Annotated in this window: 46 protein-coding genes and 3 tRNA genes; 12 read left to right on the top strand and 37 right to left on the bottom strand. The window is 68.6% G+C overall.

What is annotated here, in order from left to right:
- Nucleotides 1-134 precede the first annotated feature (134 nt).
- The 9 genes from astA to E5198_RS10085 all read right to left on the bottom strand — a co-directional run bounded on the left by astA (nt 135) and on the right by E5198_RS10085 (nt 10154).
- A complete protein-coding gene (gene astA / locus E5198_RS10125; RefSeq protein WP_136489875.1) occupies nt 135-1163 on the bottom strand; it encodes an arginine N-succinyltransferase in 1029 nt (342 codons plus the stop codon).
- 97 nt (nt 1164-1260) lie between these two features.
- Nucleotides 1261-2277 carry an arginine/ornithine succinyltransferase subunit alpha gene (gene aruF, locus E5198_RS10120; protein ID WP_136489874.1) on the bottom strand — a complete coding sequence of 339 codons (1017 nt, stop codon included), beginning with the start codon at nt 2275-2277 and terminating at the stop codon, nt 1261-1263.
- A 31-nt stretch (nt 2278-2308) separates the two neighbouring features.
- Nucleotides 2309-3529 (bottom strand): aspartate aminotransferase family protein, encoded by a 1221-nt coding sequence (locus E5198_RS10115; protein WP_136489873.1) that lies wholly within the window; start codon nt 3527-3529, stop codon nt 2309-2311.
- Nucleotides 3530-3735: 206 nt separating this feature from the next.
- Nucleotides 3736-4710: a GlxA family transcriptional regulator gene (locus tag E5198_RS10110; protein WP_136489872.1), complete on the bottom strand. Its 975-nt coding sequence runs from the start codon at nt 4708-4710 to the stop codon at nt 3736-3738.
- 323 nt (nt 4711-5033) lie between these two features.
- Nucleotides 5034-6536, bottom strand: coding sequence for a malate dehydrogenase (quinone) (mqo, locus tag E5198_RS10105; RefSeq protein WP_136489871.1), 1503 nt, complete (start codon nt 6534-6536; stop codon nt 5034-5036).
- A 350-nt stretch (nt 6537-6886) separates the two neighbouring features.
- Nucleotides 6887-7192 carry an antibiotic biosynthesis monooxygenase gene (locus tag E5198_RS10100; protein WP_136489870.1) on the bottom strand — a complete coding sequence of 102 codons (306 nt, stop codon included), beginning with the start codon at nt 7190-7192 and terminating at the stop codon, nt 6887-6889.
- Nucleotides 7193-7233: 41 nt separating this feature from the next.
- Entirely contained in the window at nt 7234-9027 is a 1794-nt protein-coding gene (locus E5198_RS10095; RefSeq protein WP_136489869.1) for an ABC transporter ATP-binding protein, read from the bottom strand.
- Complete coding sequence (locus E5198_RS10090; RefSeq protein WP_136489868.1) at nt 9020-9655, bottom strand: DsbA family protein; 636 nt, start codon at nt 9653-9655, stop codon at nt 9020-9022. Before E5198_RS10090 ends, E5198_RS10095 begins: the two co-directional genes overlap by 8 nt.
- Before the next feature lie 187 nt (nt 9656-9842).
- Nucleotides 9843-10154: a BolA family transcriptional regulator gene (locus E5198_RS10085; protein ID WP_136489867.1), complete on the bottom strand. Its 312-nt coding sequence runs from the start codon at nt 10152-10154 to the stop codon at nt 9843-9845.
- A 167-nt stretch (nt 10155-10321) separates the two neighbouring features.
- Between E5198_RS10085 and E5198_RS10080 the strand changes: the two genes are divergently transcribed.
- Nucleotides 10322-11716 carry a class II fumarate hydratase gene (locus E5198_RS10080; RefSeq protein WP_136489866.1) on the top strand — a complete coding sequence of 465 codons (1395 nt, stop codon included), beginning with the start codon at nt 10322-10324 and terminating at the stop codon, nt 11714-11716.
- A 3-nt stretch (nt 11717-11719) separates the two neighbouring features.
- On the opposite strand, the gene E5198_RS10075 is transcribed toward E5198_RS10080, so the two are convergent.
- Nucleotides 11720-12658 (bottom strand): DMT family transporter, encoded by a 939-nt coding sequence (locus tag E5198_RS10075; RefSeq protein WP_136489865.1) that lies wholly within the window; start codon nt 12656-12658, stop codon nt 11720-11722.
- Between the two features lie 153 nt (nt 12659-12811).
- Here E5198_RS10075 and E5198_RS10070 point away from each other — a divergent pair, with 153 nt between their 5' ends.
- Nucleotides 12812-13006 (top strand): DUF6316 family protein, encoded by a 195-nt coding sequence (locus E5198_RS10070; RefSeq protein ID WP_136489864.1) that lies wholly within the window; start codon nt 12812-12814, stop codon nt 13004-13006.
- A gap of 10 nt (nt 13007-13016) precedes the next feature.
- Here E5198_RS10070 and pap read toward each other — a convergent pair whose 3' ends face one another.
- Nucleotides 13017-14507: a polyphosphate:AMP phosphotransferase gene (pap, locus tag E5198_RS10065; protein WP_136489863.1), complete on the bottom strand. Its 1491-nt coding sequence runs from the start codon at nt 14505-14507 to the stop codon at nt 13017-13019.
- Nucleotides 14508-14630: 123 nt separating this feature from the next.
- Between pap and mnmC the strand changes: the two genes are divergently transcribed.
- The 4 genes from mnmC (at nt 14631) to E5198_RS10045 (ending at nt 17804) form a co-directional block, all read left to right on the top strand.
- Nucleotides 14631-16592, top strand: coding sequence for a bifunctional tRNA (5-methylaminomethyl-2-thiouridine)(34)-methyltransferase MnmD/FAD-dependent 5-carboxymethylaminomethyl-2-thiouridine(34) oxidoreductase MnmC (gene mnmC, locus E5198_RS10060; protein ID WP_136489862.1), 1962 nt, complete (start codon nt 14631-14633; stop codon nt 16590-16592).
- A 112-nt stretch (nt 16593-16704) separates the two neighbouring features.
- Nucleotides 16705-17262, top strand: coding sequence for a DUF3365 domain-containing protein (locus tag E5198_RS10055; RefSeq protein ID WP_136489861.1), 558 nt, complete (start codon nt 16705-16707; stop codon nt 17260-17262).
- Nucleotides 17255-17521, top strand: a complete 267-nt coding sequence (locus E5198_RS10050; RefSeq protein ID WP_136489860.1) for a metal-sensing transcriptional repressor — start codon at nt 17255-17257, stop codon at nt 17519-17521. The genes E5198_RS10055 and E5198_RS10050 overlap by 8 nt, the downstream gene beginning before the upstream one ends.
- A 55-nt stretch (nt 17522-17576) precedes the next feature.
- Entirely contained in the window at nt 17577-17804 is a 228-nt protein-coding gene (locus E5198_RS10045; RefSeq protein WP_136489859.1) for a YheU family protein, read from the top strand.
- 26 nt (nt 17805-17830) lie between these two features.
- Here E5198_RS10045 and E5198_RS10040 read toward each other — a convergent pair whose 3' ends face one another.
- The 3 genes from E5198_RS10040 to E5198_RS10030 all read right to left on the bottom strand — a co-directional run bounded on the left by E5198_RS10040 (nt 17831) and on the right by E5198_RS10030 (nt 20385).
- Entirely contained in the window at nt 17831-18259 is a 429-nt protein-coding gene (locus E5198_RS10040) for a hypothetical protein (RefSeq protein WP_136489858.1), read from the bottom strand.
- A 153-nt stretch (nt 18260-18412) separates the two neighbouring features.
- Nucleotides 18413-20071: a cation acetate symporter gene (locus tag E5198_RS10035; protein WP_136489857.1), complete on the bottom strand. Its 1659-nt coding sequence runs from the start codon at nt 20069-20071 to the stop codon at nt 18413-18415.
- Nucleotides 20071-20385: a DUF485 domain-containing protein gene (locus E5198_RS10030; protein ID WP_168772511.1), complete on the bottom strand. Its 315-nt coding sequence runs from the start codon at nt 20383-20385 to the stop codon at nt 20071-20073. Before E5198_RS10030 ends, E5198_RS10035 begins: the two co-directional genes overlap by 1 nt.
- A 272-nt stretch (nt 20386-20657) precedes the next feature.
- Between E5198_RS10030 and E5198_RS10025 the strand changes: the two genes are divergently transcribed.
- On the top strand, nt 20658-20882 hold the full coding sequence (locus E5198_RS10025; protein ID WP_136489856.1) for a DUF2061 domain-containing protein: 225 nt from the start codon (nt 20658-20660) through the stop codon (nt 20880-20882).
- A gap of 106 nt (nt 20883-20988) precedes the next feature.
- A complete protein-coding gene (locus E5198_RS10020; protein ID WP_136489855.1) occupies nt 20989-22572 on the top strand; it encodes a beta (1-6) glucans synthase in 1584 nt (527 codons plus the stop codon).
- A 94-nt stretch (nt 22573-22666) separates the two neighbouring features.
- Here the strand turns inward: E5198_RS10020 and E5198_RS10015 are convergent, their stop codons facing one another.
- The 5 genes from E5198_RS10015 to dapA all read right to left on the bottom strand — a co-directional run bounded on the left by E5198_RS10015 (nt 22667) and on the right by dapA (nt 26738).
- Nucleotides 22667-23722, bottom strand: coding sequence for an extracellular solute-binding protein (locus tag E5198_RS10015; protein WP_168772510.1), 1056 nt, complete (start codon nt 23720-23722; stop codon nt 22667-22669).
- A 252-nt stretch (nt 23723-23974) separates the two neighbouring features.
- A tRNA-Ser gene (locus E5198_RS10010) sits at nt 23975-24064 on the bottom strand.
- A 98-nt stretch (nt 24065-24162) separates the two neighbouring features.
- Nucleotides 24163-25032 (bottom strand): phosphoribosylaminoimidazolesuccinocarboxamide synthase, encoded by an 870-nt coding sequence (locus E5198_RS10005; protein WP_136489853.1) that lies wholly within the window; start codon nt 25030-25032, stop codon nt 24163-24165.
- An 89-nt stretch (nt 25033-25121) separates the two neighbouring features.
- A complete protein-coding gene (bamC, locus tag E5198_RS10000; RefSeq protein WP_136489852.1) occupies nt 25122-25838 on the bottom strand; it encodes an outer membrane protein assembly factor BamC in 717 nt (238 codons plus the stop codon).
- 21 nt (nt 25839-25859) lie between these two features.
- Nucleotides 25860-26738, bottom strand: coding sequence for a 4-hydroxy-tetrahydrodipicolinate synthase (gene dapA, locus E5198_RS09995; protein ID WP_136489851.1), 879 nt, complete (start codon nt 26736-26738; stop codon nt 25860-25862).
- A gap of 170 nt (nt 26739-26908) precedes the next feature.
- On the opposite strand from dapA, the gene E5198_RS09990 reads away from it, so the two are divergent.
- The gene (locus E5198_RS09990; RefSeq protein WP_136489850.1) at nt 26909-27466 is read left to right on the top strand and encodes a glycine cleavage system protein R; all 558 of its coding nucleotides are present in this window, start codon (nt 26909-26911) and stop codon (nt 27464-27466) included.
- A gap of 24 nt (nt 27467-27490) precedes the next feature.
- The gene (locus E5198_RS09985) at nt 27491-27964 is read left to right on the top strand and encodes a peroxiredoxin (RefSeq protein WP_136489849.1); all 474 of its coding nucleotides are present in this window, start codon (nt 27491-27493) and stop codon (nt 27962-27964) included.
- Between the two features lie 12 nt (nt 27965-27976).
- On the opposite strand, the gene E5198_RS09980 is transcribed toward E5198_RS09985, so the two are convergent.
- Nucleotides 27977-28228 (bottom strand): sulfurtransferase TusA family protein, encoded by a 252-nt coding sequence (locus E5198_RS09980; RefSeq protein ID WP_136489848.1) that lies wholly within the window; start codon nt 28226-28228, stop codon nt 27977-27979.
- Between the two features lie 105 nt (nt 28229-28333).
- Between E5198_RS09980 and E5198_RS09975 the strand changes: the two genes are divergently transcribed.
- On the top strand, nt 28334-29767 hold the full coding sequence (locus tag E5198_RS09975; RefSeq protein ID WP_136489847.1) for a M48 family metalloprotease: 1434 nt from the start codon (nt 28334-28336) through the stop codon (nt 29765-29767).
- 62 nt (nt 29768-29829) lie between these two features.
- On the opposite strand, the gene nadA is transcribed toward E5198_RS09975, so the two are convergent.
- The 17 genes from nadA to aspS form a co-directional block, all read right to left on the bottom strand.
- A complete protein-coding gene (nadA, locus tag E5198_RS09970) occupies nt 29830-30888 on the bottom strand; it encodes a quinolinate synthase NadA (RefSeq protein WP_136489846.1) in 1059 nt (352 codons plus the stop codon).
- Between the two features lie 106 nt (nt 30889-30994).
- Nucleotides 30995-31069, bottom strand: a tRNA-Lys gene (locus tag E5198_RS09965).
- Between the two features lie 73 nt (nt 31070-31142).
- Nucleotides 31143-31217: transfer RNA gene (locus tag E5198_RS09960), tRNA-Lys, on the bottom strand.
- 57 nt (nt 31218-31274) lie between these two features.
- On the bottom strand, nt 31275-31949 hold the full coding sequence (queC, locus tag E5198_RS09955) for a 7-cyano-7-deazaguanine synthase QueC (protein WP_136489845.1): 675 nt from the start codon (nt 31947-31949) through the stop codon (nt 31275-31277).
- Nucleotides 31950-31951: 2 nt separating this feature from the next.
- Nucleotides 31952-32599: a 7-carboxy-7-deazaguanine synthase QueE gene (gene queE, locus E5198_RS09950; RefSeq protein WP_136489844.1), complete on the bottom strand. Its 648-nt coding sequence runs from the start codon at nt 32597-32599 to the stop codon at nt 31952-31954.
- 118 nt (nt 32600-32717) lie between these two features.
- Nucleotides 32718-33512: a tol-pal system protein YbgF gene (ybgF, locus tag E5198_RS09945; RefSeq protein ID WP_136489843.1), complete on the bottom strand. Its 795-nt coding sequence runs from the start codon at nt 33510-33512 to the stop codon at nt 32718-32720.
- Nucleotides 33513-33518: 6 nt separating this feature from the next.
- Entirely contained in the window at nt 33519-34019 is a 501-nt protein-coding gene (pal, locus tag E5198_RS09940; protein WP_136489842.1) for a peptidoglycan-associated lipoprotein Pal, read from the bottom strand.
- A gap of 74 nt (nt 34020-34093) precedes the next feature.
- A complete protein-coding gene (gene tolB / locus E5198_RS09935; RefSeq protein WP_136489841.1) occupies nt 34094-35395 on the bottom strand; it encodes a Tol-Pal system beta propeller repeat protein TolB in 1302 nt (433 codons plus the stop codon).
- The gene (tolA, locus tag E5198_RS09930; RefSeq protein WP_168772513.1) at nt 35392-36471 is read right to left on the bottom strand and encodes a cell envelope integrity protein TolA; all 1080 of its coding nucleotides are present in this window, start codon (nt 36469-36471) and stop codon (nt 35392-35394) included. The genes tolB and tolA overlap by 4 nt, the downstream gene beginning before the upstream one ends.
- Nucleotides 36468-36920, bottom strand: a complete 453-nt coding sequence (gene tolR, locus E5198_RS09925) for a protein TolR (protein ID WP_136489839.1) — start codon at nt 36918-36920, stop codon at nt 36468-36470. Before tolR ends, tolA begins: the two co-directional genes overlap by 4 nt.
- A gap of 67 nt (nt 36921-36987) precedes the next feature.
- On the bottom strand, nt 36988-37683 hold the full coding sequence (gene tolQ / locus E5198_RS09920) for a protein TolQ (protein WP_136489838.1): 696 nt from the start codon (nt 37681-37683) through the stop codon (nt 36988-36990).
- A gap of 2 nt (nt 37684-37685) precedes the next feature.
- Entirely contained in the window at nt 37686-38129 is a 444-nt protein-coding gene (gene ybgC / locus E5198_RS09915) for a tol-pal system-associated acyl-CoA thioesterase (RefSeq protein ID WP_136489837.1), read from the bottom strand.
- A 53-nt stretch (nt 38130-38182) separates the two neighbouring features.
- The gene (gene ruvB, locus E5198_RS09910; protein WP_136489836.1) at nt 38183-39232 is read right to left on the bottom strand and encodes a Holliday junction branch migration DNA helicase RuvB; all 1050 of its coding nucleotides are present in this window, start codon (nt 39230-39232) and stop codon (nt 38183-38185) included.
- 18 nt (nt 39233-39250) lie between these two features.
- A complete protein-coding gene (gene ruvA / locus E5198_RS09905) occupies nt 39251-39856 on the bottom strand; it encodes a Holliday junction branch migration protein RuvA (RefSeq protein ID WP_136489835.1) in 606 nt (201 codons plus the stop codon).
- Nucleotides 39857-39871: 15 nt separating this feature from the next.
- Complete coding sequence (ruvC, locus tag E5198_RS09900; RefSeq protein WP_136489834.1) at nt 39872-40396, bottom strand: crossover junction endodeoxyribonuclease RuvC; 525 nt, start codon at nt 40394-40396, stop codon at nt 39872-39874.
- A gap of 176 nt (nt 40397-40572) precedes the next feature.
- Nucleotides 40573-41322, bottom strand: coding sequence for a YebC/PmpR family DNA-binding transcriptional regulator (locus E5198_RS09895; RefSeq protein ID WP_136489833.1), 750 nt, complete (start codon nt 41320-41322; stop codon nt 40573-40575).
- An 88-nt stretch (nt 41323-41410) separates the two neighbouring features.
- A complete protein-coding gene (gene aspS / locus E5198_RS09890) occupies nt 41411-43186 on the bottom strand; it encodes an aspartate--tRNA ligase (RefSeq protein ID WP_136489832.1) in 1776 nt (591 codons plus the stop codon).
- Between the two features lie 557 nt (nt 43187-43743).
- On the opposite strand from aspS, the gene E5198_RS09885 reads away from it, so the two are divergent.
- A partial coding sequence (locus E5198_RS09885; RefSeq protein WP_305956052.1) for a cold shock domain-containing protein membrane protein occupies nt 43744-44128 on the top strand: 385 nt, incomplete at its 3' end.

Raw genomic sequence — 44128 nt, 5'->3', positions numbered from 1 at the left:
CGCGGCGCGGGCGGCGGCGGCGACCTGCGCGGCGCTGGCCGCGCGGCCCTGCCAGAGCAGCTGGCGGTCGCAGGGATCAAGCGAGACCAGTGCCTCGCCCTCCCCGGCCAGCCACTGGCCGCCGAGGTACAAGCTCATCGCCAGCCGACCTGCGCCGACAACGGCACCGCGCGCACCTGGGCGCCGGCGGAAAGGCGCAGGCGCTTGGCGGTGACGGCATCCACCACCAGGGTGCCGGAGGCCGGGCGCGCCTGGCCGACGGTGATCCGGCAGTCCTCGCGCTTGCGGTTGTGGATGAGGAACTGCGGCGCCTCCTCGCCCGGGGTGCCGATGGCCAGCACCAGGGTCTGGCTGTCGCGTACCGCGCGGATGTTGCCGGTCTCGCACTCCAGCGCCGGGCCGCCATCGAAGATGTCGATGTAGCCCTGGTAGCTGAAGCCCTCGGCGCGCAGCATGGTCAGCGCCGGCTCGGTGTCGCGGTGCACGCGGCCGATCACCGCGCGCGCCTCCTCGCTGAGGAAGCAGGTGTACAGCGGAAACTTGGGCATCAGCTTGGCGATGAAGGCCTTGTTGCCGACCCCGGTCAGGTAGTCGGCCTGGGAGAACTCCATCTTGAAGAAGTGCCGGCCGAGGCTTTCCCAGAACGGCGCGCGGGCGTTGTCGTCGGAGATGCCGCGCATCTCGGCGATCACCTTGTCGGCGAACAGCTCGCGGAACTCGGCGATGAACAGGAAGCGCGCCTTGGACAGCAGGCGCCCGCTGAGCCCGCTGTGGCGGTAGCGGGCGTCGAGGAACAGCGAACAGACCTCGGTGTTGCCGGTCAGGTCGTTGGCCAGGAACAGGGTCGGGTTCTCGCGGTGGATGCCCAGCTCGCGCGAGGCGCTGACGGTCAGGCCGACCCGGTAGTTGTACCAGGGCTCGCGCAGGCCGACTGCGCCGTTGATGGCGCTGATGCCGACCACCTGGCCGTCGTCGGTCTCCAGCACGAACTGGTAGTCGGCGTCGGCGCGTTCGGCCTCGCCGTGGAAGGACTTCTCCGCCCAGGCCACGCGCTGGGCCAGGCGTTCCTCGTTAGCCGGCAGCGAGGTGAGGCCGGCACCGGTGCTGCGCGCCATGGCGATCAGCGCGGGCATGTCGGTGCTGCGAACGGGACGAACGATCATGGTGCCTCCTGTTGACGGCCGCGAGGGCCGGAGCGCCGGCTGGCGCGGCATCGCGCCGCCGCAGGCCGGCGGCTTGCTCCAATCGGGTCGGACGGGATCAGACCGCCACCACCCGCACGCTGCCGCCCTCGCCGACGCCGAGCGCCTCGGCCACCGCCGGGGTGAGGGTCAGCGGCTGGCCGGGTTCCCAGTCCAGCTCGGCGATCAGCGCGCGGAAGTCCAGAGTCTGGTTGTTGGCCACCAGGTAGGGCCGGCCGACCTGCGCCGGCGCGCCGAGGCGCACCGGCACCAGACGGCTCTGGGCGATCGAGCGGATCCCCGAGGTGCGCGCGTGCACGGTGGGCCCGCCGTCGAAGATGTCGACGTAGTGCTCGGTCTCGAAGCCCTCGCGCATCAGGATGGCGAAGGACACCTGCGAGCGCGGGTGCACCTGGCCCATGGCCTCCTGGGCGCTGTCGGGCAGCAGCGGCACGTAGATCGGGTAGCTGGGCATCAGCTCGGCGAGCATGGTGCGGCTCTTCAGCCCGCACAGGCGCTCGGCCTCGGCGTAATTGATGGCGAGGAAGTTGCGGCCGATGGCGTCCCAGAACGGCGCGTCGCCCTGCTCGTCGCTGTAGCCGACCACCTCGACCACCATGGCCTCGGCGAAGCGCTCGGGATGGCTGGCGACGAACAGCAGGCGGCCGCGCGAGTTGAGTTCGGCCCACTGGGAGTTCTCCAGCTCGGGCTGCATGTAGAAGCTGGTCAGCAGGCTGTTGCCGGTCAGGTCGTGGCACAGCGACAGCACGTGGATACGGTTGAGGATGTTCAGCTCGCGCGAGGCGTGCACGAAGGTCTCGTTGCGGAAGCTGTAGAACGGCTCGGAGAAGCCGGCGGTGGCGACGATGCCCGAACAGCCGACCAGGCGGCCGCTGCCAGTATCCTCGAGGACGAAGAAGTAGCTCTCCTCGCCGTTGAAGCTCACCTCGGCGGCGAACGAGGCCTCCGAGGCGCGGATCTTCTCGGCCAGCCGCTCGCGGTCGTCCGGCAGGGAGGTGACACCGATGGGACTGTCCTTGGCCAGGCGCTGGACCTCCGGCAGGTCGCCCATCCGGGCGGGGCGCATGATCAGCATCGGTGTCTCTCCTTGGTTGTCGCGGTTGTCGTCAGGCGGCGGTCAGGCTGGCCAGCGCGCGCTCGAGGCGGGCCAGGCCCTCGTCGATGTCGGCATCACTGATCACCAGGCTGGGCGCGAAGCGCACCACGTCCGGGCCGGCCTGCAGGATCATCAGGTCCTGCTGCTGGGCGGCGGCCATCACCTCGCCGGCGCGACCCTTCCAGGCGTCGGTGAGCACCGCGCCGAGCAGCAGGCCCATGCCGCGCACGTGGCTGAACACGCCGTACTGCTCGCCCATGCGGGTCAGCTCGCGGGTGAAGCGCGCGCTGCGCACGGCGACGCCTTCGAGCACCTCGGGGGTGTTGACGATGCTGATCACCGCCTCGCCCACCGCGCAGGCCAGCGGGTTGCCGCCGTAGGTGGTGCCGTGCACGCCGACGCCGAAGTGCCTGGCCACCGCGTCGGTGGTCAGCATGGCGCCGATCGGGAAGCCGCCGCCCAGGCTCTTGGCGCTGGTGAGGATGTCCGGGGTCACGCCGTAGTGCATGTAGGCGTACAGCGCCCCGGTACGGCCGACGCCGGTCTGCACCTCGTCGAAGATCAGCAGCGCGTTGTGCTCGTCGCACAGCTGGCGCACGCCTTCCAGGTAGGCGCGGTCGGCCGGCAGGATGCCGCTCTCGCCCTGGATCGGCTCCAGCACCACCGCGCAGGTGTTGCCGGAGATCTGCGCCTTGAGCGCCTCCAGATCGTTGTACGGCACATGGCTGATGCCCTCGATCTGCGGGCCGAAGCCTGCGGAATACTTGGGCTGGCCGGCGACGCTGACGGTGAACAGGGTGCGGCCGTGGAAGCTATTGACCGCGGAGATGATCTCGCACTTCTGCGCGCCGCCGGTGTCATGGCCGTAGCGACGCGCCAGCTTGAACGCGGCCTCGTTGGCCTCGGCGCCGGAGTTGGCGAAGAACACGCGGTCGGCGAAGGTGGCGTCGGTGAGCAGCTTGGCCAGGCGCAGGGCCGGCTCGTTGGTGAACACGTTGGACACGTGCCAGAGCTTGCCCGCCTGCTCGCTCAGCGCCTCGACCAGCGCCGGGTGGGCATGGCCGAGCACGTTGACGGCGATGCCGCCGGTGAAGTCGACCAGCTCGCGACCGCTCTGGTCCCAGACGCGGCTGCCCTCGCCTCGCACCGGGATGAAGGCGGCGGGGGCGAAAACGGGGACCATCAGCTGGTCAAAATCGGCGCGTTGCACCGGCGCGTGCGGAACGGACATCGAACTCTCCTGCCTGGGCGGCTGATCGGATGGAACTGAACGGGATTGTAGAGACAAACTCCGCGCCGGGATTGCAGCCATGCGACATCTTCGTACAGCCGAGGCCCCGGGAAGCGGATCTGCGCCAACCGGATGGCGGCGCGGCGAAGCGCGCAGTGTAAAGGCTCGGCGCGGCTACGCCAAAGCCCCCTTGCCGGGCGACCCGGTCACTCGCGCTCGCCGGCGCCCGCGGGCATCTCGGCGGCGGCGCTGCGGCGCAGGTTGCGATCCTCGCGCGGGGTGACGCCGAAGAAGTTGCGGTAGGCGCTGGAGAAGTGCGGACCGGAGGAAAAGCCGCAGGACAGGCCGATCTGGATGATCGAGGTGCTGGTCTGCTGCAGCAGCTGGCGCGCACGGTTCAGGCGCAGTTCCAGGTAGTACTGGCTGGGCACCCGGTTGAGGAACTGCTTGAAGATGCGCTCCAGCTGGCGACGCGACACGCAGACCTGCTGGGCGATCTCGTCGGTGGTCAGCGGCTCCTCGATGTTGGCCTCCATCAGCAGCACCGCCTGGGTCAGCTTGGGGTGGGTGGCGCCCAGGCGGTTGCGCAGCGGCACGCGCTGGCGCTCGCTGCCGTCGCGGATGCGCTCGAGCACCAGCTCCTCGGCGATCGCCCCGGCCAGCTCGGCGCCGTGATCGCGCGCCAGCATCGCCAGCAGCATGTCCAGCACGGCCAGGCCGCCGCAGGCGGTCAGCCGCTCGCCGTCCCACTCGAACAGGTGGTTGCTGGCCGCCACCTGGGGGAAGCGTTCGGCGAAGTCGTCCTGCCAGCGCCAGTGCAGCGCCGCGCGATGGCCGTCGAGCAGGCCGAGCCGGGCCAGCGGATACAGGCCGGCGCCCACCGCGCCGAGCAGACTGGCGTTGCGTCCGGCCTGGCGCAGGGCGGCGTCCAGCTCGTCATCCGGAGCGGGAACCTCTTCGGCGAGCAGGAACAGGCGCTGTCCGGCCTGCAGCTGGCCGCGCCAGGGCTGGCCGGGCAGCGGCCAGGCGCCGGCCACCGGCGGCGCGGCCTGCAGGTAGCTGACCTGGTAGCCCGCCTCGGGATGCAGGCGGGCGGCCAGCTGCAGGACCTCGTCGACCAGGGTCAGGGTGAGCGGACGGACGTCCGGCCAGTAGAGAAAGGCGAGCTGTATGGGAGTCATGGACGGCAGTCTGGCCGGATTGCAGGCGCAAGGCTAGGCGGACGTTGTGGGCGGGCCGGCAATTTAACTGGTATCGCCGAAAAATGCACCAAAAAGGGGCAAAAAAACCCGTCCGGACGGAGCCGCCCGCCTCCCCCCCCCTCCCACCCCGCCAGCCCCGGACCGGCTCCGCCGCCGGCCACGGGGCGCCCCTGCGGCGGTCGTCGTCCTGTGCCCGTGACAGGCCACCCGCAAACGCAAACGCCGCGGCAGAACGCCCCTTGCGGGGCCTCTGACGCGGCGTTGTCGCCCGCCGCAGCGCGTGCGGCGGGACCGGGCGCGGATCAGCTCGGCTGCTGCAGCTCGAGGACGTCGCTGGTGCGCGCGCGCACGCGGCGCAGCAGCTCGCCATCGGTCTCCAGGGCCTTCTCGCTGGCCTCGAAGATCTTGCCCAGGCGCTCCTGCCAGGCGGCGCTCTTGTACTGCTCGGGGAAGCAGCGCTCGATCACTTCCAGCATGACCGACACCGACACCGAGGCGCCCGGCGAGGCGCCCAGCAGCGCGGCGATGGAGCCGTCGGCAGCGGCGACGATCTCGGTGCCGAACTGCAGGATGCCGCCCTTCTTGGCGTCCTTCTTGATGATCTGCACGCGCTGGCCGGCGATCTCCAGGCGCCAGTCTTCCTTCTTGGCGTCCGGGAAGAACTTGCGCAGGGCGTCGAGGCGCTGGTCCTCGGACTGCAGCACTTCCTTGATCAGGTACTTGGTCAGGTCCATGTTGTCGCGCGCCACGGCCAGCATCGGACCGATGTTGTTCGGGCGGATCGACAGCGGCAGGTCGAGGAACGAGCCGGTCTTGAGGAACTTGGTGGAGAAGCCGGCGAACGGTCCGAACAGCAGCGACTTGCCGCCGTCGACCACGCGGGTGTCCAGGTGCGGCACGGACATGGGCGGCGCGCCGATGTCGGCCTGGCTGTAGACCTTGGCCTGGTGCTGCCTGACGATTTCCGGATTGTCGCAGCGCAGCCACTGACCGCTGACCGGGAAGCCGCCGAAGCCCTTGCCTTCCTCGATGCCGGACTTCTGCAGCAGGGTCAGCGCGGCGCCGCCGGCGCCGAGGAACACGAAGCGCGCGGTCACCTCGCGGCTGCCGCCACGGGCCAGGTCGTCGACCGACAGGCGCCAGCGGCCGTCGGCGTCGCGACGCACGTCGCTGACCTTCTGGTTGTAGAGGACCTTGCAGCCCTGGCTCTGCTCGAGGTGCTGGAGGAGCTTGCGGGTCAGCGCACCGAAGTTGACGTCGGTGCCGCCCATGGCGCGAGTGGCCGCCAGCGGCTCGTCACTGGTGCGGCCCTGCATCAGCAGCGGCGCCCACTCGCCGATGACCTTGCGGTCCTCGGTGTACTCGAGGTCGTCACGGAAGCAGTGATGGGCCTTCATCGCCTCGAAGCGCTTGCGCAGGAAGGCGACGCCCTTCTCGCCGCGCACGAAGCTCATGTGCGGAACCGGGTTGATGAAGTCCTTCGGCGACTTGAAGTAACCCTGCTCGACCAGGTAGGCCCACAGCTGGCGGGACACCTCGAACATCGCGTTGATGTTCACGGCCTTGGCGATGCCGACCGAGCCGTCCGGACCTTCGGGGGTATAGTTCAGTTCGCAGAGTGCGGCATGGCCGGTTCCCGCGTTGTTCCACGGGAAGGAACTCTCGGCGGCCCCGGATTCGAGTTGCTCCAGGACTTCGATCTTGAGGCTCGGGTCGAGCTCTTTCAGCAGTACCGCGAGGGTCGCGCTCATGACGCCTGCCCCGACGAATACCAGATCCGGCTGATCACCACCAGTTTGCATCATTCATGCTCCTGAGACACAGGTTCCGCATTTTACCGCGGATCGTCTACAGAACGTACTGTAGCCCGTCCGACAAAAGTACTACACGCTCCCCGGAAGACCCCGGGCAAGGGGGCAGGCGAAGGCGGCGCAATGCTAACGATGTGCGTCGCGCAGCGCCAGTGGCAGCTTTGGTTTACGCCAAAAATCCGTCTGAGGCAGGGATTTGCGTCAACGCGGCACCAACCGGCGCCGCCCCGGCGCTGGCGGTAGGACACGCCGCCCGGGCACTACAGCAGGCGGACGGACGGCAGGCCGGGCAGGCGGCGCCGAGGCGGATTGTCGACACCCTGCCCCGCCGCGCCCGCCGGCGGTTACAGCACCGACTCGAACAGTTCCAGCTGCGGCGGGCCGAGGTAGATCTCGCGCGGGCTCTTGCCGGCGTTGGCGTGGGCCTTGCGGAACGACTCGGAGTGGGTCCAGGCCTCGAAGGCCGCGGCCGACTCCCACTCGGAATAGGAGGAGAACAGGGTGTACTCCTCGGTCTGCGCCCCCTTGAGCAGGTGGAAGCGCAGGAAGCCGGGCACCTCGTCGAGGTAGCTCTCGCGCTGGCGCCAGTGCTCGACGAAGGTCTCCTCGTGGCCGCGGGCGATCTTGAAGCGGTTCATGGCAAGGAACATGGGTGGCACTCCGGTGGTCGGGAAGCGGCCATTCTAGCCGGCTAGTGCTGCAGATGGCCGTACAGGCGCGCATACAGGCCGCCCTCGGCGATCAGTTGCTGGTGCTCGCCCTGCTCGGCGATGCGCCCGCCGTCGAACACCAGCACGCGGTCGGCCTGCTTCACCGCCGACAGGCGGTGGGCGATGATCAGCGTGGTGCGCCCCTTGAGGAAGGCGCCCAGCGCCTGGTGCAGGGCGTACTCGGTGGCGGCGTCCAGCGCCGAGGTGGCCTCGTCGAGGATCACCACCTTGGGCTCGGCGAGGATCATCCGCGCGATGGCCAGGCGCTGGCGCTGGCCGCCGGAGAGGCGCACGCCGGAGCGGCCGACCACGCTGTCCAGGCCCTGCGGCAGGGCGCGCACGGTGTCGGCCAGCTGGGCGATCTCCAGGGCGCGCCAGCACTCGGCGTCGCTGCAGTCGCGGCCCATGCTCAGGTTGGCGCGCACCGTGTCGTTGAACAGCGCCGGATGCTGCAGCACCACCGCCACCTGCTCGCGCACCCGCTCCAGGCCGATCTCCTCGAGGGTCGCGCCGCCGAAGCGGATGGTCCCGGCCTGCGGCGTGTAGAGGCCGAGCAGCAGCTGCACCAGGGTGCTCTTGCCGCCGCCCGAGGCGCCGACGATAGCCACCTTCTCGCCCGCCGCGATGGAGAGGTCGAGGCCGTCGAGCACCGGCTCATCGCGGTAGGCGAAGCGCAGGCCGCGCACCTCGATGCCCAGCGTGGTCTGCCCCGCGAAGGGATCGACGCCGCCGGCATGCTGCGGCTCGTCGGCGCGGGCGAGCAGCTCGTTGATCCGGCTCAGCGCGCCGCCGGCGGCGTAGTAGGCGTACTGCAGGCCGAGCAGCTGCTCGACCGGGCCGATCATGAACCACAGGTAGCTGAACACCGCGAGCATCTGGCCGATCGACAGGTCGGAGAACAGCACGGTGAGCATGGCGGCGGCGCGGAACACGTCGATGCCGAACTGGAACAGCAGGCCGCTGGCGCGGCTGGCGGCGTCGCTCTTCCACAGCGAGGCCACCGCGTAGTCGCGCACCTCACGAGCGCGGCCGCCGAGGCGGCCGAGGAAGAAGCCCTGGCGGTTGCCGGCGCGGATCTCCTGGATCGCCTCGAGGGTCTCGCCGAGCGCCTGGGTGAAGCGCGCGGTGCTGTCGTTCTCCAGCTTCTTCAGGTGCTTGACCTTCTTGCCGAGCAGCACGGTGGCGTAGATCACCAGCGGGTTGAACAGCAGGATCAGCAGTGCCAGCTGCCAGTGCATCCAGATCAGGATCGCCGAGGTGCCGGCCAGGCTCAGCAGCGCCACCAGGAAACGGCTCAGGGTGTCGCCGACGAACTTGTCGAGGGTGTCCAGATCGGTGACCAGGTGCGCGGTCACCGTGCCGCTGCCGAGGCTCTCGTACTCGCCGAGGGAGATGCGCTTGAGGCGCTCGATCAGGCGCAGGCGCAGGCGATACACCACGTCCTTGGACAGCCCGGCGAACAGCCGCGCCTGCAGCACGTTGAGCGCCAGCGCGGCGCCGCGCAGCAGCAGGGTCACCAGCAGCATCAGGCCGATGTAGCCGGCCGCCTGCTGCCAGGCCGCCGGCAGGAAACGGTCCATCACCCGCAGCGCGGCATCGCCCTGGCCGAGCAGTACCTCGTCGACCAGCAGCGGCAGCAGCAGCGGGATGGGCACGCTGCACAGGGTGGCCAGCACCGCCAGCAGGTTGGCGAGCAGCAGGGGACGGCGATGGCGCAGGGCCAGGCGGCGGATCTCCGCCCAGCCCAGCCGGTCGCCGCCGGTCGGCTCAGCCACGGGCGCGACGCTCCAGCCAGCGGTCGAGCAGCGGCGCCAGGGCGTCCAGCGGCTGGTAGCCGTTGGTCAGCAGCGCCAGCTGGCCGTTGCGCTCGGCCAGCAGGGTGGGAAAGCCGGCGATGCCGAGGTTCTGCACCCGTTCGAAATCGGCCTGGGTCGCCGCGCGCTGGACCGGGCTGTCGAAGGCCGCAGCGAAGGCTGGCCGCGGCACGCCGACCGCCTCGGCCAGCTCGACCAGCAGCGCCGGCCGAGTGACGTCGCGCCCCTCGACGTAGAACGCCTGCTGGATCGCCCGCACCAGCGGCCAGACCTTCTCCGGCGCCAGGCTGCGCACCGCCACCAGGGCGCGGCTGGCCGGCTCGGTGTCGTAGATGAAGCCATCCGGCAGGGCATCCTCGAAGCGGAACGCCTGGCCGGTACGCTCGGCCACTGCGCGCCAGTGGCGGAGGATGTAGTCGCGGGTGCCGCCGTCCAGCGCCTGCGCGCTGCCCGGGCGCAGGCCGCCGGCGACCAGATGCAGGGCCATGCCGGCTTTCTGGGCCTGGGCGGCCAGGGCGTCGAACACCGGGGCGAAGCCCCAGCACCAGGAACACATGGGGTCCATCACATAGAGCAGGCGGGCGTTCATCCGGGCTCCTGTTGGCCGGGCAGGCGCCGGCCGGTGGGGGTGCGCCCTGCGCACCGGGGTCAAGGACGGGCCCTGCGGCCCGGGGGATTCGACGGGCACGGCCCGGCCCCCGGCAGACTCCCTTGCTCAGAGGTTGGCGCAGTCCGCCGGGCTTGTCGAACAGCCGGCGGCGCGGCGGGCCGGCGACTCAGTGGCGGTCGTGCTTGCTGCCGCCCAGGCAGGCCGGCGAGTCCGGCGCCACGCCCAGCGCGGCCCACTCCTCGGGGGTGTAGGTATGCTGGGCCAGCGCGTGGAACTGCGGCATCAGCTCGGCGAGCGCGGCATACACCTTCTGGTGGCGCTGCACCGGGCGCAGGCCGGTGAAGGCGTCGCTGACCACTACCGCCTTGAAGTGGCTCTCCTGGCCGCGGCTGTGCATGTGGCTCTCGTTGACCACCTCCAGGTGCTGCGGTGCGAAGGCGGCGGCGAGCGCCTGGCTGATCTGTTCCTGCATCGACATGGGAATGCTCCGCAATGGTTTCGGGCGACGCCCGGGAATGCCGCCATTTTCCGCGCATCGCCCGGCCCGCTCAAGCGCAGGACTGTCGCAGCGGCTGGACGGACGGAGCGCCCCGCGGACAGTGGCCGCCTAGACTGAGGGAGCCGAGCCACCGCGGAGACCAGCCGATGAGCCGCACCGAAACCGACAGCCTGGGCCCGATCGAGGTCCCGGACGACGCCTACTGGGGCGCGCAGACCCAGCGCTCGCTGATCAACTTCGCCATCGGCAGCGAACGCATGCCGCTGGCGGTGATCCACGCCCTGGCGCTGATCAAGAAGGCCGCCGCGCGGGTCAACGCGCGCAGCGGCGCCCTGCCGGCGGACATCGCCGCGCTGATCGAGCAGGCCGCCGACGAGGTGCTGGCCGGCCAGCACGACGGCCAGTTCCCGCTGGTGGTGTGGCAGACCGGCAGCGGCACGCAGAGCAACATGAACGTCAACGAGGTGATCGCCGGGCGCGCCAACGAGCTGGCCGGCCAGGGCCGCGGCGGCAAGCAGCCGGTGCACCCCAACGACCACGTCAACCGCGCGCAGAGCTCCAACGACTGCTTCCCCACCGCCATGCACATCGCCGTGCTGCTGGCGGTGCACGCGCAGCTGCTGCCGGCGCTGCACGAGCTGCGCGACGGCCTCGCCGAGCAGGCGCAGCGCCACCGCGAGCTGGTCAAGACCGGCCGCACGCACCTGATGGACGCCACGCCGATCACCTTCGGCCAGGAACTGTCGGCCTTCGTCGCCCAGCTCGAGCACGCCGACCGCGCCATCCACGCGGCACTGCCGGCGGTCGGCGAGCTGGCCCAGGGCGGCACCGCGGTGGGCACCGGGCTGAACGCGCCGCAGGGCTTCGCCGAGGCCATCGCCCGCGAGATCAGCGAGCTGTCCGAGCAGCTGTTCGTCAGCGCACCCAACAAGTTCGCCGCCCTCGCCGGCCACGAACCGCTGGTCAGCCTCTCCGGCGCGCTGAAGACCCTGGCGGTGACCCTGATGAAGCTGGCCAACGACCTGCGCCTGCTCGGCTCCGGCCCGCGCGCGGGCCTGGCCGAGGTGCGCCTGCCGGCCAACGAGCCGGGCAGCTCGATCATGCCCGGCAAGGTCAACCCGACCCAGTGCGAGGCGCTGTCGATGCTCGCCTGCCAGGTGCTCGGCAACGACGCCACCGTGTGCTTCGCCGCCAGCCAGGGCCACCTGCAGCTCAACGTGTTCAAGCCGGTGATCGTGCACAACCTGCTGCAGTCGATTCGCCTGCTCGGCGACGGCTGCCGCAACTTCAACGAGCACTGCATCCGGGGCCTGGAGCCGGATGCCGCGCGCATGGCCGAGCAGCTCGAGCGCGGGCTGATGCTGGTCACCGCGCTCAACCCGCACATCGGCTACGACAAGGCCGCGCAGATCGCCAAGAAGGCCTACGCGGAGAACACCAGCCTGCGCGAGGCGGCGCTGGCGCTGGGCTACCTCAGCAACGCCGAGTTCGACGCCTGGGTGCGCCCCGAGCGCATGCTGCAGGCCGGCGAGGAAGGCTGAGGCTCAGCCCCGGCGGCGCCCGGCGAGCAGCGAGGGCGCCAGCGCCACCAGCGCCGAGCCGCCGGCGACCAGCAGCGCGCCGCCGTAGGCCAGCAGGTTGAGCTCCTCGGCCGGCACCAGCGCCGGCCACAGGCTGGCGGCCGCGGCCACCGCGCCGAGGGTGACCAGCGGGGTCAGCGCCAGGGTGGCGCTGACCCGCGACGCCTCCCAGTGGGCCAGCGCCTCGGCGAAGGCGCCGTAGGCCACCAGAGTGTTCAGGCAGCAGGCCAGCAGCAGCCAGGCCTGCAGCGGGCTCAGCGCCAGCAGCTGGGCCGGCTGGGCCCAGGGCGTCAGCAGCGCCGCACAGGCCAGGTAGATGACCATCATGATCTGCGCCGAACTCCACTGGGTCAGCAGCTGCTTCTGCGCCAGACCGTAGAACACCCAGACCAGCGCCGCGGCCAGCACGGTGAGCACGCCGAGGGTGTAGTCGCCGAGGGAGCCGAACAGCTCGCCCAGGCGCTGGTTGAAGAACAGCCCGAAGCCCAGCAGCAGCACGGCCAGCCCCACGCCCTGAACGCGGCCGAAGGACTCGCGGAACACCAGCAGGCTGGCCAGCAGCAGCATGATCGGCGCGGTCTGGATCAGCAGCTGGGTGGTGCCGGCGCTGAGGCGCTCGAGGCCCAGCAGGTAGAGCACGTAGTTGGCGGTCAGCCCGCCGATGGCCAGCGCCAGCAGGGCGCCGCCACGCCGCCCCAGCGGGCGCAGCGACGGCAGCCGACGCGTGGCGCCGAGCCAGGCCAGCAGGATCAGCCCCGAGCTGGCCAGCCGGTACCAGGTGACGGTGACCGGGTCCATCGCCTGCAGCACCTGCTTGAGCTGGATCGGCAGGATGCCCCAGAGCACCACGGTGATCAGGGACAGGAACAGGCCGTACAGCCAGCGGCCACTGGAAACATGCATGGGAGAGTCACGCCGGGCAGGATGGGGAAGCGCCGCATTCTAGACCTGGCGCGCTCCGGGCGACAGCCGGCGGCGCCACCGGTCGCCTGCGGGCGCCGCGCCGCCTGCAGCGACTAGACTTAACGAGTCCACACCCCTGCGGGAGAGTTCGTGATGATCGGCAAGCGACAGCAGGATATGGCCCCCGGCAGCTACTACCGCACGGATCGCATCAGCGCTGTCAACGGCCAGTATTTCTTCGCCACCCGCGAAGGCACGCTGGAAGGCCCCTTCTACACCCGCGTCGACGCTCAGCAGGCAGCCAACCGCTACGTAGTCCACATGAGCAACCTGCAGCGCAGGCACTGAGGCCGGCGGCTCAGCGCTTGCGCGCGAAGGCCGCCTCCAGCGCCTCGTTGAGGGTGCGCAGCACCTTGACCCGGGCGAAGCGCTTGTCGTTGGCCTCGACCAGGGTCCAGGGCGCGATCTCGGTACTGGTGCGGTCGACCATGTCGTTCACCGCATCGATGTAGTGCGCCCACTTGTCGCGGTTGCGCCAGTCGTCCTCGGTGATCTTGAAACGCTTGAACGCGGTCTGCTCGCGCTCCTTGAAGCGCTCGAGCTGGGTCTGCTGATCGATCACCATCCAGAACTTCACCAGCACCACGCCGGCGTCGGTGAGCTGCTCCTCGAAGTCGTTGATCTCGTTGTAGGCGCGCAGCCAGTCGGCCGACGAGCAGTAGCCTTCGACCCGCTCGACCAGCACGCGGCCGTACCAGGAGCGGTCGAACATGGTGAAGCGGCCGCGCGCCGGGATGTGCCGCCAGAAGCGCCACAGGTAGGGCTGCGCCCGCTCCTCCTCCGTCGGCGCCGCCACCGGCACTATGTGATACTGGCGCGGGTCCAGCGCGCCGGTCACCCGGCGGATCGCCCCGCCCTTGCCCGCCGCATCGTTGCCCTCGAACACCGCCACCAGTGCATGGCGGCGCATGCGCTTGTCGCGCAGCAGCCGCGCCAGGCGCGCCTGTTCGGCCTCCAGCTGCTGCTGGTAGCTGTCCTTGTCCAGGCTCTGGGTCATGTCCAGGCTGTCGACCAGCCCGCGATTGTCGATGCTGGCGGCGACCGGGGCGGCATGCGGCTGGCGCTTGGGGCGCTCCTGCAGTTGCAGCGCCGCCTGCAGCCCTTCGAGCAGGATGCGGCCGATGGTCAGGCTGCGGTAGCGTTCGTCGCTGCCCTCGACCACATACCAGGGCGCGTAGTCGCGGCTGGTGCGGCGCAGCATCCGCTCGCCGTAGCGCACGAAGTCGTCGTAGGTCTTCGACTGCTGCCAGTCCAGCGGGCTGATCCGCCAGCTGTGCAGCGGGTCGTCCTGCAGGGTCTTCAGGCGCGCCCTCATCTGCTTCTTCGACAGGTGCAGCCAGAACTTGAAGATCAGCGCGCCCTCGTCGCAGAGCATGCGCTCGAAGCGCACCGCCGTGCCGATGGCCTGGTCGAGCCGGGCATCGTCGATGCGCCCGTGCACCCGCCCCTGCAGCATCTGGCTGTACCAGTTGCCGAAGAACACGCCGGTGCGCCCCTTGGGCGGCAGGCGCCGCCAGTAGCGCCAGAACGGCGGACGCGCCAGCTCCTCGTCGGTCTGCTGGTCGAAGGTCTCGACCTGGATCAGCCGCGGGTCCATCCACTCGTTGAGCAGCTTGACCGTCTCGCCCTTGCCGGCGCCCTCGATGCCATTGAGCAGGATGATCACCGGAAAGCGCGCCTGCTGGCGCAGCTCGAGCTGCGCCTCGAGCAGCGCCTCGCGCAGCTCGGGCACGGCGGCGTCGTAGGTTTCCTTGTCGATCTGGTGGCCGATTTCGGCGGATTCGAACATGCAAGCTCTCCCTGGCGATGCGCGCAGACTAGCCGATGGGCGGGGGAGTCGCGCAAGGGGTTTGTCGGCCGCTTCCCGCCGATCGGCTAGAATACGCGCCCCACTTTTCCGCGCACCACACCGATGACCGACCAACCGCATGCCCAGCTCGACTGGGACGAACAGGGCCAGCCGCACTCGCGCACCTTCGGCGACGTCTACTTCTCCCGCGCCTCGGGGCTGGAGGAGACCCGCCACGTGTTCCTCGCCCACAACCGGCTGGCCGAGCGCTTCGCCGCCCTGCCGGCCGGCGGGCGCCTGGTGATCGGCGAGACCGGCTTCGGCACCGGCCTCAACTTCCTCTGCGCCTGGCAGCTGTTCGAGCAGACGGCGCCGGCCGATGCCCGCCTGCACTTCGTCAGCGTCGAGAAGTATCCGCTGACCCGCAGCGACCTCGAGCGCGCCCTGGCCCTGTGGCCGGAGCTGGCGCCCTGGAGCAGCCAGCTGCAGGCGCAGTACCTCGCGCTGCACCCGGGCTTCCAGCGTCTGGCCTTCGCCGGCGGTCGGGTGATCCTGACCCTGCTGGTGGGCGATGTGCTCGACTGCCTGCCGCAGCTGGATGCGCGGGTCGACGCCTGGTTCCTCGACGGCTTCTCGCCGGCCAGGAATCCCGAGATGTGGACGCCGGCGCTGTTCGCCCAGCTCGCCCGGCTGTCCGCCCCCGGCGCCAGCCTGGCCACCTTCACCTGCGCCGGTTTCGTGCGCCGCGGCCTCGGCGAGGCCGGTTTCGCCATGCGCAAGGTCCAGGGCTTCGGCCACAAGCGCGAGATGCTCGCCGGCGACTTCCGGGGTTCCCCCGCCGCAGCCGGCAAGCCCTGGTACGCCCGCCCGCCGCAGCCGCCGGGCAGCCGTCAGGTGCTGGTGGTCGGCGGCGGCCTGGCCGGCTGCGCCACCGCGGCCAGCCTGGCCATGCGCGGCTGGCAGGTCACCCTGCTGGAGCGCCACGGCGCACTGGCCGAGGAGGCCTCGGGCAACCCCCAGGGCGTGCTCTACCTCAAGCTTTCCGCCCACGGCACCGCCCTGTCGCAGCTGGTGGTCGGCGGCTTCGGCCATACCCGCCGCCTGCTCGAGCGCCTGCAGGCAGGCGACGACTGGAGCGCCTGCGGCGTGCTGCAGCTGGCCTTCGACGGCAAGGAAGCCGAGCGCCAGCAGCGCCTGGCCGCCGCCTTCCCGCCGGACCTGCTGCGCGCGGTGGATGCCGCCGAGGCCAGCCAACTTGCCGGCCTGCCGCTGGCGCAGGGCGGCCTGTGGTTCGCCGAGGCCGGCTGGGTGCATCCGCCCGCACTGTGCCGCCGGCTCGCCGACCATCCCGCGATCCGCGTGCTGCCCCACCTCGAAGCCCTCGAACTGCGCCGGATCGACGACCGCTGGCAGGCCTGGCAGGGCGAGTGCCTGCTGGCCGAGGCGCCGGTCGCGGTGCTGTGCACCGCCAGCGAGATCGGCCGCTTCGCCGCCGCCGCCCACCTCAGGCTCAAGCGCATCCGCGGGCAGATCAGCCGCCTGCCGGCCACCGCAGCCAGCCGCGCGCTGAAGACCGTGCTGTGCGCCGAGGGCTACGTCGCACCGGTACGCGGCGGCGAGCATACCCTGGGCGCCAGCTTCAACTTCCAGCGCGACGACCTGGCGTTGTCGACCGAGGAGCACCTCGACAACCTCGGCATGCTCAGGCAGATCTCCCCCGTCCTGAGCGAGGCCCTGCACTGCGACCGGCTCGACCCGGCGGCCCTGGGCGGGCGCGCGGCCTTCCGCAGCACCAGCGCCGACTACCTGCCGCTGATCGGCCCGCTGGTCGACGCCGGCGCGTTCCGCGCCGCCTACGCAGCCCTGGGCAAGGACGCCAGCCGCCCCATCGATACGCCGGCGCCCTGGCTGGAAGGCCTGTACGTCAATTGCGGCCACGGCTCACGCGGCCTGATCAGTGCGCCGCTGTCCGGCGAGCTGATCGCCGCCTGGCTGGACGACGAACCGCTGCCGCTGCCGCGCCCGGTCGCCGAAGCCTGCCACCCCAGCCGCTTCCTGCTGCGCGAACTGATCCGCGGTCGCTGACGGCCGCGCCAGCGCCATACATCGCCGGAGCGACTCCCGGCGATTGCTTTTGGCCGGCCGCCCCAAGATACTCCCCACAGTACCTTGAAAGCGCCACCTACAGGAGTTCTCCATGCGCATTGCCAGTCTCGCCCTGCTCGCCACCCTCGCCGCTCCGGCCATGGCCGCCGACACCCAGCAGCTCGCCGCCGAGGGCGCCGCACTGATTCCGCCGTTCCAGCAGCAGCTGCTGGACACCGTGAAGGCAGCCATGCAGGATGGTGGCCCGGTCAAGGCCGTGGAAGCCTGCCAGCTGCTCGCACCGCAGATCGCCGCCCAGCACAGCCAGGCGCCATGGCGGGTCGGCCGTACCGCGCTGAAGGTGCGCAACCCGAACAACGCGCCGGACGCCTGGGAGCGCCAGGTGCTGGAGCAGTTCGCCGCGCGTGCCGCCGCCGGCGAGCCGGTGGCCGAACTCAGGCATGCCGAGGTGGTCGATGGCGAATTCCGCCTGATGAAGGCCATCCCCACCGGCGAGCCCTGCCTGGCCTGCCACGGCAGCAAGCTCAAGCCGGAACTGGCCGCAGTGATCGATCAACGCTATCCGCAGGACCAGGCCCGCGGCTTCGCCCTCGGCGAGCTGCGCGGCGCCTTCACCCTGCGTCGAACCCTGGATACCCCGAATGAGTGACACGCCCCCCCACCAGCAGGACGCCATGCTCAAGCGCCTGGCCCGTATCGAGGGTCAGGTCCGCGGCCTGCAGGCGATGATCCGCCGCGGCGAGGACTGCGAGGCGATCGCCCAGCAATTCGCCGCGGCGCGCAAGGCACTGGACCGCGCCTACCAGGAAATGCTCGCGTGCCTGCTGGAGGAGGCGGTGCTCGATCCCGAACAGGACAGCCGCGCGACCCTCAGCCGGGTGCGCGCGATCTTCACCAAATACACCTGAACGCCCGCCAGGATCGCCCGTGAGCAGCAGGGACGCTGCGTCGCCGAGATGCCCCATGCTGATTCCCCACGACCTGCTCGAGCCCGCCACCCTGACCCGCCTGATCGAGGACTTCGTCACCCGCGAGGGCACCGACAACGGCGACGACACGCCGCTGGACACCCGCGTCGCGCGGGTGCGCCAGGCCCTGCAGCGCGGCGAGGCGATCATCGCCTTCGACCCGGACAGCCAGCAGTGCCAGCTGATGCTGCGCCGCGACGCCCCGGCCGAATGGCTGGACTGAGCGCCGCGCCCAGCCCCCTCCCCGCCTCAGCCGCGCACGCCACCCTCGTGCTCCCAGGCGCAGCGCATGCGCAGCACGCCCTCGCCCGGATGATGGCAGCCCTGTTCGCTTTCCCAGCGGAAGGTGTGGAAACCGCGCAGCTCGGTATCCAGGTGCACCACCGCACTGGACCAGTACAGTCGCCCGAGCAGGGCCTCGAACTGCTTCAGCCAGGCCACCCACTCGTATTCCACGGCACGGTAACTGGCGCCGAAATGGATCACCTGGGTCTGGTACAGGCCATCGCCCTCGAAGCGACAGAAGGAGAACATCGGCCGGCTGAGCAGCGCCAGCGCGCCGATATCCGGCAGCTCGTCGAGCATGCGCCGGTTGTGCAGCCGGCGAACGCGCCGCTCCTGCGGATCGCCGTCCGGACAGTCGCGGATGCAACCGTAAACGATGGATTCCGGATCCACACGGACACTCCTGAAATGACAGGCCCGCCTTCTATCACAGCGACCGGCGGCAGGAAAGGAACTGCGCCATGGCGGCGGAGAAAAGCCGCCAACAAACAAAAAGGGGCAGCCCGCAGGCTGCCCCTTCTTGCTTGGCTCGGTTGAGCGTGCCGCTTAGTGCGCTACCGCACCAGTGGCACCCAGGCCGGTCTGCGAACGCACGAACTGCGGGAAGAAACGCTCGCGCTCGTCGCTGGCCATCTTGGACTTGTCGGTGATCGAGAAGAACCAGATGCCGATGAAGGCAACAGCCACCGAGAACAGCGCCGGGTAGGAGTACGGGAAGATCGCCTCGGCGTTGCCCAGCACCTGCACCCAGACGGTCGGGCTGAGGATGGTCAGGACCAGCGCGGTGAACAGCCCCAGTGCACCACCGATCAGCGCGCCGCGGGTGGTCAGGTTCTTCCAGTACATGGAGAGGAACAGGACCGGGAAGTTGCAGCTGGCGGCGATGGAGAAGGCCAGACCCACCATGAAGGCGATATTCTGCTTCTCGAAGGCGATACCCAGCAGGATCGCGACCACACCCAGAGCCAGGGTGGTGCGCTTGGTCACCTTCATCTCGTCCTCTTCCTTGGCCTTGCCCTTCTTGATCACGCAGGCGTACAGGTCGTGGGACACGGCCGAGGCGCCAGCCAGGGTCAGACCGGCAACCACCGCCAGGATGGTGGCGAAGGCCACGGCGGAGATGAAGCCGAGGAACAGGTTGCCGCCGACGGCGTTGGCCAGGTGGATGGCCACCATGTTGGTGCCGCCGATGATGGCGCCAGTGGCGTCCTTGTACTCGGGGTTGGTGCTGACCAGCAGGATCGCGCCGAAGCCGATGATGAAGGTCAGGATGTAGAAGTAGCCGATGAAGCCGGTAGCGTAGAACACGCTCTTGCGGGCTTCCTTGGCGTCAGACACGGTGAAGAAGCGCATCAGGATGTGCGGCAGACCGGCGGTACCGAACATCAGGGCCAGACCCAGGGAGATCGCGGAAACCGGATCGGTCACCAGGCCGCCGGGGCTCATGATGGCCTCGCCCTTGGTGTGGATCTTCACGGCTTCGGAGAACAGGGAGCCGAAGTCGAAGCCCACGTGCTTCATCACCATCAGCGCCATGAAGCTGGCACCGGACAGCAGCAGGACCGCCTTGATGATCTGCACCCAGGTGGTGGCCAGCATGCCGCCGAACAGCACGTAGCAGACCATCAGCACGCCGACCAGGATCACCGCGACGTAGTAGTCGAGACCGAACAGCAGCTGGATCAGCTTGCCGGCACCGACCATCTGGGCGATCAGGTAGAAGGCGACCACGGTCAGCGAGCCCAGGGCCGACAGGACGCGGATCTGGGTCTGGCCGAGACGGTAGGACGCCACGTCGGAGAAGGTGAACTTGCCCAGGTTGCGCAGGCGTTCGGCCATCAGGAACAGGATCAGCGGCCAGCCGACCAGGAAGCCGATGGAGTAGATCAGGCCGTCGAAGCCGCTGGTGAACACCAGGGCGGAAATACCCAGGAAGGACGCCGCGGACATGTAGTCACCGGCGATCGCCAGGCCGTTCTGGAAGCCGGTGATGCTGCCGCCGGCGGTGTAGTAGTCGGCGGTGGAGGTGTTGCGCTTGGCCGCCCACTTGGTGATGCCCATCGTCAGGACGATGAAGATCACGAACATGGAAATGGCGGTCCAGTTGGTCGCCTGCTTCTGGACTTCGCCGGTCAGGGCTTCGCCCGCCAGCAGCATCGGGGAGGCTGCCAGCAGGGCTGCAGCGCTCAGGAAACGAGCAATCATTATTTTTGGGCCTCGTTGAGGATTTCCTGGTTGATGCGATCGAACTCGCCGTTGGCACGCTGCACGTAGACACCGGTCAGGGCGATGGCCAGGAAGATCAGGCCCAGGCCAGCCGGGATGCCCCAGGTCGTGACGGTATCCGGGCCGAGCGGAATGCCGAACACCTTCGGATCGAAGGCGATCACGAGGATGAAGGCGAAGTAGGCCACCAGCATGATCGTCGAAAGGATCCACGCGAAACGACCGCGCTTGGCGACCAGTTCCTGGAAGCGTGGGTTGGCATAGATCTGCCGGTACACGTTTTCATTGTTCATTATTAGTCTCCAACGTCTGTCGAGCCTCCCACTGGGTGGCATGTACGCTACTTTATGACCCCCACCGACGAACACCAGACGACTTTAGTCGTGCCCCAAACCCTTGATCTTGAGCGCCTGCGGCCTTGACGGAAAAAACTGGTGACAATTCGACTTTTGATTGAGATCACCTATTTGATCCATCGACGACAGCCATTTCCCAGACCTCCCGCCGCGAGCCATGCTTGCTACCAGGCGACAACCGATCTCGTTCAACCACGCGGAGGTGCACCATGCTCAAGACCATGACCTTCACCCTGATGCACTTCTGCATCGCCTTCGGCGTGGCCTATGCCCTGACCGGCAGCCTGGCCGTCGGCAGCCTGCTGGCCATCGTCGAACCGCTGTGCAACTCGGTCGGCTTCTTCCTGCACGAGAAGATCTGGCAGCGCGTGGAGCATCGGCAGACCGACAGGCAGCAATCCTCCGCAGCGCGCTGGCAGCACCGGCACGCCTGAGCACCGCTGCATGTTCCGCGCAGCCTGTTACAGAACGTGCACGCCTCTGGCGCACGGGCGGGGCGATCTTTAATATCCGCGGCTTCGCCTATCGCCCCGTGCCACCATGACCGCCCGATCGCGCTGCCTCCCGCTGTACTGCCTGTCCCTGCTGTTCACCCTGATCGCCCTCGCCGGCCTGTGGTACGGCCTTGGCCGCGAGCAGCCGCTGCCCGACCCGCAACTGGCCAGCGACAAGCTGCAATGCGCGTCCTACAGCCCGTTCGACCACGACCAGTCGCCGTTCAACAAGCCGCTGAACATCCGCCGCGAGCGCGTCGAGGCCGACGTCGCCCTGCTCGCCGAGCGCTTCGACTGCCTGCGCACCTACTCGGTGACCGGCCTCGACTACCTGCCCGACCTGGCCCGCCAGCATGGCCTCAAGCTGATGATCGGCGCCTGGGTGAGCCGCGAACCCAAGGCGACCCGCCGCGAGATCGAGCGGGTGATCCGCATGGCCAACGCCCACCCGGACGTGGTGAGCGCGGTGATCGTCGGCAACGAGGCGCTGCTGCGCCGCGAGATCAGCGCCAGCCACCTGACCGCGCTGATCGAGGAGGTGAAGTCGCGCGTCGAGCAGCCGGTGACCTACGCCGACGTCTGGGAGTTCTGGGAGCGCCACCCGGAGATCGCCCCGGCGGTGGATTTCATCACCATCCACCTGCTGCCCTACTGGGAGGACGACCCTACCGGCATCGACGGCGCACTGGCGCAGGTCAGGCGCGTGCACGACGAGTTCGAGGAAAGATATGCGCCCAAGCCGATCTTCATCGGCGAGACCGGCTGGCCGAGCGAAGGCCGCCAGCGCGAGGATGCACGCCCCAGCCGGGTCAACGAGGCGCGATTCATGCGCGGCGTGATCGACATGGCCGAGCAGAACGGCTGGCAGTACAACCTGATCGAGGCCTTCGACCAGCCCTGGAAGCGCATCAGCGAAGGGACCGTCGGCGGCTACTGGGGACTGCTCGACGCCCACCGCAACGACAAGGGCGTGCTGGCCGGACCGGTATCCAACCTGCCGGACTGGCAGCACTGGCTGGGCCTGAGCATCCTGCTGCTGGGCGGCGGCCTGCTGCTGGGCGGCGCTCCGCTCGCCCGGCCATCCGCCTGGCAACTGCCGCTGGCCACCGGCATCGCCGCCGCCGTCATCACCCTGTGGGCCGAGCAGATGCGCCTGGACAGCCGCCATCCGGGCGAGTGGCTGTGGCACGGCGCCCTGCTCCTGCTGAGCCTGCTGAGCGCCGCGCGCGGGCTGCTGCACCTCAACCCGCCGGCGGCAGGCTGGCGCGCCCGATTGGCCACCTGGCTGGCGAGCCGCTCCAGCACGCTGCTGCTGGCCATTGCGCTGGCCGGCGCCTGGCTGATGATGGCCCAGGTGTTCGACCCCCGCTATCGCAGCTTCCCCACCTTCGCCATGCTGCTGCCGGCATTGAGCTTCTTCCTCTGGCCGTCGCGCGGACCGCGCGACGAACTCGGCCTGCTCGCCGTGCTGATCGGCATCGGCCTGCCGATCATGCTCTGGCAGGAAACCCTACTCAACATCCAGGCCGCGGGCTGGGGACTGGTCGGCCTGCTGCTGGTCGCCGTGCTGTGGCGCAGCCGCCAGCCGTCGGGCATGCCCAGCCTGCCGGAACTGCCGGCGCGCGCCTGAGTCGCCCGCCCGCGCCGCGGAAAGCCCGGCCGCTCGGTCCGGCAGGACATGCCCAGCCCGGACTGTGCCGGGCTGGGCTGGGGCGGCGAAGGCGTCAGCGGCCGCCTACCCGATTCTCCAGCAGGCGCGGCCAGAAGTCGTCGATCAGCTTGCCGACCTCCTCGCGCGGCGCCTGGTAGCCGAACATGTCGGCACTCAGTCGCGCCGCCTGCACGCTGCCGCCCTCCGCCTCCAGCGCCTGACGCGCCCTGGCGTTCGGCGTCTGGTAGTAGGTGGCCCGGGCAATGCGCGCGGAAACCTCGGGGCGCAGCATGTAGCGGATGAAGGCCTGCGCCTCCTCGGGGTTCTTTGCGGCGGCAGGAATCGCCAGGATGTCGACGAACACCAGGCTGCCCTCCTCCGGCACCATGAACTTCACCGGCAGCCCCTTGGCCGCAGCGGCCAGGGCATCGCCGGTCCAGGCCATGCTCACACAAAGCTTGCCGCTGCCCAGATCGTCGACGTAGCGGCTGCTGTCGATGTAGCGGTAATGCGGGCGCAACCGCCCGAGCTGCTCCAGCACCCGCGAGACATAGGCCTCGCCGGCCGTTCCGAGGCTACGCCCCTGGTAGTTGGCCAGCAGGCTGGTCACGTCGTTGGCCGAATCGAGCAGGGTCACCCCGCAGGCGGACAACCTGGCCAGCAGGGCCTTGTCGAAGACCAGCCCCCAGGTATTGGGCACCGGGCCGCCCAGCGCGGCTTCAGCCTGCGGCACGTTCACCGCCAGGCCGATGCTGCCCCACAGGTAGGGCACGCCGTACTCGTGGGTCGGATCATGGCCGGCCACGCGCGCCATGATCAGCGGCTCGAGCGCCTCGAACCCCGGCAGACTGGCCGCCGCGTAGGGCCGCAGCAATCCCTCCCTGATCAGCTTGCCGAAGTTGTCCGTGGAGGGCACCACGACATCCAGGGCCTCGCCCTGCTTCAGCAGCGCGTAGACTTCCTGATCGCTGTCGTAGGTCCGGTAATTGACTTCGATCCCCGTTTCCCGGGTGAAATCCGCCAGCACCGCAGGATCGATGTAGTCGTTCCAGTTGGCGACATTCAGGGGCTGGGCGTGGACGGGGGACAGCGCGAACGCCAGCAGCGGCGCCATGATCCATTTCTTCACGGTGCGAGATCCATTCGATGGGTAGATAGCGTTGTGGTCGCCCGCCGCGGTTTCCCCTGGCGCAGCGACAGCCATGGACAGCCTTCAGAAGAGCGCGCGAATCACAGGGCCTTTTCTCGCGAAAGCCAGCGTGCACGCGCTCCCGCCGACGGACGAAAAGCACGGAAAGGACAGGCCGGCCACGACCGGGGAGGAAAGCTTTCCCCGCAAAATGAAAAAGCCCCGGAAGCCGAAGCTTCCGGGGCCTGAATATGGCGGGGAGATAGGGATTTGAACCCTAGGTACCCTCGCGGATACAACGGATTTCGAATCCGTCCCGTTCGACCACTCCGGCATCTCCCCCAAGTCGGCGCACATGATACCAGCTAGAATCCGTTTGGCGAAGCCCCCTCGAGAGTTTTTTTCGCGCCGGATCAGCAACTTGCGCGCCGCGGCGATGCTCAGCGGGTCAGCCGGGTCAGCGCCTCGCGGTACTTGTCGGCGGTCTTCTGCGCCACCTCGACGGGCACCGCCGGGGCCGGCGGCTGCTTGTTCCAGCCGGTGGACTCCAGCCAGTCGCGCACGAACTGCTTGTCGAAGCTCGGCGGATTGCTGCCTTCGGCGTAGCTGTCGGCCGGCCAGAAGCGGCTGGAGTCGGGGGTCAGCGCCTCGTCCATCAGGGTCAGGGTGCCGTCCTCGTCGAGGCCGAACTCGAACTTGGTGTCGGCGATGATGATGCCGCGGGTCGCGGCGTACTCGACCGCCGCGCTGTACAGGGCGATGGCGGTGTCGCGCACCTTGGCGGCCAGCTCGGCGCCGATGATCGCCTCGCACTGGGCGAAGGAGATGTTCTCGTCGTGATCGCCGACGGCGGCCTTGGTCGAGGGGGTGAAGATCGGCTGCGGCAGCTTGGCCGCCTCCTTGAGGCCGGCCGGCAGGGCGATGCCGCAGACGGTGCCGCTCTTCTGGTACTCCTTCCAGCCGGAGCCGACCAGGTAGCCGCGCACGATGGCCTCCACCGGCACCGGCTTGAGGCGCTTGGCGACCACCGCGCGGCCCTCCACCAGCGGCAGCTCGGCCGCCGGCACCACGTCCTCGACCCGGTCGCCGGTGAAGTGGTTGGGCACCAGGCCCTTGAGCTTGTCGAACCAGAAGTTGGAGATGGCGGTGAGGATCTTGCCCTTCTCCGGGATCGGCTGCTCGAGGATGACGTCGAAGGCCGAGAGACGATCGGTGGCCACCATCAGCATGCGCTTGTCGTCGATTTCGTAGAGGTCGCGGACCTTGCCCGAGTAGATCTTCTTCAGGCTCAGAGTGGTGGGTGTGCTCATAGCGGCATTTCCGTTTCTGGTAAGCAAGACAGGCGAAACCCGAGGGGTTTCGCCTGTCGCGGTGGATGGCTGGAGCCCGAAGGCCCTGCTCAGCCGAGTTTATCCTGGATCAGCTCCAGCACGCGGCGCGCCACGTCGGCCGGTGCCACGGCGTCGATGCCCTTGTCTACCGACACCTGCACGCTGCCGCCGACGCTGGTCAGGCGTACCTGATAGCGCTCGGCACGCGCCTCGATGTCCTCGGCCTCGTCCTTGCCGCCGAGCAGACGAGAGAAGAAGCCCGGCTCCTCGTCCGGCTGCTTCGCCTCCTCCGCAAGGTTGATGTAGTAGACGCCGAGACTGCGGTTCATGTCGTCGACGCGCACGTCGGCATCCTGCAGCGCCCGGCCGACGGCCGACCAGGCGCGATCGAAGTCGCTGGCCAGGGTCAGCAGCGGGTTGCCGCTGCCGTCCTGGCCCAGACTGACGCGTGCAGGAGCGTCGAAGCTGCGATCGGCCAGCAGCGATACGCTGCCACCCGGCGCATCGCCAGCGGAGGCGATCTCGCCGGCGCGCAGGGCGCGCGGACGCGGCACCTCGAACTTGCCCTCGGCGCTCGGCGTCGGCACCGCGGCCGGCACCGGCAACAGCGGCTCGAGGGGGCGCGCCTGGACATCCGGCGGCAGCTGCATCGGCGCCGCCTCGCGGGCCGTCAGGTAATCGCTGCCGCGATCACGGAAGTAGCCGTTGTCGCCCCAGATCCAGCCGCATCCGCTGCTGGCAGCGATACTCAGGGCGAGCGCGGAAAATCCGGCCAGTCGCTTCATGCGTGTTCTCTCTCCGTCGGGTCAGGCCAGCACGCCGGCCTGGCGCATGGCCTGGCGCAGCGGCTCCTGGCAGCCCTGGCTGAGCCAGGTCAGGGGCAGGCGGATGCCTTCGGGAATCAGGCCCATTTCGTGCAGGGCGAACTTCACCGGAATCGGGTTGGCCTCGCAGAACAGCTTCTGGTGCAGCGGCATCAGGCGTTCGTTGATGGCACGGGCGGCTTCGGCCTCGCCACGCATGGCCAGGGCGCACAGCTCGCTCATCGCGCGCGGGGCGACGTTGGCGGTCACCGAGATGTTGCCCTTGGCGCCCATCAGCATCAGCTCGACGGCGGTGGCGTCGTCACCGGAGAAGGTCAGGAAGCCCGAGGCGACCTTGTCCAGCACTTCCTTGCCGCGGACCAGGTCGCCGGTGGCTTCCTTGACGCCGATGATGTTCGGCACTTCGGAGAGACGGGCGATGGTGTCCGGCAGCATGTCGCAGGCGGTACGCCCCGGCACGTTGTAGAGGATCTGCGGGATGGCCACCGCTTCGGCGATGGCCTTGTGGTGCAGGTACAGGCCTTCCTGGGTCGGCTTGTTGTAGTACGGGGTCACCAGCAGGCAGGCGTCGGCACCGGCCTCCTTGGCGGCGGCGGTCAGCTCGATGGCCTCGCGGGTGGAGTTGGCGCCGGTGCCGGCGATCACCGGGATGCGCCCGGCGACCTGCTTGACCACGTGACGGATCACCGCCACGTGCTCCTCGACGTCCAGCGTCGCGGACTCACCCGTGGTGCCGACCGCGACTATGGCGTTGGTGCCTTCCCGGAGTTGAAAATCGACCAGCTGGGTCAGGCTGTCCCAATCCAGACGGCCCTGTGCATCCATGGGCGTGACCAGTGCCACCATACTGCCCGCAATCATGCAACCACTCCTGCCGCTATATAAAGAAAGGCGTAATGTTACTGGCGCCACCGGCCTTGCACAAGCTGGCGGCGGCGGGCCGGCCATTCCCCTGGTCGGCGCTTTTCGCTACCCTTCCCGCCTTTGCCGGCAGCCGTTCTGCCGCCACTTCTTTGCTCCAGGAATCCTGCATGTCGACCATTCCACCCCGTGAACAGTTTCTCGTGATCAGCGCCCTGGGAGCCTCGCCCATGGAGCTCACCAGCGTACTCTGTCGCGCCGCCCAGGAAAGCCGCTGCAACGTGGTCAGCAGCCGCCTGACCCGCCACGGCGAGTACAGCGCCCTGGTGCTGCAGCTCAGCGGCAGCTGGGACGGCCTGGCGCGCCTGGAAGCCGGCCTCGGCGCCCTGGCCAAGCGCCACAAGTTCAGCCTCAACGTGATCCGCAGCGCCGCCGCCGTGGAGCGGCCCAACGCCCTGCCCTACGTGGTCTACGTCAGCGCCGCCTATCGTCCGGACATCCTCGGCGAGCTGTGCCAGTTCTTCAGCGACCACCGCGTCGAGCTGGAAAACATCACCTGCGACACCTACCAGGCACCGCAGACCGGCGCCCTGCTGCTCAACGCCACCATCACCGTGACCCTGCCGCCGGGCACCCAGATCAGCTGGCTGCGCGACCAGTTCCTCGACTTCGCCGACGCCCTCAACCTCGACGCCCTGATCGAGCCGTGGCGCCCGCAGAACCCGTAACCCCATGCGTCCAAGGAGAGCCCCATGCCCGTAGCCATCGATTCGCCCGTCGCCGACTTCCAGGTCCAGGCCACCAGCGGCCAGCAGGTCGTGCTCAGCGCGCTGCGCGGCAAGCAGGTGGTGCTGTACTTCTACCCCAAGGACAGCACCCCGGGCTGCACCACCGAGGGCCAGAACTTCCGCGACCTGCACGGCGAATTCGCCGCCGCCAACACCCTGGTGTTCGGCGTGTCGCGCGACAGCCTGAGGTCGCACGAGAACTTCAAGTGCAAGCAGGAGTTCCCCTTCGAGCTGATCTCCGATGCCGACGAGCAGCTGTGCCGGCTGTTCGAAGTGATCAAGCCGAAGAAGCTGTACGGCAAGGAGTACCTGGGCATCGAGCGCAGCACCTTCCTCATCGACCGCGATGGCGTGCTGCGCCAGGAATGGCGCGGCGTGAAGGTGCCGGGCCACGTCGACACCGTGCTGGCCGCCGCCCGGGCGCTGAACGCCGGCTGACGCAGCGGGCCGTCAGGCCTTGCGCAGCCAGTAACGGAAGCAGCCGCCCTCCTCTTCCTCGCGCAGCAGCGCGTGACCGGCCAGCCGCGCGAAGGCACGGAAATCGCGCTGCGAGCCGGCATCGGTGGCGGTCACCTTGAGCACCGCGCCGCTGGGCAGGCGGTTGAGTTCCAGCTTGGCCTTGAGCAGCGGCAGCGGGCAGCTCAGGCCGCTGGCGTCCAGCTCGGCGTCATGGGCCGGCACCGGCCCGCAGGGTTCGCTCATCGTCACTCTCCGCAAATGCCACGCAGCATACCCAAGCCGGCGCATCACTGGCCAGCCGGGCCGGGCAGCGGCTAGAGTAGGACTTTGCCGCAACGAGCCCGAGCGATGAAGATCCTGCGCCCCACCCTGCTGACGCTGGCCTGCCTGCTGGCGCCCCCGGTCCTCGCCAGCGAGCTGCCGTCGCTGGGCGATGCCAGCTCGGCGATCGTCTCCGCCGACCAGGAGCACCAGCTCGGCCGCGCCTGGCTCAGCGTGCTGCGCGGCCAGGTGAAGAGTCTGTCCGACCCGCAGCTCAAGGACTTCGTCGAGAGCAGCGTCTACCGTCTGGCGGAAACCAGCCAGCTCGAGGACCGCCGCCTGGTCTTCGTCCTGCTCGACAGCCCGCAGCTCAACGCCTTCGCCGCCCCCGGCGGGGTGATCGGGGTCAATGCCGGCCTGTTCCTCCACGCGCAGAGCGAGGCCGAATACGCCTCGGTGCTCGCCCACGAACTGGCGCACCTGTCGCAGCGCCACTTCGCCCGCGGCCTCGAGGAGCAGCAGCGCATGCAGGTGCCGCTGATGGCGGCCATGCTCGCCGGCGTGGTGGCCGCCGCGGCCGGCGCCGGCGACGCCGGCATCGCCGCCATCGCCTCGACCCAGGCCGCCGCCATCCAGGCGCAGCGACGCTTCTCGCGGCAGAACGAGCAGGAAGCCGACCGCATCGGCATTCTCAACCTCAAGCAGGCCGGCTACGACCCGAGCGCCATGCCGAGCATGTTCGAGCGCCTGATGCGCCAGTACCGCTACACCCAGGCGCCGCCGGAATTCCTGCTCACCCACCCGCTCAGCGAATCGCGGGTGGCCGACACGCGCAACCGTGCCGAGCAGTTCAGCAACGGCGGAAACCGCGACAGCCTGCGCTACCAGCTGATGCGCGCCCGCGTGCAACTGAACTACGAGAACTCGCCGGGGCTGGCCGCCAAGCGCTTCCGCGCCCTGCTCGAGGAAAATCCGCAGCTGGATGCAGCGCGCTACGGCCTGACGCTGGCGCAGACCCGCAGCGGCCAGCTGGAGGCGGCCGCCAAGACCCTGCAGCCGCTGCTGGCCAAGGCACCCAACGACATCACCTACAACCTCGCCCAGGTCGACCTCGACCTCGCCGCCAACCGCCTGGACGCCGCCGGCCAGCGCCTGCAGCGCCTGCTCGGCCTGTACCCGTCCAGCTACCCGCTGCGCCAGTACCAGAGCGAGCTGCTGCGCAAGCAGAACCGTCCGGCCGATGCCGAGCGCCTGCTTGATCGCCTGCTCGCCGAGCGCCCCGGCGATGCCGAGCTGTGGTACCAGCAGGCCGAGACCCGCGGCCTGTCCGGCAACATCGTCGGCGTGCATCAGGCCCGCGCCGAATACTTCGCCCTGACCGGCGACTACGACCAGGCACTGGAACAGCTCGACTTCGCCCGCCGCCGCGCCAGCGACAACTTCCAGTTGGCTGCGCGCATCGATGCGCGCTATCAGGAGCTGGCCGAGGAGAAGCGGATGATCGACAAGCTGCTGCGCTGAGCGCCGCGCAGAAACGCGAAGGCCCGGCGCAAGCCGGGCCTTCTGCATTCAGGGGGACACCCTCAGGCGTTGCCGGTCGCCTTCAGGCGCGCCGCCTGGGTGAAGTCGAGCATGCGCTTGAGCGGCTTGACCGCCTTGGGGATCAGCACCGGATCGACGTGGATCTCGTTGCTGCCCTCGCGCAGGCACTGCAGGGTGCGCTCCAGGGTGTTCATCGCCATCCACGGGCAGTGCGCGCAGCTGCGGCAGGTTGCGCCCTGGCCGGCGGTGGGCGCCTCGATGAACGACTTGCCCGGGCACAGCTGCTGCATCTTGTAGAGGATGCCGCGATCGGTGGCGACGATGAAGATCTGGTTGGGCAGGGTCTGCGCCGCCTTGATCAGCTGGCTGGTGGAGCCCACCGCATCGGCCAGCTCCACCACCGACTCCGGCGACTCCGGATGCACCAGCACCGCCGCCTCGGGATACAGCGCCTTGAGGTCCTGCAGCTGCTTGGTCTTGAACTCCTCGTGGACGATGCACGCGCCTTCCCACAGCAGCATGTCGGCACCGGTCTCGCGCTGGATGTAGCGGCCCAGGTGCTGGTCCGGCGCCCAGAGGATCTTCTCGCCGTTGTCCATCAAGCTCTCGACGATCTCCAAAGCGCAGCTGGAGGTCACCACCCAGTCGGCGCGCGCCTTCACCGCCGCCGAGGTGTTGGCGTAGACCACCACGGTCCGCTCGGGATGCTGGTCGCAGTAGGCGGAGAACTCCTCCACCGGGCAGCCCAGATCCAGCGAGCAGGTCGCCTCCAGGGTCGGCATCAGGATGCGCTTTTCCGGATTGAGGATCTTCGCCGTCTCGCCCATGAAGCGCACGCCGGCGACCACGATGGTCGAGGCGGGGTGCTGGCTGCCGAAGCGGGCCATCTCCAGCGAGTCGGCCACGCAGCCGCCGGTTTCCTCGGCAAGCGCCTGGAGGATCGGGTCGGTGTAGTAGTGGGCGACCAGCACGGCGTCACGCGCCTTGAGTTCGGCGGCGATGGCCTGGCGGTAGTCGGCGACTTCCTCGGCGGTCAGCGCGCGCGGCTGTTTGGCGTCGAGATGGGCCTGGACGAGGAGTCGTTCGGAGATCTGCGTCATGTTCGCTGCACCTGAAGGTTAGGGTGCGGGAACCGGAGTATACACCCGATCCAGAGCACCAGACGGGATAACGAGCGGGAGGTGGAACGGGGAACAGCGGGGAAAGTGGTGGGTCGTGTAGGGGTCGAACCTACGACCAATTGGTTAAAAGCCAACTGCTCTACCACTGAGCTAACGACCCAGGAACATCTACATCTTGCTGCTTCACCCCGAACAGCCATGCTGTGACGGCCAACTCGGGGCTTTGGAAAAAGTGGTGGGTCGTGTAGGGGTCGAACCTACGACCAATTGGTTAAAAGCCAACTGCTCTACCACTGAGCTAACGACCCAACGCCTGCGCATCATACTGATTTAATTCGGAATTTCAACTTTTTCCGAAAAAAAGTTCAAACGTAGCGGGTCGGATCGGCGATCCCGGCGCTGGCGAAGCCCTCGGCGCGCAGGCGGCAGCTGTCGCAACGCCCGCAGGCGCGGCCGTCGGCATCGGCCTGGTAGCAGGACACGGTCAGGGCGAAATCCACCCCGCGGGCGATGCCTGCCTGGATGATCTCGGCCTTCGACAGGTACTGCAGCGGCGCACGGATGCGGAAGCCCTCGCCCTCCACCCCGGCCTTGGTCGCCAGGTTGGCCAGGCGCTCGAAGGCGTCGATGAACTCGGGGCGGCAGTCCGGGTAGCCCGAGTAGTCGACCGCATTGACGCCGATGAAGATGTCGCGCGCGCCCAGCACCTCGGCCCAGCCCAGCGCCAGCGACAGGAACAGGGTGTTGCGCGCCGGCACGTAGGTCACCGGAATGCCCTCGCCCGGCGTCTCCGGCACGGCGATGCTGGCGTCGGTCAGCGCCGAGCCGCCGATACCGTTGAGGTCGATGCCGACCACCTTGTGCTCGATGGCGCCCAGCTGGCGCGCCACCCGCTCGGCGGCCTGCAGCTCGGCGCGGTGGCGCTGACCGTAGTCGAAGCTCATGGTGTAACAGGCGTAGCCCTCGGCGCGGGCCATGGCCAGCACGGTGGCGGAGTCGAGGCCGCCGGACAGCAGGATGACCGCTTTCTTGTCGCTCATGTTCAGTGCCCCGGCTCGTCGTTCCACAGGTACTTGTGCAGCTGCAGCTGCAGGCGCACCGGCAGGTTGTCGGCGATGATCCACTCGGCCAGGGTGCGAGGCTGCAGCTGCTGGTGGCTGGGCGACAGCAGCACCTCGCCGGCGCGCTGGTCGAGGCGGTACTCGATCAGCTTCGACACCGCCCAGTCGTAGTCCTCGCGCGAGCAGATCACGAACTTGACCTGGTCGTTGCGGGTCAGTTCGGCCAGGTTCTCGTAGCGGTTGCGGCCGACCTCGCCCGAGCCCGGGGTCTTCAGGTCGACCACCCGGCTGACCCGGGTGTCCACCGGGGCGATGTCCAGCGCGCCGCTGGTCTCCAGCGACACCTGGTAGCCGGCATCGCAGAGCGCGGCGAGCAGCGGGATGCAGTTGGGCTGCGCCAGCGGCTCGCCGCCGGTCACGCAGACATGGCGCGGCCGGTAGCTGGCGACCCGGGCGAGGATTTCCTCGAGGGTCATCAGCTCGCCACCGCTGAAGGCGTAGGCGGTATCGCAGTAGCCGCAGCGCAGGGGACAGCCGGTGAGGCGGACGAACACGGTCGGCAGGCCGACGGTACGCGCTTCGCCCTGCAGCGAATAGAAGATTTCGGTGATACGCAGAGTCTGATTCATAAGCCCCGGGCGTGCTGGCGAAACAGGCCAACCGCCTCCGTTGCAGGATGTGGAAAAGGACGACGATTTTAACGAAAAAACCCGCGCCAGGCGCGGGTTTCATCGACAACGCCTGCCGTCAGGGCAGGCGGGCCAGGTCGCGCTGGGCCAGCTGGGCGGCCGAGGTGCCCGGATACTGGGCGACCACCTGCTGGAGGATGCCCTTGGCCTTGGCGGCGTTGCCGAGGCGCTGCTCGACATCGGCCAGCTTGTACAGCGAGTCCGCCACCTTCTGGTGCTGCGGATAGCTCTGGCTGACCTGGGCGAAGGCGCGGCCGGCGCCCTGCAGGTCGCCCTGGGCGAGCTTGACCTCACCCAGCCAGTACTGGGCGTTGCCGGCGTACTGGCTGCTCGGATACTTGCGCAGGAATGCGGTGAAGGCCTGATCGGCCTTGGCAAAGTCCTTCGCCTTGATCAGGTCGAAGGCGGCGTCGTAGAACAGCTTCTCCTTGGCCGGATCCCCCGGTGCGGCATTGGCAGCCGGAGCCTGGGCGGCAGGAGCGGCGCCCGATGCGCCGACGGCAGGTGCCACCGGTGCCTGGGCGGGAGCCTGGGGTGCGGCGGACAGCCGGCTGTCGAGGTCCTGATAGCGCTCGAGGCTCTGCTGCTTGAGCTGCTGGATCTCGTACTGCTGCTCTTCCAGGGTGCCGCGCAGGCGGGCAACCTCTTCCTGCAGCTGCTGCAGCTGCAGGAAGAGCTCGCCTTGCGCCGAGGTGGTCGCGGCAGGCGCCGCGCCACCGGCGTAAGCAGCCCCCGTCGCCCCGTAGCCGGACGGCGGATAACCGCTGCTGCCCTCCATGACGGGCACTTGGGCCCAGGTCGAGAGGGGCGCGGCCAGGGCCAGCAGGGTCAGGAGACGGGAGTGCTTGCGCATGGCTTCTTACTTCTTCAGCTCGACGCGACGGTTCTGCGCCCAGCTCTCTTCGCCGCTGCCAGCGGCCAGCGGACGCTCTTCACCGTAGGACACCAGCTCCAGCTGGGCCGGGGAAACGCCCTGCAGGACCAGATAGCGCTGCACGGCCTTGGCGCGACGCTCGCCCAGAGCCATGTTGTACTCGCGGGTGCCGCGCTCGTCGGCGTGGCCTTCCAGGACGACGCGGGCGCCGTTGGCCTGCAGGTCGCGAGCATGGACGTCCAGGGCGCGCATGGCTTCCGGCTTCAGGTCGGAGCTGTCGTACTCGAAGTAGAAGGTGGTGATGGCGCGCAGAGCGGCTTCTTCACCGTTCATGCTGCCATCGACGGCACCGGCGTTGGCACCGTAGCCGGCGTTCGGATCAACAGCGCCTTCGCCAGCGGCGTCGCCACCCTTGGACGAGCAACCCACGGCAACTGCCATAGCCAGAGCCAGCGCAGCAAACTTGCCGAATTTCAGCATTTCCATCTTTCAAAACCCCAGTGGTGTGTTCAAAAACAACTTGTTCAGGACAACGCATTAAAACGAGCAGCAGCGCGCCCTCACTGAATGTAGGGCGACCAGGAAGGCTCGCGGATTTCACCCTGAGCTGCAGGCAACGGCAGACGAACGCGTCCGTTGGTGGAGACGAGCATCAGCACTCCACGGCCCTGCTGACGGGTGGCGTAGATTAGCATGGTGCCGTTGGGCGCGACAGTGGGCGACTCGTCCAGACTGGTCTGCGCGGAGAGCACGCGCAGGGTGCCGCGCTGCAGGTCCTGGGCTGCCACGCGGAACACGGTGAAGCCGTCCTGGCGATGGACCATTACCAGGGTCTTCTCGTCGGCGGACAGTTTCGGGTTGGCGTTGTAGTTGCCGATGAAGGTCACCCGCTCCGCGCCGCCCGAACCGATGCTGGTCTTGTAGATCTGCGGCTTGCCGCCCCGGTCGGAGGTGAAGTAGATGGTCTGGCCATCCTTGCCCCAGAACGGCTCGGTGTCGATCGCCGGGCTGTTGGTCACGCGGCGCACCTGGCGGCTGCCCATGTCCATCACGTAGATCTCCGGGTTGCCGTCGCGCGACAGGGTGAAGGCCAGGCGGCTGCCGTCCGGCGACCAGGCCGGCGCACCGTTGAGGCCCTCGAAGTTAGTGACCTGCTCGCGACGGCCGGTGTCGATGTGCTGCACGAAGATGCGCGGGCGCTGCTGCTCGAACGACACGTAGGCGATGCGCCGGCCGTCCGGGGCGAAGCTCGGCGACAGGATCGGCTCGCGCGACTGCAGCAGGGTCACCGCGCGGGCGCCGTCGTAGTCGGCGCGCTGCAGGGTGTAGCGGGTGTTGTTGGCCGAGAAGCGCTCGGCGGTGACGAACAGCAGCTTGGTGGAGAAGGCGCCCTTGATGCCGGTGAGCTTCTCGAACGACTGGTCGGCGATGTAGTGCGCCATGTCGCGCAGCTGGGCGGTGCTGCCGCCGACGCTGCCGGTCAGCATCTGCTGCTCGGTGGTGACGTTGAACAGCGCGTACTGGATCTGCACGCCGGCGCCGCCGGGCACGATGCTGCCGGTCAGCACGTACTGCGCGCCGAGGGCCTTCCAGTCGCGGTAGATCACTTCGCCGGCCTGGCTCGGCAGGCTGATCATGTTCTGCCGCGGAATCGGCTCGAAGTAGCCGGAGTTGCGCAGGTCGTTGCCGACGATCTCGGCCATGTCCTCGGGCAGCACGGCGCCGCCCTGCGAGGCGAACGGCACCACGGCGATGGGAGTGGCGCGAGGGGTACCGCTGGAGATCACCAGCGGGTCGGCCGCTTTCGCCACACCGGCGAGCAGCGCCAGGCCCAGCAGGGCCATGCGGATCAGGGTGTTCACAGGCTCAAGTCCTCCGGTTTGAAAATGATGCGACGCTGACGGTACATCTTGTCGAAGGTCGCGCGGTCCAGTTGCTGCATTTCCGGGATGCGGCCGACGTTGCGCACCGCGGCTACCGCCGAATTGTCGAAGGCCACGTCGCCGCTGGACCGTTTCACGCTGGCGTTGGTGATGGTGCCGTCCGGCAGCATCTGAATCAGTACCTCCACGCTCATGCCGTTGCGCGCCGACGGCGGCCGCCGCCACTGCTGGCTGACCAGGTTGATGATCAGGTCATCGAGGTTGCCGGCCACCTTGTCGCCGACCTCGTCGGCCAGCGCCTGCTGATGCTGCACGTCGTCGGCGAGCAGCTCGGCCAGCGCGGCGGCCTTCTTGTCCTCCTGCGCCTTGCGGGCGGCCTCGGCGGCGGCTTTCTTCTTCGCCTCCTCGGCGGCAGCCTTCTTCCTGGCTTCTTCGGCAGCCTTCTTCGCCTGCTCCTCGGCGGCCTTCTTCTTGGCCTCCTCGGCGGCTTTCTTCTTCGCGGCCTCCTCCTGCGCCTTCTTCTTGGCGAGCTCCTCGGCAGCCTTCTTCTTAGCTGCCTCCTCGGCGGCCTTCTTCTTGGCGATGTCGGCCTGCTGCTTCTGTTCGGCAGCCTTCTTCTCGGCCTCGGCCTTGGCGGCAGCCTCTTTCTTCTGCGCCTCGGCCTTGGCCGCGGCAGCTTCCTTCTGCTTCTGCGCCTCGGCAGCCTTGGCCTGCTCCGCCTTTCGAGCCTCCTCGGCGCGCTTTTGTTCCGCAGCCTTGGCCGCCGCGAGCTTCTGCTGCTCGGCCTTCTTCTGCTCCATCTGCTCGGTTTCGTACTGCGGCGCCGCCGTCTTCTGCGACTCGCCGGCGATGCGCTGGTTGGTCTGCACCTTCGCCTGACTCTGCGACTTGAGCTGGTACAGGGTGGCCTGGACGATCGGCCGCGACGGCGGCAGCTCCGGGGTCATGGCGAAGCTGACGAACAGCATGGCGAAGATCAGCACATGCAGGCCGACCGCCCAGATGCTCGGCCAGAAGTAGCTTTCCGAAGGAGAGCGCTCACGCTGCTGCATCAGGGCGCCTCGGTAATCAGCCCGACGTTGCCCACGCCGGCCTGCTGCAGACCGCCCATGGCCGCCATCACCGCGCCGTAGTCGACCGCCTTGTCGGCACGCACGAACACCTGCACCGGCTTACCCTGGCTGCGGTTCTGGTTCATGATCGCGGTGACCGCCTGGGTCATCTGCTCGAGAGTCAGTGCGGTGTCCTGCACGGTGTCGACGTCGACCTCGCTGCCCATGTTCCAGTAGTAGGTCTTGTCGGCCTTGATCGAGATCGTCAGCACCTGGGCGTTGTTGTCCTGCGGCAGCGCCTCGCTGCTCACCTTGGGCAGGTCGACCTTGACCCCCTGGTTGAGCATCGGCGCGGTCACCATGAAGATCACCAGCAGCACCAGCATGACGTCGATGTAGGGCACGACGTTCATCTCGGCGACCGGCTTGCGTCTGTTGCGAATTCTGGCCATGTCTTGAATCGAACCTGTCGGAAAAGCGGATCCGGCGGCGCCGTACTGGGCGCGGCCGGAGACGGCGTCAATCGTCGCTGGTGTGCACCTTGCGGTGCAGGATGGCCTGGAACTCGTCGGCGAAGGTGTAGTAGCGGTTGATCAGCATCTCGCCGCGGGCGGAGAAGCGGTTGTAGGCGATCACCGCCGGAATCGCGGCGAACAGGCCGATGGCGGTGGCGATCAGCGCCTCGGCGATGCCCGGCGCCACGGTGGCCAGGGTGGCCTGCTGCACCTGGGCCAGACCGCGGAACGAGTTCATGATGCCCCACACGGTGCCGAACAGACCGACGTACGGGCTGGTCGAGCCGACGGTGGCGAGGAACGGCAGGCTCTGCTCGAGCTTCTCCTCCTCGCGGGAGATGGCCACGCGCATGGCACGGTTGACGCCGTCCATCACCGCATCCGGGTCGACGCCGGGCTGCTGGCGCAGGCGGGAGAACTCCTTGAAGCCGGCGCGGAAGATCTGCTCGACGCCGGAGTCCGGGTCGGGGTTGCTGCCGGCCTGGCGGTACAGCTTGGACAGGTCGATGCCCGACCAGAAGCGCTCCTCGAAAGTGTCCAGCCCCTTCTTGGCGGCACGCAGCATGCTGCTGCGCTGGAAGATCATGATCCACGAGGTGACCGAGGCGGCGACCAGGGCCAGCATCACCAGTTGCACCACGAAACTGGCATTGCTGATCAGGCTCCACATCGACATATGGTCAACGGCGTTGGCTTCCACGCTTACTCTCCTGCAGGGATTGGACCCGGCCCGGCGAAGGCTGCTCGCAGCGCTTCGGGAATGGCCCGGGGTTTGAAACTGTCGGCGCGCACGCAGGCCACCGTGATACGCCCTTCACAGAGCAGTGCATCGTCGCACATGCGGCGCACCTGCTGGCGAAAGACCAGACTGGCACGATTGAGTTCCACCACCTCGGCACTGACCGACAGCTCGTCGTCGAGCCGGGCCGGCGCCAGGTAGCGGGCCTCGGCCGAATGCACGACGAACAGCAGGTTCTCGCCGACCAGCTGCGACTGGGCAAGGCCCGACGCACGCAACCGCTCGGTGCGGGCCCGCTCCATGAACTTGAGGTAGTTGACGTAATAGACAACGCCACCGGCATCGGTGTCCTCGTAATAGACCCGACAACGGTGGCTGAACGGCTGGCTCTTGTTTTGCGCGCGCATACTCTAGTCCCGGCTCCCCCGGTTGCCAACGGTCGTGGCAACTATTTTTTCCGTCAGTCGTCGCCTGCGGCCGCTGCGGCGCCACGGTCCTCGCCGAGACGCCCCGGCACATCGAGGCCGAAGTGCAGGTAGGCGTGACGGGTCACCACCCGCCCGCGCGGCGTGCGCATGATGTAGCCCTGCTGGATCAGGTAGGGCTCGAGCACGTCCTCGATGGTATGGCGTTCCTCGCCGATGGCCGCCGACAGGTTGTCGATGCCCACCGGGCCGCCATCGAACTTGTCGATCATGGTCAGCAGCAGGCGGCGGTCCTGGTGGTCGAAGCCGTGGGCGTCGATGTCCAGCATGTCCAGCGCACGGTCGGCGATGCTGCGGCTGATCGCACCCTGGCCGCGCACCTCGGCGAAGTCGCGCACCCGGCGCAGCAGGCGGTTGGCGATGCGCGGCGTGCCGCGCGCGCGGCGGGCGATCTCGTAGGCGCCTTCGGCGTCGATGGGCAGGCCGAGGATGCCGGCCGAGCGGCCGACGATGGTCGCCAGGTCGGCGACGCCGTAGAACTCCAGGCGCTGGACGATGCCGAAGCGGTCGCGCAGCGGGTTGGTCAGCATGCCGGCGCGGGTGGTGGCGCCGATCAGGGTGAACGGTGGCAGATCGAGCTTGATCGAGCGCGCCGCCGGCCCCTCGCCGATCATGATGTCGAGCTGGTAGTCCTCCATCGCCGGGTACAGCACCTCCTCGACCACCGGCGACAGCCGATGGATCTCGTCGACGAACAGCACGTCGCCCGGCTCGAGGTTGGTGAGCAGCGCGGCCAGGTCGCCCGGGCGTTCCAGCACCGGCCCCGAGGTGCTCTTGATCGACACACCCATTTCCTGGGCGATGATGTTGGCCAGGGTGGTCTTGCCCAGCCCCGGCGGGCCGAAGATCAGGGTGTGGTCCAGCGCCTCGCTGCGTCCGCGCGCGGCGCGGATGAACAGCTCCATCTGCTCTCGCACCACCGGCTGGCCGATGTACTCGGCCAGCTTGAGCGGGCGAATGGCGCGATCCTGCTGCTCCTCGCGCTCGCGCGGGCTGGCGGTGACCAGGCGGTCGGCTTCGATCATCGGGATTCACCCACGGGTTCAGGCCATGCCCTTGAGGGCACGGCGGATCAGTTCTTCGCTGGACAGGTCGGCAGCGTCCACCAGACTGACGGCGCGACTGGCCTCGGCCGGCTTGAAGCCCAGCGCCACCAGGGCGCTGACCGCATCGGCCTCGGCGCTGGAAACCGCCGGTGCACGCGCCGGCTCCACCACCAGCGGGGCGATGGCCGGCATGCTTGCCCAGACCTGGAAACGGTCCTTGAGTTCCACCAGCAGACGCTCGGCGGTCTTCTTGCCGACCCCCGGCACCCGCGTCAGCGCCTTGGTGTCGCCGGCCTGCACGCAGCGCACCAGCTCGTCCACCTCGAGGCCGGACATCAGCGCCAGGGCCAGCTTGGGACCGACGCCGTTGAGGCGGATCAGCTCGCGGAACAGCTCGCGCTCGCGCTTCTCGGCAAAGCCGTAGAGCAGCTGGGCGTCCTCACGCACCACCAGGTGGGTGTGCAGGGTCAGCGCCTCGCCGACGCCCGGCAGGCGGTACAGGGTGGTCATCGGCACCTCCAGCTCGTAGCCGACGCCATTGACGTCGACCAGCAGGTGCGGCGGCTGCTTCTCCGCCAGGGTACCGCGCAAACGTCCGATCAAGATGGGCTCCTCGGGTTACAGGCGCAGGCGCCCGCCGCGCCGGCGGGCGGTGGCCAGGCCATGGGGAATCAGGCTCTGCCGGTGGTGGGCGTGACAGAGGGCGATGGCCAGGGCGTCGGAGGCGTCGATCTGCGGCTTCTGCAGCAGGCCCAGCAGGTGCATGACCATCAGCTGCACCTGCTGCTTGTCCGCCGCGCCGCTGCCGACCACCGCCTGCTTGACCTGGCTGGCGGTGTACTCGGCGACGCTCAGCCCCTCCTCCACCGCCGCGACTATCGCCGCGCCGCGCGCCTGGCCGAGCTTGAGCGCGGAGTCGGCGTTGCGCGCCATGAACACCTGCTCGATGCCGAGCATCACCGGTCCGTGCAGGCGGATCACCTCGCGCACGCCACGGTAGACCTTCTGCAGGCGCTCGGGCAGCGGGCCGTCGCCGGTGCGGATGCAGCCGGAGGCGATGTACTCGCAGCCGCGCCCGGTGTCGCGCACCACGCCGTAACCGGTGATGCGCGAACCGGGGTCGATGCCGAGGATCAGGGTCATGCAGGGGTCATCCGCCTTGTCCGCCAGCGTCACTCACTGGCTATTTATCCAGCCGCGAGTATAGGTGCCCCCTGCCGCGTCGTCACGCCCGACACGCCGGAGCATGACGACGCGCCCAAAAACAAAGCCGGAAGGGACAGGCCTCCTTCCGGCTCGGGTCACACCGACACCTGGCCTCAGCCGAGCTGCTCCATGATCTCGTCGGGGATCTCGGCGTTGTGGTAGACGTTCTGCACGTCGTCGAGGTCTTCCAGCATGTCGATCAGCTTGAGCACCTTCTGCGCGGTCTCCAGGTCGGTGATCGGCGCGGTGATCGACGGGATCATCGCCACCTCGGCCTCGTCGCCCTTGAAGCCGGCGGCGGTCAGCGCCTCGTTGACCGACAGGAAGTCGGCGAAGGAGGTGTACACCTCGACCGAACCATCCTCCTCGGCGACCACGTCGTCGGCGCCGGCTTCCAGCGCCGCCTCCATCAGGGCGTCCTCGTCGACGCCCGGGGCGAAGCTGATCTGCCCCTTGCGGTCGAACATGTAGGCCACCGAGCCGTCGGTGCCGAGGTTGCCGCCGCACTTGCTGAAGGCATGGCGCACTTCGGCCGCGGTGCGGTTGCGGTTGTCGGTCATGGCCTCGATGATGATCGCCACGCCACTCGGCGCGTAGCCCTCGTAGCTCAGCTCGACCATGTTGTCGGCTTCGTTGGTGCCGGCGCCGCGGGCGATGGCGCGCTCGATGACGTCACGCGACATGTTGGCAGTCAGGGCCTTGTCCACCGCCAGGCGCAGGCGCGGATTGTCAGCCGGGTTGCCGCCACCGTGTTTGGCCGCGACGGTCAGTTCGCGGATCAGCTTGGTGAAGATCTTGCCGCGCTTGGCGTCCTGACGTTCCTTGCGGTGCTTGATGTTGGCCCATTTGGAATGACCTGCCATGACTCTCTCCGTCGTGTTGCTGGTGGATCTTGTACTTTTGCCGCGCCGAAACTGAAGGAGCCTGGCTTAACCAGGCTCCTGTGTCGGCTTATTCGGCCTTGGGCTGCTCGCGCAGGCGGATGTTCAGTTCGCGCAGCTGCTTGGCGTCGACCACGCCCGGCGCCTGGGTCATCACGCAGGCGGCGCTCTGGGTCTTCGGGAAGGCGATCACTTCGCGGATCGAGCTGGCGCCGGTCATCAGCATCACCAGGCGATCCAGGCCGAAGGCCAGGCCACCGTGCGGCGGCGCGCCGAACTTCAGTGCATCGAGCAGGAAGCCGAACTTCTCCTGCTGCTCTTCCTCGCTGATGCCGAGCACGCGGAACACGGCCTGCTGCATTTCCTTGCTGTGGATGCGGATCGAACCACCGCCCAGCTCGGTGCCGTTGAGCACCATGTCGTAGGCGCGCGACAGCGCGGCAGCCGGGTTGGCCTCCAGTTCCTCCGGGCTGCACTTCGGCGCGGTGAACGGGTGGTGCATGGCGGTCAGGCTGCCGTCGTCGTTTTCCTCGAACATCGGGAAGTCGACCACCCACAGCGGGGCCCATTCGCAGGTCAGCAGGTTCAGGTCGTGGCCCAGCTTGACGCGCAGGGCGCCGAGGGCTTCGGAAACGATCTTCGCCTTGTCGGCGCCGAAGAACACGATGTCGCCATCCACCGCACCGACGCGATCGAGGATCACGTTGATGTTGTCCAGCGGGATGTTCTTGACGATCGGCGACTGCAGGCCCTCGACGCCCTTGGCGCGCTCGTTGACCTTGATGTAGGCCAGGCCCTTGGCGCCGTAGATGCCGACGAACTTGGTGTAGTCGTCGATCTGCTTGCGCGGCATGCTCGCACCGCCCGGTACGCGCAGGGCGGTGACGCGGCACTTGGGATCGTTGGCCGGGCCGGCGAACACCTTGAACTCGACATCCTTGAGCTGGTCCTCGACGTCCACCAGCTCCAGCGGGATGCGCAGGTCCGGCTTGTCCGAGCCGTAGCGGCGCATGGCTTCGGCCAGGGTCATGTGCGGCAGCTCGCCGAACTCGACGTCCAGCACTTCCTTGAACAGGTTGCGGATCATGGTCTCGGTCAGGCCCATGATGTCCTGCTCGTCGAGGAAGCTGGTCTCGATGTCGATCTGGGTGAATTCCGGCTGACGATCGGCGCGCAGGTCCTCGTCGCGGAAGCACTTGGCGATCTGGTAGTAGCGGTCGAAGCCGGCGACCATCAGGAGCTGCTTGAACAGCTGCGGCGACTGCGGCAGGGCGAAGAAGCTGCCGGCGTGGGTGCGGCTCGGCACCAGATAGTCGCGCGCGCCTTCCGGGGTGGCGCGGGTGAGGATCGGCGTCTCGACGTCGAGGAAGCCGTTGTCGTCCAGGTAGCGGCGGATGCTGCTGGTGATGCGCGAGCGCAGCTTCAGCTTGGCGGCCATCTCCGGGCGACGCAGGTCGATGAAGCGGTAGCGCAGACGGGTCTCCTCGCCGACGTCGCTGTACTCGTCCAGCGGGAACGGCGGGGTCTCGGCCTGGTTGAGCACTTCCAGCTCGTAGCCCAGCACCTCGATGGCGCCGGAGGCCATGTTCGGGTTGACCGCACCGGCCGGGCGCAGGCGCACCTTGCCGGTGATCTTCACCACGTACTCGCTGCGCACGCGGTCGGCCTTGGCGAAGGTCTCGGCGCGATCCGGGTCGAACACCACCTGGGCCAGCCCCTCGCGGTCGCGGATGTCGAGGAAGATCACTCCGCCGTGGTCGCGACGGCGATGGACCCAGCCGCACAGGGTGACTTCCTGGCCGTCCAGGCTTTCGTTGAGTTGGCCGCAATAGTGGCTGCGCATCATGGTCGGTTCGCTTCTCAAAGGTCAGTCGTGGATTGCCGGCGGCGGTCGCTCCGCGGTTGCCGTGGGCAACCGCTGCCGCCACGGCCGCCGGCGCGACGCAGGCACGCGGGCAGCAGGCCTTGCCGTGATAAAGGGCGGGGATTATAGCCTGAAACAATCACGCGGCGCAGGCCCTGCGGCCCGCCGCTGGCGCCATCGCCGGCGGCGCTTTTCCCGGCCCGCGCATCATGCTGGCGCGCGAGAATGCCGCCTGGCCGCAGCCCGCCGGAAGGCTGCCACCCTCGGCGCACCGGCAGCCGCTCCGCACAGCGCACCTGCAGGTCCCCACCCCGCCAGGCGAGCGCCTTTGCCCAACGGCGCAATTGAGCGCTGCCTGCCTTTACGGTTAAATAGCCGCCGCGTCCGCACCGCTCGCGTCAATTTCTCGCCGAGGCCGTCGCGGCGCCGTCCGGCCTGACCTGTACGCCCCTCTCCGGGCGTTCCCCTTCCCGCTTCGCCCCCGTCACGCCCGGACGCCATCGTCAGTATCCGTCGTTACCAAGGTGAGTTCTTTGAGCATATTGAAAACCGTCCATCTCCTATCGGGCGCGGCCGCCCTGCTGCTGTCGTTCGTCCCCAGCCTGCGCGCCGACGCCCTGCCCTGGCTGCAGCAGCCCGACGCCCTGTACCTGGCCTTCACCGGCCTGGCCAACCTGCTGGTCGCCCCCCTGGCCGATACCACGCGCGTGCGCCTGCAGCGCCTGGCCAGCGCCCTGCTGCTGCTTGCCGTGATCCTGCAGAGCCTGACCCTGCTGGTGCCGCTGGACAGCCTAGGCGGCCAGCCGGCGGTGCTGCTGTGCCTGCTCGCCCTGGCCCTCGCGGCGCTGGTGCAACTGCTGCCGCAGCCGCGTGCGGCCGCCTCCGAGGCCGCCGCCGCGCCGGCGGCACAGACCGCCCAGCGCG

It is taken from the genome of Pseudomonas sp. A-1 (genome assembly GCF_004801855.1).
Taxonomy (GTDB): Bacteria; Pseudomonadota; Gammaproteobacteria; order Pseudomonadales; family Pseudomonadaceae; genus Geopseudomonas.
Note: the sequence above shows the minus strand (reverse complement) of the source record. Positions and strands in the feature narration are given on the sequence as shown.

Excerpts from the sequence above, each read along its gene's own strand:
- astA (WP_136489875.1), bottom strand. The coding sequence starts at position 1,163 with ATGATCGTTCGTCCCGTTCGCAGCACCGACATGCCCGCGCTGATCGCC.
- aruF (WP_136489874.1), bottom strand. The coding sequence starts at position 2,277 with ATGCTGATCATGCGCCCCGCCCGGATGGGCGACCTGCCGGAGGTCCAG.
- E5198_RS10115 (WP_136489873.1), bottom strand. The coding sequence starts at position 3,529 with ATGTCCGTTCCGCACGCGCCGGTGCAACGCGCCGATTTTGACCAGCTG.
- E5198_RS10110 (WP_136489872.1), bottom strand. The coding sequence starts at position 4,710 with ATGACTCCCATACAGCTCGCCTTTCTCTACTGGCCGGACGTCCGTCCG.
- mqo (WP_136489871.1), bottom strand. The coding sequence starts at position 6,536 with ATGATGCAAACTGGTGGTGATCAGCCGGATCTGGTATTCGTCGGGGCA.
- E5198_RS10100 (WP_136489870.1), bottom strand. The coding sequence starts at position 7,192 with ATGTTCCTTGCCATGAACCGCTTCAAGATCGCCCGCGGCCACGAGGAG.
- E5198_RS10090 (WP_136489868.1), bottom strand. The coding sequence starts at position 9,655 with ATGAACGCCCGCCTGCTCTATGTGATGGACCCCATGTGTTCCTGGTGC.
- E5198_RS10085 (WP_136489867.1), bottom strand. The coding sequence starts at position 10,154 with ATGTCGATGCAGGAACAGATCAGCCAGGCGCTCGCCGCCGCCTTCGCA.
- E5198_RS10080 (WP_136489866.1), top strand. The coding sequence starts at position 10,322 with ATGAGCCGCACCGAAACCGACAGCCTGGGCCCGATCGAGGTCCCGGAC.
- E5198_RS10075 (WP_136489865.1), bottom strand. The coding sequence starts at position 12,658 with ATGCATGTTTCCAGTGGCCGCTGGCTGTACGGCCTGTTCCTGTCCCTG.
- E5198_RS10070 (WP_136489864.1), top strand. The coding sequence starts at position 12,812 with ATGATCGGCAAGCGACAGCAGGATATGGCCCCCGGCAGCTACTACCGC.
- pap (WP_136489863.1), bottom strand. The coding sequence starts at position 14,507 with ATGTTCGAATCCGCCGAAATCGGCCACCAGATCGACAAGGAAACCTAC.
- mnmC (WP_136489862.1), top strand. The coding sequence starts at position 14,631 with ATGACCGACCAACCGCATGCCCAGCTCGACTGGGACGAACAGGGCCAG.
- E5198_RS10055 (WP_136489861.1), top strand. The coding sequence starts at position 16,705 with ATGCGCATTGCCAGTCTCGCCCTGCTCGCCACCCTCGCCGCTCCGGCC.
- E5198_RS10050 (WP_136489860.1), top strand. The coding sequence starts at position 17,255 with ATGAGTGACACGCCCCCCCACCAGCAGGACGCCATGCTCAAGCGCCTG.
- E5198_RS10045 (WP_136489859.1), top strand. The coding sequence starts at position 17,577 with ATGCTGATTCCCCACGACCTGCTCGAGCCCGCCACCCTGACCCGCCTG.
- E5198_RS10035 (WP_136489857.1), bottom strand. The coding sequence starts at position 20,071 with ATGATTGCTCGTTTCCTGAGCGCTGCAGCCCTGCTGGCAGCCTCCCCG.
- E5198_RS10030 (WP_168772511.1), bottom strand. The coding sequence starts at position 20,385 with ATGAACAATGAAAACGTGTACCGGCAGATCTATGCCAACCCACGCTTC.
- E5198_RS10025 (WP_136489856.1), top strand. The coding sequence starts at position 20,658 with ATGCTCAAGACCATGACCTTCACCCTGATGCACTTCTGCATCGCCTTC.
- E5198_RS10020 (WP_136489855.1), top strand. The coding sequence starts at position 20,989 with ATGACCGCCCGATCGCGCTGCCTCCCGCTGTACTGCCTGTCCCTGCTG.
- E5198_RS10005 (WP_136489853.1), bottom strand. The coding sequence starts at position 25,032 with ATGAGCACACCCACCACTCTGAGCCTGAAGAAGATCTACTCGGGCAAG.
- bamC (WP_136489852.1), bottom strand. The coding sequence starts at position 25,838 with ATGAAGCGACTGGCCGGATTTTCCGCGCTCGCCCTGAGTATCGCTGCC.
- dapA (WP_136489851.1), bottom strand. The coding sequence starts at position 26,738 with ATGATTGCGGGCAGTATGGTGGCACTGGTCACGCCCATGGATGCACAG.
- E5198_RS09990 (WP_136489850.1), top strand. The coding sequence starts at position 26,909 with ATGTCGACCATTCCACCCCGTGAACAGTTTCTCGTGATCAGCGCCCTG.
- E5198_RS09985 (WP_136489849.1), top strand. The coding sequence starts at position 27,491 with ATGCCCGTAGCCATCGATTCGCCCGTCGCCGACTTCCAGGTCCAGGCC.
- E5198_RS09980 (WP_136489848.1), bottom strand. The coding sequence starts at position 28,228 with ATGAGCGAACCCTGCGGGCCGGTGCCGGCCCATGACGCCGAGCTGGAC.
- E5198_RS09975 (WP_136489847.1), top strand. The coding sequence starts at position 28,334 with ATGAAGATCCTGCGCCCCACCCTGCTGACGCTGGCCTGCCTGCTGGCG.
- nadA (WP_136489846.1), bottom strand. The coding sequence starts at position 30,888 with ATGACGCAGATCTCCGAACGACTCCTCGTCCAGGCCCATCTCGACGCC.
- queC (WP_136489845.1), bottom strand. The coding sequence starts at position 31,949 with ATGAGCGACAAGAAAGCGGTCATCCTGCTGTCCGGCGGCCTCGACTCC.
- queE (WP_136489844.1), bottom strand. The coding sequence starts at position 32,599 with ATGAATCAGACTCTGCGTATCACCGAAATCTTCTATTCGCTGCAGGGC.
- ybgF (WP_136489843.1), bottom strand. The coding sequence starts at position 33,512 with ATGCGCAAGCACTCCCGTCTCCTGACCCTGCTGGCCCTGGCCGCGCCC.
- pal (WP_136489842.1), bottom strand. The coding sequence starts at position 34,019 with ATGGAAATGCTGAAATTCGGCAAGTTTGCTGCGCTGGCTCTGGCTATG.
- tolR (WP_136489839.1), bottom strand. The coding sequence starts at position 36,920 with ATGGCCAGAATTCGCAACAGACGCAAGCCGGTCGCCGAGATGAACGTC.
- ybgC (WP_136489837.1), bottom strand. The coding sequence starts at position 38,129 with ATGCGCGCGCAAAACAAGAGCCAGCCGTTCAGCCACCGTTGTCGGGTC.
- ruvB (WP_136489836.1), bottom strand. The coding sequence starts at position 39,232 with ATGATCGAAGCCGACCGCCTGGTCACCGCCAGCCCGCGCGAGCGCGAG.
- ruvC (WP_136489834.1), bottom strand. The coding sequence starts at position 40,396 with ATGACCCTGATCCTCGGCATCGACCCCGGTTCGCGCATCACCGGTTAC.
- E5198_RS09895 (WP_136489833.1), bottom strand. The coding sequence starts at position 41,322 with ATGGCAGGTCATTCCAAATGGGCCAACATCAAGCACCGCAAGGAACGT.
- aspS (WP_136489832.1), bottom strand. The coding sequence starts at position 43,186 with ATGATGCGCAGCCACTATTGCGGCCAACTCAACGAAAGCCTGGACGGC.